General features: G+C 33.8%; 62 protein-coding genes, 1 pseudogene and 1 other annotated feature (1 of these 64 only partly in view). Of the genes and pseudogenes, 52 read left to right on the top strand and 11 right to left on the bottom strand.

The genetic code is table 11. The annotated features are described in order from the left end of the window. Positions 1 to 59 precede the first annotated feature (59 nt). The 7 genes from THYS13_RS09500 (at position 60) to THYS13_RS09470 (ending at position 5041) form a co-directional block, all read left to right on the top strand. Positions 60 to 284 (top strand): sigma factor G inhibitor Gin, encoded by a 225-nt coding sequence (locus THYS13_RS09500; RefSeq protein ID WP_082990409.1) that lies wholly within the window; start codon positions 60 to 62, stop codon positions 282 to 284. A gap of 66 nt (positions 285 to 350) precedes the next feature. Continuing rightward, the gene (locus tag THYS13_RS09495) at positions 351 to 1772 is read left to right on the top strand and encodes an aminotransferase class I/II-fold pyridoxal phosphate-dependent enzyme (protein WP_042834308.1); all 1422 of its coding nucleotides are present in this window, start codon (positions 351 to 353) and stop codon (positions 1770 to 1772) included. Continuing rightward, complete coding sequence (gene tmk / locus THYS13_RS09490; RefSeq protein ID WP_042834307.1) at positions 1769 to 2380, top strand: dTMP kinase; 612 nt, start codon at positions 1769 to 1771, stop codon at positions 2378 to 2380. The genes THYS13_RS09495 and tmk overlap by 4 nt, the downstream gene beginning before the upstream one ends. Before the next feature lie 13 nt (positions 2381 to 2393). Beyond that, positions 2394 to 2723, top strand: coding sequence for a cyclic-di-AMP receptor (locus THYS13_RS09485; RefSeq protein ID WP_042834306.1), 330 nt, complete (start codon positions 2394 to 2396; stop codon positions 2721 to 2723). A 10-nt stretch (positions 2724 to 2733) separates the two neighbouring features. After that, on the top strand, positions 2734 to 3174 hold the full coding sequence (locus THYS13_RS09480; protein ID WP_042834305.1) for a YaaR family protein: 441 nt from the start codon (positions 2734 to 2736) through the stop codon (positions 3172 to 3174). 8 nt (positions 3175 to 3182) lie between these two features. After that, complete coding sequence (holB, locus tag THYS13_RS09475) at positions 3183 to 4157, top strand: DNA polymerase III subunit delta' (RefSeq protein ID WP_042834303.1); 975 nt, start codon at positions 3183 to 3185, stop codon at positions 4155 to 4157. A gap of 2 nt (positions 4158 to 4159) precedes the next feature. Further along, entirely contained in the window at positions 4160 to 5041 is an 882-nt protein-coding gene (locus THYS13_RS09470) for a stage 0 sporulation family protein (protein ID WP_042834302.1), read from the top strand. Positions 5042 to 5054: 13 nt separating this feature from the next. Here the strand turns inward: THYS13_RS09470 and THYS13_RS09465 are convergent, their stop codons facing one another. The 4 genes from THYS13_RS09465 to arcA all read right to left on the bottom strand — a co-directional run bounded on the left by THYS13_RS09465 (position 5055) and on the right by arcA (position 9944). After that, positions 5055 to 5450 (bottom strand): DUF1634 domain-containing protein, encoded by a 396-nt coding sequence (locus THYS13_RS09465; RefSeq protein ID WP_052210514.1) that lies wholly within the window; start codon positions 5448 to 5450, stop codon positions 5055 to 5057. A 4-nt stretch (positions 5451 to 5454) separates the two neighbouring features. After that, complete coding sequence (locus THYS13_RS09460) at positions 5455 to 6288, bottom strand: sulfite exporter TauE/SafE family protein (RefSeq protein ID WP_042834301.1); 834 nt, start codon at positions 6286 to 6288, stop codon at positions 5455 to 5457. A gap of 77 nt (positions 6289 to 6365) precedes the next feature. Beyond that, positions 6366 to 8540, bottom strand: a complete 2175-nt coding sequence (locus THYS13_RS09455) for a hypothetical protein (RefSeq protein ID WP_042834300.1) — start codon at positions 8538 to 8540, stop codon at positions 6366 to 6368. A gap of 180 nt (positions 8541 to 8720) precedes the next feature. Continuing rightward, complete coding sequence (gene arcA, locus THYS13_RS09450; protein ID WP_042834299.1) at positions 8721 to 9944, bottom strand: arginine deiminase; 1224 nt, start codon at positions 9942 to 9944, stop codon at positions 8721 to 8723. A gap of 139 nt (positions 9945 to 10083) precedes the next feature. Between arcA and THYS13_RS09445 the strand changes: the two genes are divergently transcribed. The 3 genes from THYS13_RS09445 to THYS13_RS09435 all read left to right on the top strand — a co-directional run bounded on the left by THYS13_RS09445 (position 10084) and on the right by THYS13_RS09435 (position 12660). Next, complete coding sequence (locus tag THYS13_RS09445) at positions 10084 to 10830, top strand: tRNA1(Val) (adenine(37)-N6)-methyltransferase (RefSeq protein WP_042834298.1); 747 nt, start codon at positions 10084 to 10086, stop codon at positions 10828 to 10830. 2 nt (positions 10831 to 10832) lie between these two features. Continuing rightward, positions 10833 to 11654: a 16S rRNA (cytidine(1402)-2'-O)-methyltransferase gene (gene rsmI, locus THYS13_RS09440; protein ID WP_042834297.1), complete on the top strand. Its 822-nt coding sequence runs from the start codon at positions 10833 to 10835 to the stop codon at positions 11652 to 11654. A 136-nt stretch (positions 11655 to 11790) separates the two neighbouring features. Continuing rightward, complete coding sequence (locus THYS13_RS09435) at positions 11791 to 12660, top strand: cation diffusion facilitator family transporter (protein ID WP_042834296.1); 870 nt, start codon at positions 11791 to 11793, stop codon at positions 12658 to 12660. Between the two features lie 36 nt (positions 12661 to 12696). On the opposite strand, the gene THYS13_RS09430 is transcribed toward THYS13_RS09435, so the two are convergent. After that, positions 12697 to 12948, bottom strand: coding sequence for an AbrB/MazE/SpoVT family DNA-binding domain-containing protein (locus tag THYS13_RS09430; protein ID WP_003867347.1), 252 nt, complete (start codon positions 12946 to 12948; stop codon positions 12697 to 12699). 177 nt (positions 12949 to 13125) lie between these two features. Here THYS13_RS09430 and THYS13_RS09425 point away from each other — a divergent pair, with 177 nt between their 5' ends. The 8 genes from THYS13_RS09425 (at position 13126) to THYS13_RS09390 (ending at position 22044) form a co-directional block, all read left to right on the top strand. Further along, positions 13126 to 13710, top strand: a complete 585-nt coding sequence (locus THYS13_RS09425) for a nucleoside recognition domain-containing protein (RefSeq protein ID WP_042834295.1) — start codon at positions 13126 to 13128, stop codon at positions 13708 to 13710. A gap of 5 nt (positions 13711 to 13715) precedes the next feature. After that, entirely contained in the window at positions 13716 to 14237 is a 522-nt protein-coding gene (locus THYS13_RS09420; RefSeq protein WP_042834294.1) for a spore maturation protein, read from the top strand. A gap of 81 nt (positions 14238 to 14318) precedes the next feature. Next, the gene (locus THYS13_RS09415; RefSeq protein ID WP_042834293.1) at positions 14319 to 15722 is read left to right on the top strand and encodes a CCA tRNA nucleotidyltransferase; all 1404 of its coding nucleotides are present in this window, start codon (positions 14319 to 14321) and stop codon (positions 15720 to 15722) included. Between the two features lie 163 nt (positions 15723 to 15885). Further along, positions 15886 to 16117 (top strand) — a binding site (T-box leader). A 17-nt stretch (positions 16118 to 16134) separates the two neighbouring features. After that, on the top strand, positions 16135 to 18063 hold the full coding sequence (gene metG, locus THYS13_RS09410; RefSeq protein WP_255356322.1) for a methionine--tRNA ligase: 1929 nt from the start codon (positions 16135 to 16137) through the stop codon (positions 18061 to 18063). A 12-nt stretch (positions 18064 to 18075) separates the two neighbouring features. After that, positions 18076 to 18843: a TatD family hydrolase gene (locus tag THYS13_RS09405; RefSeq protein WP_042834291.1), complete on the top strand. Its 768-nt coding sequence runs from the start codon at positions 18076 to 18078 to the stop codon at positions 18841 to 18843. 186 nt (positions 18844 to 19029) lie between these two features. Next, on the top strand, positions 19030 to 20061 hold the full coding sequence (locus THYS13_RS09400; protein WP_029688115.1) for a ubiquitin-like domain-containing protein: 1032 nt from the start codon (positions 19030 to 19032) through the stop codon (positions 20059 to 20061). 36 nt (positions 20062 to 20097) lie between these two features. Next, positions 20098 to 20919 carry a 16S rRNA (adenine(1518)-N(6)/adenine(1519)-N(6))-dimethyltransferase RsmA gene (gene rsmA / locus THYS13_RS09395; RefSeq protein WP_042834290.1) on the top strand — a complete coding sequence of 274 codons (822 nt, stop codon included), beginning with the start codon at positions 20098 to 20100 and terminating at the stop codon, positions 20917 to 20919. Between the two features lie 69 nt (positions 20920 to 20988). Continuing rightward, entirely contained in the window at positions 20989 to 22044 is a 1056-nt protein-coding gene (locus THYS13_RS09390) for a hypothetical protein (RefSeq protein ID WP_042834289.1), read from the top strand. A 36-nt stretch (positions 22045 to 22080) separates the two neighbouring features. Here THYS13_RS09390 and THYS13_RS09385 read toward each other — a convergent pair whose 3' ends face one another. The 4 genes from THYS13_RS09385 to sigI form a co-directional block, all read right to left on the bottom strand. After that, positions 22081 to 22320, bottom strand: coding sequence for an HPr family phosphocarrier protein (locus tag THYS13_RS09385; RefSeq protein WP_042834288.1), 240 nt, complete (start codon positions 22318 to 22320; stop codon positions 22081 to 22083). Between the two features lie 134 nt (positions 22321 to 22454). Then, positions 22455 to 23723, bottom strand: coding sequence for an S-layer homology domain-containing protein (locus THYS13_RS09380; protein WP_042834287.1), 1269 nt, complete (start codon positions 23721 to 23723; stop codon positions 22455 to 22457). Then, the gene (locus tag THYS13_RS09375; RefSeq protein ID WP_042834286.1) at positions 23724 to 24878 is read right to left on the bottom strand and encodes an anti-sigma factor domain-containing protein; all 1155 of its coding nucleotides are present in this window, start codon (positions 24876 to 24878) and stop codon (positions 23724 to 23726) included. It abuts the gene before it with no gap. Then, the gene (sigI, locus tag THYS13_RS09370; protein ID WP_029688120.1) at positions 24875 to 25531 is read right to left on the bottom strand and encodes an RNA polymerase sigma factor SigI; all 657 of its coding nucleotides are present in this window, start codon (positions 25529 to 25531) and stop codon (positions 24875 to 24877) included. Before sigI ends, THYS13_RS09375 begins: the two co-directional genes overlap by 4 nt. A gap of 60 nt (positions 25532 to 25591) precedes the next feature. Here sigI and THYS13_RS09365 point away from each other — a divergent pair, with 60 nt between their 5' ends. Further along, complete coding sequence (locus THYS13_RS09365) at positions 25592 to 26704, top strand: Mrp/NBP35 family ATP-binding protein (protein WP_201035678.1); 1113 nt, start codon at positions 25592 to 25594, stop codon at positions 26702 to 26704. Positions 26705 to 27088: 384 nt separating this feature from the next. Here the strand turns inward: THYS13_RS09365 and THYS13_RS09360 are convergent, their stop codons facing one another. Then, entirely contained in the window at positions 27089 to 27445 is a 357-nt protein-coding gene (locus THYS13_RS09360) for a hypothetical protein (protein WP_042834284.1), read from the bottom strand. A 141-nt stretch (positions 27446 to 27586) separates the two neighbouring features. On the opposite strand from THYS13_RS09360, the gene THYS13_RS09355 reads away from it, so the two are divergent. From THYS13_RS09355 to wecB, 30 genes and pseudogenes are all read left to right on the top strand, one after another. Then, complete coding sequence (locus THYS13_RS09355; RefSeq protein ID WP_042834282.1) at positions 27587 to 28105, top strand: hypothetical protein; 519 nt, start codon at positions 27587 to 27589, stop codon at positions 28103 to 28105. 1 nt (position 28106) lies between these two features. Further along, positions 28107 to 29588 carry an AAA family ATPase gene (locus THYS13_RS09350; protein ID WP_042834281.1) on the top strand — a complete coding sequence of 494 codons (1482 nt, stop codon included), beginning with the start codon at positions 28107 to 28109 and terminating at the stop codon, positions 29586 to 29588. Between the two features lie 302 nt (positions 29589 to 29890). After that, positions 29891 to 31777, top strand: coding sequence for an NADH-quinone oxidoreductase subunit L (locus THYS13_RS09345; RefSeq protein ID WP_042834280.1), 1887 nt, complete (start codon positions 29891 to 29893; stop codon positions 31775 to 31777). Beyond that, on the top strand, positions 31774 to 32628 hold the full coding sequence (locus tag THYS13_RS09340) for a respiratory chain complex I subunit 1 family protein (RefSeq protein ID WP_029688125.1): 855 nt from the start codon (positions 31774 to 31776) through the stop codon (positions 32626 to 32628). Before THYS13_RS09345 ends, THYS13_RS09340 begins: the two co-directional genes overlap by 4 nt. A gap of 5 nt (positions 32629 to 32633) precedes the next feature. After that, complete coding sequence (locus THYS13_RS09335; RefSeq protein ID WP_042834279.1) at positions 32634 to 33101, top strand: NADH-quinone oxidoreductase subunit B family protein; 468 nt, start codon at positions 32634 to 32636, stop codon at positions 33099 to 33101. Beyond that, positions 33098 to 33475, top strand: a complete 378-nt coding sequence (locus THYS13_RS09330) for an NADH-quinone oxidoreductase subunit C (protein ID WP_003868940.1) — start codon at positions 33098 to 33100, stop codon at positions 33473 to 33475. The genes THYS13_RS09335 and THYS13_RS09330 overlap by 4 nt, the downstream gene beginning before the upstream one ends. Continuing rightward, positions 33468 to 34550 carry a nickel-dependent hydrogenase large subunit gene (locus tag THYS13_RS09325; RefSeq protein ID WP_042834278.1) on the top strand — a complete coding sequence of 361 codons (1083 nt, stop codon included), beginning with the start codon at positions 33468 to 33470 and terminating at the stop codon, positions 34548 to 34550. Before THYS13_RS09330 ends, THYS13_RS09325 begins: the two co-directional genes overlap by 8 nt. 9 nt (positions 34551 to 34559) lie before the next feature. After that, on the top strand, positions 34560 to 34931 hold the full coding sequence (locus THYS13_RS09320) for a 4Fe-4S binding protein (protein ID WP_042834277.1): 372 nt from the start codon (positions 34560 to 34562) through the stop codon (positions 34929 to 34931). Between the two features lies 1 nt (position 34932). Then, positions 34933 to 35274 (top strand): hydrogenase maturation nickel metallochaperone HypA, encoded by a 342-nt coding sequence (hypA, locus tag THYS13_RS09315; protein ID WP_003868943.1) that lies wholly within the window; start codon positions 34933 to 34935, stop codon positions 35272 to 35274. Position 35275: 1 nt separating this feature from the next. Continuing rightward, entirely contained in the window at positions 35276 to 35932 is a 657-nt protein-coding gene (hypB, locus tag THYS13_RS09310; protein WP_042834276.1) for a hydrogenase nickel incorporation protein HypB, read from the top strand. After that, entirely contained in the window at positions 35890 to 38145 is a 2256-nt protein-coding gene (gene hypF / locus THYS13_RS09305) for a carbamoyltransferase HypF (protein ID WP_042834275.1), read from the top strand. The genes hypB and hypF overlap by 43 nt, the downstream gene beginning before the upstream one ends. Before the next feature lie 2 nt (positions 38146 to 38147). Continuing rightward, positions 38148 to 38390 carry a HypC/HybG/HupF family hydrogenase formation chaperone gene (locus THYS13_RS09300; protein ID WP_003868946.1) on the top strand — a complete coding sequence of 81 codons (243 nt, stop codon included), beginning with the start codon at positions 38148 to 38150 and terminating at the stop codon, positions 38388 to 38390. After that, complete coding sequence (gene hypD / locus THYS13_RS09295) at positions 38365 to 39426, top strand: hydrogenase formation protein HypD (protein WP_042834273.1); 1062 nt, start codon at positions 38365 to 38367, stop codon at positions 39424 to 39426. Before THYS13_RS09300 ends, hypD begins: the two co-directional genes overlap by 26 nt. A gap of 15 nt (positions 39427 to 39441) precedes the next feature. Continuing rightward, positions 39442 to 40431, top strand: coding sequence for a hydrogenase expression/formation protein HypE (gene hypE / locus THYS13_RS09290; protein ID WP_042834272.1), 990 nt, complete (start codon positions 39442 to 39444; stop codon positions 40429 to 40431). Between the two features lie 271 nt (positions 40432 to 40702). After that, on the top strand, positions 40703 to 41053 hold the full coding sequence (locus THYS13_RS09285; RefSeq protein WP_042834271.1) for a response regulator: 351 nt from the start codon (positions 40703 to 40705) through the stop codon (positions 41051 to 41053). Between the two features lie 125 nt (positions 41054 to 41178). After that, positions 41179 to 42030 (top strand): class II fructose-1,6-bisphosphate aldolase, encoded by an 852-nt coding sequence (locus THYS13_RS09280; RefSeq protein ID WP_042834270.1) that lies wholly within the window; start codon positions 41179 to 41181, stop codon positions 42028 to 42030. Between the two features lie 312 nt (positions 42031 to 42342). Further along, a complete protein-coding gene (rho, locus tag THYS13_RS09275; RefSeq protein WP_042834269.1) occupies positions 42343 to 43869 on the top strand; it encodes a transcription termination factor Rho in 1527 nt (508 codons plus the stop codon). Between the two features lie 62 nt (positions 43870 to 43931). Continuing rightward, a complete protein-coding gene (rpmE, locus tag THYS13_RS09270; RefSeq protein ID WP_003867319.1) occupies positions 43932 to 44141 on the top strand; it encodes a 50S ribosomal protein L31 in 210 nt (69 codons plus the stop codon). 72 nt (positions 44142 to 44213) lie between these two features. Next, complete coding sequence (locus THYS13_RS09265; RefSeq protein WP_369819226.1) at positions 44214 to 44792, top strand: thymidine kinase; 579 nt, start codon at positions 44214 to 44216, stop codon at positions 44790 to 44792. A 15-nt stretch (positions 44793 to 44807) separates the two neighbouring features. Continuing rightward, complete coding sequence (locus THYS13_RS09260) at positions 44808 to 45734, top strand: DUF1385 domain-containing protein (RefSeq protein ID WP_042834266.1); 927 nt, start codon at positions 44808 to 44810, stop codon at positions 45732 to 45734. After that, positions 45721 to 46560: a peptide chain release factor N(5)-glutamine methyltransferase gene (prmC, locus tag THYS13_RS09255; RefSeq protein WP_042834265.1), complete on the top strand. Its 840-nt coding sequence runs from the start codon at positions 45721 to 45723 to the stop codon at positions 46558 to 46560. Before THYS13_RS09260 ends, prmC begins: the two co-directional genes overlap by 14 nt. 48 nt (positions 46561 to 46608) lie before the next feature. Further along, a complete protein-coding gene (gene prfA, locus THYS13_RS09250) occupies positions 46609 to 47679 on the top strand; it encodes a peptide chain release factor 1 (RefSeq protein ID WP_042834264.1) in 1071 nt (356 codons plus the stop codon). A gap of 332 nt (positions 47680 to 48011) precedes the next feature. Further along, positions 48012 to 48731 (top strand): ZIP family metal transporter, encoded by a 720-nt coding sequence (locus THYS13_RS09245; RefSeq protein WP_042834263.1) that lies wholly within the window; start codon positions 48012 to 48014, stop codon positions 48729 to 48731. 27 nt (positions 48732 to 48758) lie between these two features. Next, on the top strand, positions 48759 to 49823 hold the full coding sequence (locus tag THYS13_RS09240) for an L-threonylcarbamoyladenylate synthase (protein ID WP_042834262.1): 1065 nt from the start codon (positions 48759 to 48761) through the stop codon (positions 49821 to 49823). Continuing rightward, a pseudogene (locus THYS13_RS14670) lies at positions 49820 to 50224 on the top strand (low molecular weight protein arginine phosphatase); the annotation flags it as partial. The gene THYS13_RS09240 and the pseudogene THYS13_RS14670, both read left to right, overlap by 4 nt. Before the next feature lie 57 nt (positions 50225 to 50281). Continuing rightward, on the top strand, positions 50282 to 50728 hold the full coding sequence (gene rpiB, locus THYS13_RS14665; protein ID WP_042834768.1) for a ribose 5-phosphate isomerase B: 447 nt from the start codon (positions 50282 to 50284) through the stop codon (positions 50726 to 50728). A gap of 48 nt (positions 50729 to 50776) precedes the next feature. Next, positions 50777 to 51409, top strand: a complete 633-nt coding sequence (gene upp, locus THYS13_RS09225) for a uracil phosphoribosyltransferase (RefSeq protein WP_042834261.1) — start codon at positions 50777 to 50779, stop codon at positions 51407 to 51409. Positions 51410 to 51426: 17 nt separating this feature from the next. Next, positions 51427 to 51870: a dCMP deaminase family protein gene (locus THYS13_RS09220; RefSeq protein ID WP_003868961.1), complete on the top strand. Its 444-nt coding sequence runs from the start codon at positions 51427 to 51429 to the stop codon at positions 51868 to 51870. A gap of 57 nt (positions 51871 to 51927) precedes the next feature. Next, positions 51928 to 52968, top strand: a complete 1041-nt coding sequence (locus THYS13_RS09215) for a glycosyltransferase family 4 protein (RefSeq protein ID WP_042834260.1) — start codon at positions 51928 to 51930, stop codon at positions 52966 to 52968. A gap of 24 nt (positions 52969 to 52992) precedes the next feature. Beyond that, positions 52993 to 54147, top strand: coding sequence for a non-hydrolyzing UDP-N-acetylglucosamine 2-epimerase (gene wecB, locus THYS13_RS09210; protein ID WP_042834259.1), 1155 nt, complete (start codon positions 52993 to 52995; stop codon positions 54145 to 54147). Between the two features lie 22 nt (positions 54148 to 54169). On the opposite strand, the gene THYS13_RS09205 is transcribed toward wecB, so the two are convergent. Beyond that, a complete protein-coding gene (locus THYS13_RS09205) occupies positions 54170 to 54466 on the bottom strand; it encodes a hypothetical protein (RefSeq protein WP_042834258.1) in 297 nt (98 codons plus the stop codon). Between the two features lie 361 nt (positions 54467 to 54827). Between THYS13_RS09205 and THYS13_RS09200 the strand changes: the two genes are divergently transcribed. The 3 genes from THYS13_RS09200 to THYS13_RS09190 all read left to right on the top strand — a co-directional run. Further along, on the top strand, positions 54828 to 55577 hold the full coding sequence (locus THYS13_RS09200; protein ID WP_042834257.1) for a YwmB family TATA-box binding protein: 750 nt from the start codon (positions 54828 to 54830) through the stop codon (positions 55575 to 55577). Between the two features lie 6 nt (positions 55578 to 55583). After that, the gene (gene murA, locus THYS13_RS09195) at positions 55584 to 56834 is read left to right on the top strand and encodes a UDP-N-acetylglucosamine 1-carboxyvinyltransferase (RefSeq protein ID WP_042834256.1); all 1251 of its coding nucleotides are present in this window, start codon (positions 55584 to 55586) and stop codon (positions 56832 to 56834) included. Between the two features lie 208 nt (positions 56835 to 57042). Continuing rightward, positions 57043 to 57671 carry the 5' portion of an OPT family oligopeptide transporter gene (locus THYS13_RS09190; protein WP_042834255.1) on the top strand. The gene runs 1321 nt beyond the window's last position, so 629 of the gene's 1950 nt are visible here — the first part of the coding sequence; the start codon lies at positions 57043 to 57045; its stop codon lies beyond the right edge, outside the window.

The raw sequence follows: 57671 nt of genomic DNA, 5'->3' as shown, positions 1-57671 counted from the left end.
AAAAGGGTGAATATATTTTTGCACAAAAGGGAATAATTACATTAGAAAAATTTTGAAAGATGGTGTTGCATATGGAAAGCATAGTAACAAAAAGGAAATGCTTTATATGCGAACAGGAATTACGAGATGGAGTAGAAGTGCTAGGGAAATTTCTTTGCGCAAATTGCCAACAAAAATTGATAAACTTGTCTCCTTTTGATGATGGTTATGATTTTTACAGGCAAAAAATGATAGACATATGGGAAGGCTATATGAAAGACATAAAATATAAAAACCGGATATGAATCCGGTTTTTATATTTTATGGTATAATCAAAATAACGAAAAATTACGATTAGACGGAGGTATTGTATGACAGCTCCATTGTATGAAGCACTTATGAATTATGTAAAAAACCAAATTATACCTTTTCATATGCCAGGCCATAAACAAGGAAGTACTTTTCCGGGAGAATATCTCGTTAATTTGGCAAAGATTGATCTAACAGAAGTACCAGGACTTGACAATCTTCACAATCCTGAAGGTCCCATACTGGAGGCACAAAAATTTGCAGCAAAAGCTTTTGGGGCAAGAGAGTCTTTTTTTCTTGTAAATGGGACGACATCCGGCATATACGCAGCGATGTACGCAGCTTTAAATCCTGACGATAAAGTGCTTATAATGAGGAATTCTCATAAATCTGTGTACAATGGCCTTGTACTAACAGGAGCAGTACCTGTCTACATAAACCCGGAAATTGATTATGAAGACGGCATTCCAATGGGAGTTGATATAAACAAACTGGAAGAATATTTAAAAAAGGATGAGTCTATAAAAGCAGTAGTGATGACTTATCCCAATTATTACGGGTTCTGTAGCGATATCACAGGAATTTCTGACATTGTTCATAAATATAATAAAATTTTAATTGTAGATGAAGCCCATGGAGCTCACTTTCCTTTTTCTAATAATTTGCCTCTTTCTTCTATACAGGCAGGAGCAGATATTGTGGTACAGAGTGTACACAAAACCTTGTCTTCTTTTACTCAAAGCTCTATACTCCATTTAAATTCCGATAGAATAGACATGGATCGCTTAAAGTATTCCTTAAGCCTTTTTCAATCAACCTCTCCTTCTTACCTTCTTATGTCTTCTCTTGACCTTGCAAGAGATTATATGGAGAAAGAAGGCAAAAAAAGATTAGAAAAAGCAATTATTCTTGCTGATTATGCAAGACATGAGATAAACACTCTTGGGGAAATAAGGTGTTTAGGAGAAGAAATAGTAGGTAGCTTTGGCATTGTTGACTTTGACAGAACTAAACTTACTGTAAGTGTAAAGAACTTATGTATAACGGGGCCTGAAGCAGAAAGATTTTTGAGAGAGAATTTTAATATACAAGTAGAGATGGCTGATACTTTTAATATGCTTGCCATGGTTACATTAGCGGATGATAAAGAAAAGGTTGACCTTTTAATAAAGGGGATAAAAGGGCTTGAAAATGTAAAAAAAGATAAAAAAACAGCTGAAGAAGTGGCAGCTTATCCTGATACTCCAGAAATTGTTTTAAAACCTTCTGAAGCCGTAAGGCAAAAAACTAAATTAATATCTTTAGAAGAAGCAGAAGGTCGTATTTCTGCAGACTTTATTATCCCTTATCCTCCAGGTGTTCCGCTTATTTGTCCAGGAGAGCGCATAAAAAAAGATATGGTAAAATATATAAATGTGTTATATAATAAAGGTATTAAGGTATTAGGTCTTAAAAATAACAACCTATTGGTGTGTGAAATATGAGAGGAAAATTTATAAGCTTTGAAGGAATAGATGGATGCGGTAAGACTACTCAGATAAAATTTCTGAAGGAGTATCTTTTAAAACAGGGTTATAATATTTTGGTATTGAGAGAGCCTGGAGGCACAAAAGTTGGAGAAAAAGTTAGAGATATTTTATTGGATAAAAATAATTTCATTTCTCCAGTTACAGAGATGCTTTTATATGCTTCTTCTAGAGCTCAGCTGATGGAGGAAAAAATTTTACCGGCCATTGAAGAGGGTAAAATTGTACTCTTAGACCGTTTTGTGGACAGTTCTTATGTATATCAGGGTTATGCGAGAGGCTTAGGGATAGAAAAGGTTAAGATAATTAACGAAATAGCTACAATGGGGATTTTGCCTGACGTAACAATTTATATAGACATTACTCCTGAAGAAGCAATGAAAAGACGAGGCAAAAGAGAAGCAGATAGATTAGAGAGAGAAAGTTGGGATTTTCATAAAAAAGTAAGAGAAGGTTATATTAAGTTAATTAAAGAATTTCCTCAAAGGTTTGTATTTATAGACGGAATGCAAGAGCTTATGAAAGTGCATCAAGACATACTTGATGTAGTAAAAAAATATTTGTAAGGAGGGTCATAACATGAAATTAGTATTAGCTATTGTGCAGGACGAAGATGTAAGGAGACTTATGGATGGCTTGACTGAGGGAGGATTTAGCTTTACGAGAATAGCATCTACTGGGGGATTTTTAAGGTCTGGCAATACAACCTTGATAATAGGTGTAGAAGACGAAAAATTAGATGATGTTATCAGCATAATAGAGAAAAAATGTAAAACTCGCGATAGAATAATTACTTCTCCTACACCTATGGGTGGTGCTACAGACATTTTTCTGCCACAAGCTGTTGAAGTTACGATTGGTGGAGCTACAGTTTTTGTAATAAATGTAGAAAAATTCTTCAGAATTTAAGGTGTTTGACATGAGAATTGAAGAGGTAAAATCTCCGAAGATTTCATCTGATATAAAAAGCGAGTACAATAAGTCTTATAGAGTTACTAAAAAATTTATTGATACTTTTGATGAAGAATTAGATCAATTTCATCAAGACAAATTAAATGGGATTTTATCGGAGATAGACAGTGCAGCACAAAAATTAAAAGAAAATTTGACTTTGCAGGACTTAATTAATTACAAAAAACTTGTAAAGAAGTTTTTGCAAGAGACGACAAATGGTATGTTAAAATACACAAAAAAAGAATATGTCGACTCAAGAGGTAGGAAGAAAATTTATTCTCTAGTTGAAAAAGTAAATGACAAATTAGAAAAGCTTACAGAAGAGTTTTTAAAAGACTCCAAACACTTGGAACTTTTAAAAATGATAGATGATATAAGAGGATTATTAATAGACATATATTCATAGGTGATAACGTGTATAGGATTTATGGGCATGAAGCCGTATTAAATATTTTTAAAAATATAATATCTCAAAATAAAATTTCAAATGCCTATTTGTTTGTAGGGGAAGAAGGATTAGGGAAAAGATTTATGGCAGAGTATTTTGCCATGATGATAAATTGTAGAGGGGAAATTGAAAAGCCTTGCTTTAGGTGTAGTTCTTGCCTCAAGGTAATGGATAAAAATCATCCAGATGTGTTTTTTATAGAGCCGGAGGAGAATTCTATAAAAGTGGATACTATAAGATATATAACTAATGAAATTAATATAAGACCTTATGAAGCTAGCAAAAAGATTTTTATTATAGACAAAGCTGATAAAATGACTGTAGCAGCTCAAAACGCCTTTCTCAAAACTTTAGAAGAACCTCCTTTATATGGACTTTTTATATTGATTGCATCCCAACAACAAGAGCTTTTGCCTACAATTGTTTCTCGCTGTAATATAGTCCGTTTTAATAAAGAAAGTAAAAATACGATAAAGAATTATTTAATGCTTGAACACAATATCTCTGAAAAAGATGCGGAAGTGTTATCTCATATTGCTGATGGAAATTTTGCTCAAGCTAACAAATTAACTGATAATGAATATTTAAATTTTAGAAGAGAGACAATACAAGAAATAGAAAAGATTCTTACGACAAAGGGATTTGAAGTGATAGATGAGTTTGAATTTTTTGATAAAAATAAAGATAATATAGAAGGAATTTTGAAAATTATGCTTTCTTATATGAGGGATTTGTTGGTTTTTAAAGCTACAAAAGATGTCTCTTTGATAAAAAATATAGATTTTTTAGATGAAATACAGAAAATGGAATCTCAATTGACTATCGATAGACTTAACAATATAATTAATAGAATAGAGCAATTTAACTTACAAATTAATTCAAATATAAACTATCAATTGGCGGTAGAGAATCTACTTTTAGATATGGCGGGAGGTTTATAATTTTGGTTACTGTTGTAGGTGTGAGATTTAAAAAAGCAGGGAAGATATATTATTTTGACCCCGGGGATTTGTCAATAAAAGTAGGCGATAAAGTTATAGTTGAAACAATAAGAGGAATAGAATTTGGCGAAGTAGTTGTCGGTATAAAAGAAGTACCAGAAGAAGAGATTGTGGCTCCTTTAAAAAAAGTAATAAGAATTGCGACGCCAGAAGATGTAGAACATTATTATGAAAACAAGAAAAAAGAAGCTGAGGCTTTTGAAATATGTCTTCAAAAAATCGGGCAGCATGGTTTGGAAATGAATTTAATTGATGTAGAATATACTTTTGATAATACCAAAGTCATATTTTATTTTACTGCAGAAGGTAGAGTAGACTTTAGAGAATTAGTGAAGGATTTGGCTGCAGTTTTCAGGATGAGAATAGAACTAAGGCAAATAGGGGTAAGAGATGAAGCAAAAATCATAGGAGGTTTAGGACCTTGTGGAAGGCCTCTATGTTGTACCTCCTTTTTAGGGGAATTTGAGCCTGTTTCTATCAAAATGGCTAAAGACCAAAATTTATCTTTAAATCCCACCAAAATATCAGGTATTTGCGGCCGATTAATGTGCTGTTTGAAGTATGAACAAGAGATGTATGAAAAAATTAGAGCAGAGCTTCCTAAAGTTGGTAGTATAATAAGAGCTGGAGATAAAGAAATGAAAGTTGCAGAAGTAGATGTAATTAGGCGAAAACTCAAAGTAAAAATGAAAAATGTAGAAGGAATAGAGATAATAAAAGAGTATGATCCTGAAGAAGTGGAAGTTATAGAAGAAAGAGAAGAAACTGAAGAAACCTACGAGGAGAAACTATTTGGGGAGGACTTGGAGAAAATAGAGGAATAAATTTTCTCTATTTTTATTCTATTTTTCCAAGTATAAAGCTTATTATCAAGATTATAAAAACAAGTGTAGTAATACCCGTGTATAAATAATCTTTTTCGCATAAAAAAGTAATTATCGAAACGGCCACACGAAATGCAGGGGTTAATATAAGCAATAAAAGTCCGGTAAGGATAATAGCATAAGGCTTTAAAGATATGAAACCTTTTAAAATTTCCCCTGGGGAAGTGGGGTAATAACCAATAGGATATCCACTTTTCCCTGTTATTATAAGCATTAAAAGTCCTATAAGAATGACAAACGCGCTGGTTTTAACCCCTATATTTAAAGCCTTGCTTATTATAAGCTCCATAGCCATTATTTTTTCATTTTCTTTTTTTAATATTAAATCTTTATTGCTTTCTCTTTCCATAGTTTTATACCCCCAAGCCTTTTATAAGCATTTGAATAGAGATGTAAGCAAGTACAGGTATAAATATTTTCCTTATAGTGGTATTTCTAAGTTTTTCCATTATTCTTGTTCCTAACGTTGCTCCTAACAGAACTCCTAAAGCTACTGGACCGGCTATTTTTGGGTCTATATAACCTCTCATTAAATACATACCTGCACTGGCTGCAGCTGTAACACCAATCATGAAATTGCTTGTAGCAGTAGAGACTTTCATAGGCAATTTCATAAATAAATCCATTGCCATAACTTTAAAAATACCACTTCCTATTCCTAATAGGCCGGATAAAACACCAGCAGCATACATCGTTCCAAATCCACTGTAGACTCCTGCTACTTTGTATTTTACTTCTTTATTTAACACTTTATCAAAATAAGACCCTTCTAATTTCAATTTTTTAGCCAAAGGGTGAGATACGACATTTTGAGGTAATTCTTCATGCCTTTTTCTAAGCATAGCTAAAGCCGAATACAAAAGCACAATGCCAAAAATTATATAAAGATATTTTGGACTTATCAATCCAGCAAGGTAGGCTCCTGTTATAGCTCCTGTAGTTGTAGCGATTTCCAAAAACATTCCTATTCTCAAATTTGTAATCTTGTCTCTTACATATGCGACTGCTGCCCCACTGGAAGTTGCGATGACTGAAACTATACTTGCACCTATAGCGTATTTGATATCTACACCTAATAACAAAGTAAGGGCTGGAATTACAATTATTCCTCCTCCTAGTCCTAAAAGAGCTCCAAAAATTCCTGCTATAAAAGAAAAAGCGAGAATTTCTAGGGAGGTTAAAACCACATTATCATCTCCTTTTTTTACCGGGTTAATTGCTACAATAATAAATTATAACATATACTTTAAAAGGAACCAAAAAGTTATACTTTTCTTTGAAGAAGTAGTAAAATAGGAGGTATTGCATATATACAGGTAGTAGCTGCTGCTACAATGCCAGCATCGTTGAAGGCAAGAGCAAAAAGCATACCTACGATACTTCCAAAAAATCCGTAATACACGTATTTATAATTTTTAAAGATATTTTTAAGTACGCCCGTTGGCCTATAAGATAGTATAAATAGTACTAAAATAGATATTATAAGTATCCATGACCATATAGTGTATCTTATAAGTTTAAGCTCCATTTGAAGCTTTCTTGCAAAAATTTGGAATAAAGAATTTATACCTTCACTTCTTACAATAATAGCTGTTTGAGCCATATGGGTAGTAGTTCCAAAAAACATTGAGGCTATAAACATCAAAAATAGCAATATTACCATAGAGATAAACATTATTAAAAAGGTCTTTTTATTTATTTTTACTCCAAAGAGCATCAAAATTGTGGAACCAAAAGCCATAAAACCAGTTATAAATCCACCGACTTTTGCTCCAAATTTAGGTAGAACCATTAACCAAAATGCAACAGTAAAAAGGATAAAGCCTAAAATTTTTACGCTTTTGGTTTTATATTTTTCAATTAATGCCATAGTTCCCATAATTGAAGAACCTATCAAGACTCCCATGTATTCATTTCCTATTCCATAGAACCTAGCTCCGCTTATAACGTCATATCCTAATATAGAGTTTTTCATCAAAGGAGAATTAAGTAACAAGTCTATTATTATTGTGATTGTGGTTACTAAACTTATTACCATTAGTCTGTCTAAATCATTTTTTACAAAATACATGATTAAGCCGTCAATTAATCCAGTTAAAACGACAACAGCCACAATGTTTAAGTAAAGAGATAAGGGGCCTAATAAAGGCAGAATTAAAAATGTCAGAGGAACAGTCATTACTCCCAAAATTATGGGTGTCAAATACTTTAAATATTCCTTTTTTAAAAACAATAGACCTATATAAAGTATTAGCACAATAACTACAAACAAAACGTAACTTTTTAACACTAATGGCCTAGCATTGTGGACAGAAACAATCATTTTATCTGCGTTAATGAGATAATCAAGGGCATTTTGGTATTTGATGCTTTCAATTGGATGTCCCAACATTTCTACAGGAGGTTCTATGTTAAAGTATGATAATATTGTTGGTGCTATGTCTAAATTTGTAATAATTCCTTGGCGCTTTGTAGTATTAGAAGTTGCAAAACCTTGTGAATAAGAAGGGCCTGCTATTATTACAGGAGTAATTAAATTGTCAATTTGTATATCTTGATTAGAAGGATAAGGAGTCACGACAATAAATAAATCTTTAGACAAATCCAAATCAGATAATATTTTACCTATAAGTTTATCAGATTCATATAATGCCTTTTCTCTGTAACGCTGAGCCAAGGAAGGGGGAGTATATTTAGAAAATACATCTGCCCTTAAAAGGTCCCCTGGGTCTATAATTATGAGGCCGCCATTCTTACTGTATTCTACAAATTTATTGTAAAGTTTTTCATAATCGGCTTTTATCATATAAGGACTATTATCATCTTTTATTAATAAATCTTCGCTAACATCTCCTTGGGCTATCCCGTTTTTGTCCATACCAATTAAAGGAGCATATCTGTTATATGATATTCCCGAAGAAGTTTTTATATCAGAGTTTCCTAATACGTACACATAAATTCCATTTCTTTTTAAAAGTTCACCTAACAATCCCGGCGTAACAGTATAATTTAAACTAGAAGCTTGATTTATTAGATCTTGTATTCCTAAGTTAACTATATTACCTTCTTGTGGAAGTTTCCCAGTGTAAAGGTGATATAATTTTTCTGCAGAAGTATAGCCATAAACTTCATCCTTGTTAAAACATAGGCTACCCATTTCACCAGCTGAAGCTCGGGTACCTGTTCCTATGGTGAGATAAGAAGAAGGTTCTGAATAACTTCCTGCTGCTCTTGTATTCATAAGTGCTAAAGAACCTATGTCTAATAACTTTTTTATATTTGGAAGATTGTATTTAGCAAAGTCATTAATACTTGTCCTATCTAAAATAAAGAGCACTGCTATTTTATTCTTCTTTGTTGGAGATGCAAAAGAAATTGAAGGGGAAACTATAAAGAAAATAAACACAAGGGACAAAAAAATTGCAAAAAACTTTTTCATAAATTATCCTTCCTTTTCAATTAGTAAATTGACACCCAAACATTATACCATTAAATTATTAAAAATTTATTAACAACAGAAAGGTTAAATCTGTTAATTTGTTAGTAACTTTTCAATGTAGATTAAAAAATCCCCTTTTTATGCTTTAAATTTGTGCATAAAAAGGGACTGTGATTTAATTTATTCTCTTAAAAGGGGCATAGTCATACAACGAGGGCCGCCTCTTCCTCTTGAAAGTTCCGACCCTTCAATAGGGATTACCTTTATTCCTTCTTTTTCCATTATTTTATTAGATATTTCATTTCTAGAATAGGTTACAATAACTCCCGGAGCGATAGCTAAAGTGTTTGTACTGTCATTCCATTGTTCTCTTGCAGAAGTTATTGCATTTAACCCGCCAGTTGGTATTATATCTATTGTGTAGAGATTTAGCGTATTTTTTAATGCTGTTTGCAAATCTTTTTCTTGATGTATAGAGAAACCTTTTTCCTCTTTTATGATGCTAAATACTCTCAACTCGTTTTTTATTCCCGGATAAAAAACAAATCTGTTTATATCAACCATCGTGAAAACTGTATCCAAATGCATATAAGAACGGTTTATAGGGATTTGCACTACCAATATTCTTTCGATAGAGGAACCTTTTTCAAATAAATTATGGGCTAATTGCTCTATTGCCTGAGGAGTTGTTCTTTCACTACATCCTACGGCAATTACTTTTTCGCTTAATACTAGCACATCTCCGCCCTCTATGGAATGAGGATAGCTATCATCATACCACCAAGGAATATTATTTTTTCTAAAAATTTCATGATATTTATAAATGTATTTTAATATTAGAGTTTCTGGTTTTCGCGCTGCTGTTTTCATAGAACTTATCATTAAGCCACCATCTATCATTGCTCCGGGGTCTCTTATAAAATAAAGGTTTGGTAAAGGCTTTATATAAAAATAACTATCTTGGTATATGTATTCTGCTAAACCCATCATAGATTTTTTTATCTTTATTTCATTTAGAGCCAAACCTGCAATTGCTATTTCGGCAATCTCGTTTGAAGATTTTTCTTTAAGGAATTCTTTTAAATAGTTATTGATTTTTGGAGAGGTAACTCCATTTACTTGAAGTAATTCCTCAATAAATTTTTCTTTTACATCTTCTTCTTTTAATATTTCTTCTAAGAGATTTTGTAAATACAGGACTTGGACTTCATTTTGCTGCAATACTTTTGCAAAGTTGTCGTGTTCTTCTTGGATTCTTCTAACCCAAGGGATATCGTCGAAAAGAAGCTCGGATAAATTTTGAGGGGTCAATCTTTCCAATTCTTTCCCTGGCCTGTGCAAAATCGCTGTTTTTAATTTATTTATTTCTGAATTTACGCGGGGAGCAGTAACTACTTTTGTCAACTTTTCATCCTCCTAATGTTTAAATTCTTTATATAGTATACTGTGCACTACTTCAATTTTCAATACGTATTTAAAAAAGTTAATAAAAACTTTTGGCAATTGTGATAAAATAAATCAAGAATATTATAGAGGTGATAAAATGTTAAGAAATGGGGAAAGATTAGATGAATTAAACTTGAAGGATTTAGTTATAATTCAACATAAGGATAAATTTAAATTCGGAATGGATGCGGTATTGCTTGCTAATTTTGTTACTGCTAAAAAAGGAGATAAAATTGTAGATTTAGGATGTGGGTGTGGTATAATACCTATTTTAATTGCTGCTAAAACTCAAGATACCTTTATTTACGGTGTTGAGATACAAGAAGATATGGCAGATATGGCTACAAGAAGTGTAGCTATTAATAAAATGGAAGAAAGAATAAAAATAATAAAAGGCGATGTAAGAGGATTAGAAAAGATATTAGGATATGAAAAATTTGATATAGTGACTTCAAATCCTCCCTATATGCCAGTAAAAACGGGATTTGATAAAAAACAAGAGTCAGAAAATATCGCAAGATACGAAATATATGGAGGACTTGAGGAATTTATAAAGGCTGCTTCGAAACTTTTAAAATTTGGAGGAAAATTTTTTATGATTCATAGAACAGAAAGATTAGTTGACATTTTGTATTTTTTAAGAAAATACAATTTAGAACCTAAAAAATTGAGATTTGTGCATCCTTATGTAGATAGTAAACCCAATCTTTTGCTAATAGAATCAAAAAAAGGTTCTCAGCCAGGTTTAAACATATTGGCTCCCCTTTATGTGTATGAAAAAAGTGGGGAGTATACAAAAGAAATTATAGAAATATACTCTAAAACGCAATTGGAGGAGGAATAAAGATGAAAAATTCTGGAGTATTATATTTATGTCCCACTCCTATTGGTAATTTAGAAGATATAACTTTAAGAGTTTTAAAAACTTTAAAAGAAGTTGATATTATAGCTGCCGAAGATACGAGGCAAACTCTTAAACTTTTAAATCATTTTGACATAAAAAAACCTCTTACCAGTTACCATGAACATAACAAAAGGACAAAAGGGGAAAAACTTATAGAGGAACTAAAAAAAGGGAAGTCAATTGCCTTAGTTACAGATGCAGGGACACCGGCAATCTCAGATCCTGGGGAAGACCTTGTGAAACTTTGCATAGAAGAAGGCATAAAAGTTGTGCCATTGCCTGGTCCAACTGCTGCAATTACTGCTTTAGTTGCTTCAGGATTAGATACTTCTTCCTTTGTCTTTGAAGGTTTTTTGCCGACAAAAAATAAAGAAAGAGAAGAAAGGCTAAACCGTATTTCAAAAGAAGAGAGAACTGTCATACTTTATGAGGCACCTCATCGTTTAAAAGAAACACTCCACGAATTGAAATCCTATGTAGCTGAAAGAAAGATTGTCATAGCAAGAGAACTTACTAAAATTCATGAAGAATTTATAAGAGGGACAATAGATGGGATTTTAGCAAAACTGGGGGATGAGATAAAAGGTGAAATTGTACTAATTATTGAAGGAGCACAAAAACAACAAGTTGAAGAAAAACCAGAAAAATTAATTCAAACATACCTTGCAGAGGGAATGGATAAAAAAGAGGTTATTAAAAAAGTTGCTAAGGAATTGGGAATATCCAAAAGTCAAGTATATAGACTCGCTATAGGTAAAAAATAAAGGAGTTGGAAATAATAGTTATTATCAATTGAATTTGATTTTCAATATGCCAGATTAAAAATATTTGCATATTTTTCAATGATAAACTATAATATATATCAACAGTAAAATTTCAATTGAGAATATGGAGGATGTTATGAATAAACAAAACGCAGCTTTGTTATCTGTGGTTTCAAACAGTGTATTGATAGCTATAAAATTGTTGGCAGGAATACTAATGCATTCAGTAGGGGTAATTTCTGAAGCTATACATTCTTCAATTGATTTAATTGCTAGTCTAATTGCATTTTTTTCTATACGGGTAGCAGTAAGGCCCGCAGATGAGGACCATCCTTTTGGACACAGTAAATATGAGAACGTTTCTGGCTTTGTGGAAGCTATCTTAATTTTTTTTGCAGCTATATTTATCACATATGAGGCAGTGCGAAGAATAATTACTGGTACTTATGTAGAAAATTTAGGTATGGGCATTATTGTCATGCTTTTTGCATCTTTTGTAAATGGAGTAGTATCATATTTTTTGTTTAAAGTATCTAAAGAAGAAAATTCTATTGCCCTAAAAGCAGATGCAATGCACCTTTTAACTGATGTATTTACGTCTGTGGGAGTTACACTAGGACTTGTTGTCATAAAAGTCACTAAATTGGATATTTTGGATCCAATCATAGCTATTTTTGTTGCATTGCTTATTATAAAAGCATCAATTGGGTTGACAAAGGAAGCTTTAAAAGATTTGACAGACACTAGTCTTCCAGAAGAGGAAGTTAAAGAAATAGAGAATATAATAAAATCAAATTGTGAAATTACAAGTTTTCACAAATTGAGAACTAGAAAATCGGGGCCTCGAAGAGAAATAGACGTTCATTTGCGAGTGGACAAAAATTACAACATAGTAAAAGCTCATGAATTGTCACATAAAGTTTCAAAACAAATAACGGACAAATTTCCTGATTCTCATGTGATAATTCATATAGAACCGGAAGGAAAAAAAGAAGAGGATAAATAATAGGAGGTATATTGCCTCCTATTATTTATCTTGCTATTAGTCTACAGATTTCTTTAATTCTTCAAGACAATTTTTGCATATATTTTTGCCTTTGTAGTTTATTACATTTTCAGCGTTGCCGCAGAAAATGCAAGCAGGCTCATACTTTTTGAGGACTATTTGTTCTCCATCAACATAGATTTCAAGAGCGTCTCTCTCTGCTATGTTGAGTGTCCTCCTGAGCTCGATTGGTATTACTACCCTTCCCAATTCGTCTACTTTTCTTACAATACCTGTGGATTTCAACATTTTTCTCCCCTCCTGAGTTACAAAATTCGACAACTAAACTTCACTTATAATAATACCAAGTTTTGAAAAATAAGTCAACACCTTTTTTGGAATTTTTTAAGGTTAATAACATAAATTTTATTACATAAGAAGAAAAGCATAAACGAAGTTTTTTTGGTAATTTGGGAGGGCTATACCATGATAAATTACATATGGTTTTTTATGATAGCGATAGGAGTTTTGGTAGGAATAATAAATGGCAAAATGGAAGAAGTATCTAAAGCTATAATTGATTCAGCCCAGACTGCTGTTACTATTTCGATAGGTTTGGTTGGTATGATGGCTTTGTGGCTTGGGATAATGAAAATTGCAGATAAGTCAGGTCTTACAGATATTATTGCTAAATTGCTAAAACCCATAATTATAAGGCTTTTTCCTGATGTGCCAAAAGACCATCCAGCTATTTCAGCGATGATAATGAATATATCAGCTAATATGTTAGGATTAGGTAATGCAGCAACGCCTTTTGGAATTAAGGCTATGGAATACCTTCAAGAGCTTAATAAAAAAGACAGTGCTTCAAATGCAATGGGCCGTTTTTTAGTGATAAATACAGCTTCAATACAGCTTATACCTGCAGTAATGATTGGAATAAGGGCTTCTTTGGGAGCTAAAAATCCTGCGGATTTTGTGATTGTCAGTGTACTTTCAACTAGCACTGCACTTGTAACTGGCCTTATTTTGAATAAATACCTTGAAAAAATGCCTATATTTAAGGAGTGAAAATAATGATGAAAATTATATCTGAATGGATTATTCCTATACTCGTTCTTGTTATTCCTTTTTATGGAATCATAAAAAATGTCAAAGTGTATGAAGTGTTTGTTGATGGGGCAAAAGAAGGAATTTCTGTAGTTATAAAAATATTTCCAGCTCTTGTAGCAATGCTTGTGGCAATAGGTGTATTAAGAGCGTCAGGCGCCCTTGACTTATTGGGGGAATTTTTAATGCCTTTTACAAATAAAATAGGCATGCCACAGGAGCTTGTGCCTCTTGCTTTAATAAGGCCCCTTTCGGGAAGTGGTGCTTTGGGGATTGCGACTGAGATTATAAAAACTCATGGTGCTGATTCTCTAATCGGGAAAATGGCTTCTGCTATGTATGGATCTACTGAGACCACTTTTTATGTTCTTGCTGTTTACTATGGGGCAGTGGGAATAAAAAAGATGAGACATTCTGTTATCTCTGGAATTTTTGCAGATATTATCGCAATACTTTCTTGTGTATTTTATAGCAGATTATTTTTTTAATACTTGTACACTTTTTCACTTTTGTTATACTATATATTGTAATGTTGTTTTTGCCTTTTAAAAGGAAAGGAATGATTTTTTGTGGCAACAATACCAAAATTAATAAGAAAATTAGGAAAAGAAGCATATAATTTGTATATTGTTGGGGGATACATAAGGGACAGGATTTTAAATAAAGAAGCTAAAGATTATGATTTTGTAGTTCAGGAAGATGCAGAGAAAATCGCCAAATTAGCGGCAGAAAAATTAGGGGGTACTTTTGTGCCTTTTATGGCGGAAAAAGGCACATATAGGGTTGTTGTAGGAGATGAAATATTAGATTTTACTAATTTAAGAGGTGAAGATATATACATAGATTTAGCTCATAGAGACTTTACAATGAATGCTATGGCTATAAAACTGACGGATTATTTTGAATTTGAATATATTATTGACCCTTTTGGTGGCATGATGGACATAAAAAACAGGAAAATAAAGCATGTGGGTGTGATGACCTTTAAAGAAGATCCTTTAAGGGCTTTGAGGGCTGTGAGATTTGCTGCGACTTATAAATTTAATATTGATGAGGGTACAAAGGCTAAAATAAGAGAAGAAGCGGCCTTAATAAAACAAGTAGCCTCAGAGAGAATAATGAATGAAATTTTTATAATATTAAAAGAAAAGAATTCTCACAAATATTTAAGAATGATGGAAGATTTAAAACTTATGGAAAATATATTTGAAGAAGTTGCTAAAATGAAAGAAGTAGGAAAGTGCTATTATCACCTTACGAATGCCTGGATACATTCACTAAAAACTGTAGAAGAATATGAAAATATCATAAATTCTATGAGATTTCCCAAAGACGTATATGATATAGTTTCGGAGTATTTAGCTAGAAAGCTTTCTTCTGACAACAAAGTAAAGGACATAATAAAACTTGGAGCTCTTTTTCACGATATAGGTAAACCAGAATCCATATATATTGATACTGAAAATAGAGTACATTTTTATAATCATGAGATAAAAGGGGCTGAAATTGTAAAAAAAATATCTTCAAGAATGAAAATGTCCAAAAAGGAATCTTCTTTGCTTAAAAAGCTTGTTCTTTATCATATGAAGCCTTTGATGTATTATGTAAATGAAGGGCCGACTAATAAATCGCTTTTTAGGTTTTTTTCCGAACTCAAAGATGATTCTATAGGAGTTTTGCTCTTATCTTTAGCAGATTTTACAGCAACAAGGCTCAATTTAGGTAAGGAAGAAGATATACCAAAATACACGGATTTTATAACTAAGCTTCTAAGAAGATATGTAGAATTTAAGGAAACACAAGAGCATTTACTTTCTCCCTTAGATATAATAATAAATTTTGATATAAAAGATGGTAAAAAACTAGGACAAATTTTATATGAAATAAGAAAAAATAGATTTTATGGTGAGATTGAAAGTAAAGAAGATGCCATTGAGTTTGTAAAAGAGAGATTGAGAATAGAGAAAATATGATTCAAAAAGAGATGCAAAAATTTTCATTGCATCTCTTATGATAGTTATTTTGCAAAGGAATTAAAACATTTTGTAAATAAAGAGTATAAAAAGATGGGAATAATCAAAAAGGCAGTTGACAATACTTTTTATAAAGGGTATATTAAAAAATAAATAGATATAGTAAAAGGCTATGAAGGAAAGAGTAAAAAGCTTGAACTTTTACAGAGAGTCGGGCGAGGTGCGAACCGATAAAGTTTGGGCTTTTGAAGATGGCTCCAGAGCCGTACTGCTGAAGGTTAGTAGGTTTTACCGGGAACTCCCGTTACAGGGTAGGAGTGTGTTAGCACTCTGTGAGGCATGCGTCGTGAGGCACATGTGAAGAAGGGTGGTACCGCGACAATCTCGCCCCTTATGTGGAGGCGAGTTTTTTATTTACAAAAAAAAGAGGAGGATGGATATGAAAAAGACTTTTTACATTACGACACCTATATATTATCCCAGTGATAAATTACATATTGGTCATTCATATACTACAGTTGCTGCAGATGCGATGGCAAGGTTTAAAAGGCTTACTGGATATGATGTCAAGTTTTTGACCGGTACTGATGAACATGGGCAAAAAATTCAAAGAATAGCAAGAGAAAAAGGGATGTCTCCTAAAGAATATGTAGACGGGATAGTTGAATGGATAAAAGATTTATGGAAGACAATGGATATAAGTAATGACCAATTTATTCGCACAACCGATAAATATCATGAGGAAATAGTACAAAAAATATTCACGAAATTGTATGAAAAAGGAGATATATACAAAAGCGAATATGAGGGATGGTACTGTACTCCTTGTGAATCTTTCTGGACGGAGTCCCAGCTTGTAGATGGGAAATGCCCGGACTGTGGTAGACCAGTAGAAAGGGTAAAAGAAGAAGGGTATTTTTTTAAATTGTCTAAATATGGGGATAGGCTGTTACAATATTATGATGAACATCCTGATTTTATACAGCCTGAGTCAAGGCGCAATGAGATGATAAACTTTATAAAATCAGGTTTGGAGGATTTGTTTGTCTCAAGGAGTTCGTTTGACTGGGGTATAAAGGTACCTTTTGACCCAAGACATGTGATTTATGTTTGGATAGATGCTTTGTCAAATTACATAACTGCTTTAGGATATTCTACGGACCATGACGACGACTTTAAAAAATACTGGCCAGCAGATGTTCATTTGGTTGGAAAAGAGATAATGAGGTTTCACACAATAATATGGCCAGCAATGCTTATGGCTCTTGACTTGCCCCTTCCTGAAAAAGTGTTTGGACACGGTTGGCTTATACTGGAAGGAGGCAAGATGTCAAAATCTAAAGGCAATGTAGTAGACCCTAAAGAGCTGGTTAGGAAATATGGCGTGGATGCTGTAAGATATTTTCTTTTGAGAGAAGTTCCTTTTGGGGCGGATGGAGTGTTTTCTAACGAAGCTTTGATAAATAGAATAAATTCAGACCTTGCTAATGACCTTGGAAACTTGCTGAGTAGAACTGTTACAATGATTGAAAAATACTTTGAAGGCATTCTGCCAAAGCCTTCACAAAAAGAAGAAGTAGATGATGACCTTATAAATACTGCACAGAATCTACCTAAAACTGTTGAAGAGTACATGGATAAACTTCAGTTTTCCAACGCTTTAATTGAAATATGGAAATTAGTAAGACGAGCTAATAAGTACATTGATGAAACAATGCCCTGGGTTTTAGCGAAGGATGAAAGCAAAAAGGAAAGATTGGGTACTGTTTTGTATAATTTAGCGGAAGCTTTGAGATTTATTGCAGTACTTGTATCTCCTTTTATGCCAAATACCCCGCAAAAAATGTTTGAACAATTAGGAATAGCAAAAGATTTGACGACTTGGGAGAGCTTAAAGTTTGGCTTGTTAAAAGAAGGTACAAAAGTAAAAAGAGGAGAAATTATTTTCCCCAGAATAGATGTAAATAAAGAACTGAATGTTATAGAAGAAAAAGCAGAGAAGGAAGAGAAAAAGATAGATTATATCACTATTGAAGATTTTGCAAAAATTCAGCTTAGGGTTGCAGAGATTTTAGAAGCTGAAAAAGTGGAAGGCTCTGACAAGCTTATAAAGATGAAGCTTAAAGTGGGAGAGGAGACAAGGCAAATTGTAGGAGGAATTGCTCGTTATTACACTCCTGAAGAGCTTGTGGGAAAGAAAATAATTATTGTATATAACTTAGAGCCAAAAAAACTAAGGGGTATTGAGTCTCAAGGAATGCTTTTAGCAGCATCTACCGAAGGAAAAATGTCCCTTCTTACGGTGGACAGAGATATAGAAAGTGGGGCAAAGATAAGCTAAGGAGTGGTAAAATTGTTGGTGGATTCTCATGCTCATCTTGAAGATGAGAAATACGATAAAGATAGAGAAAAAGTTATTGAAGAATGTAAAAAAAACCTCACATTTTTAATAAATGTGGGGTCTAACCTCCTAACTTCTAAACAGTCTATTGAGCTAGCTCATAACTATGACTTTATATATGCTTCTGTTGGAATTCATCCCCATGATGCACAAAGAGAATTTGACAAAGTGGAAGAAATAGAGAGATTAGCTTTACAGGGAAAGGTTGTAGCAATAGGAGAAATAGGTTTAGATTATTATTACAATGACCCTCCCAAAGAGTTTCAAAAAGAGATTTTTATAAAACAAATAAGGCTTGCGAAAAAGCTAAATCTTCCAATAATAATACACAATAGGGATGCTCATGGAGATATACTAGATATATTAAAACAGGAATGGACAAAAGATTTAAGAGGGGTTTTTCACAGTTATTCGGGAAGTGTTGAAATGGCTTTTCAAGTAATTGAAATGAATTTTTACATTTCTTTAGGGGGGCCTGTGACATTTAAAAATGCAAAAAAACCTAAAGAAGTAGCAAAAGCTGTTCCCATCGAAAAACTTTTAATTGAGACAGATAGTCCTTATCTTACTCCTGAGCCTTATAGAGGAAAAAGGAATACACCGGTGTATGTGAAATTTGTAGCAGAAAAAATAGCAGAATTAAGAGATATGTCTTGTGATGAGGTTTGTAGGATTACTGCTGAAAATACCATGAAACTTTTTAACATCCATATCAAATAAAAATTTTAAAAAAATAATCTCCTGTTTTTAGGGAAGGTATCAAAAGACAAAAAAATGCGTATAATATCATTAAGTTTAATTTCACCATAAATGAAAAATTGTGTATAAAAGTTTGACAAATCAATTTAATTGAATTAAAATTACTTACGACTCCCCTAAATTAAATTTTTAACAGGAGGTTATGGGATGGATACAGACGATTTTAGAAAGCGACTTGGTGAAATAATTAAAAAACCAGTTGCTCTTCTAACATTGGCTGCCATACTATTATTGATTGTCGGAGCTATAACATACGCAAGCTTAAAAAAGGAAATAACCCTTCAGGATGAAGATAAAAAAATAGTTGTTACAACATTTAAATCAACAGTTAAAGATTTGTTAGAAGAGAAAGGAATTAAACTAAGAAAAGAAGATGTAGTAACGCCTTCTTTAGACACTGCTTTAAAAAATGGTATGAAGGTGACTATCAAAAGAGCAGTTCCTATCACTATCTGTGTAGGTGGAAAAGCAAAGGGTATTTACACTGCTGCATCTAATGTAAAAGAAGTACTTCAACAAAATAGTATAACTTTAGGACCACAGGACAAAGTAAATATGAGTTTAGATACGCCTGTGTTTAGGTACATGTACATCGACGTTACAAAAGTAACAGAAAAAATTGTTACTCAAGAGCTAGATATACCATATCAAACAGAGACAGTGAAGAATGACAATATGGAAAGAGGCCAAGTAAGAGTAGTTCAACAAGGAGAAGTTGGGAAAAAACAAATTGTGATGAAAGTTACTTATGAAAATGGCAAAGAGGTAGCAAAAAATATAATAGAGGAAAAGATAATAAAAAATCCGATAAACCAAATTGTGTATGTTGGAACACTAGGGGTTTTTACTACTTCAAGAGGAGAGACTTTTAGATATAGGGAAATTAGAACTATGGTTGCTACTGCTTATACTAATGGCGTAGCAGATACCGGCAAAAAACCAGGAGATCCCAATTATGGGATAACTGCTACTGGTACGAAAGCTACAAGGGGAGTAATAGCTGTAGATCCAAGGGTTATACCTTTGGGCACACGACTTTACGTAGAAGGATATGGATTTGGAATTGCTGCAGATACAGGTGGAGCTATTAAAGGGGATAAAATTGATGTTTTCTTCCCGACTCTTGAGGAAACAATTAAATGGGGAAGAAGATACGTGAAAGTTTATATTTTAAAATAGACAGGGTTTCCCTGTCTTATTTTTTGAGGTGGAGCTATGAAAGTAAAAGGAGTTAAAGTAAAGAAAAAATGGGGACAAAATTTCATCTTTGACAAAAATATTTTAACAAAAATTGTGACTGCTTCGGGAGTTATTCCTGAAGATTTTGTACTGGAAATTGGAACAGGATTAGGGACTTTGACAGAAGAGTTGGCTAAAAGAGTTAAAAAAGTAATTTCTTTCGAAATTGACAGAGAACTTTATGCCGTAGCAAAAGAAAAACTTAACATTTATAACAATGTAATTGTCATAAATGAGGATATAATGAAAGCAGATTTAAATAGAATGGCTAATGAATATTTTGAAGGGAAACCTTTTAAAGTAGTTGCTAATCTTCCCTATTACATAACTTCTCCTATAATAATAATGCTTTTAGATTGTAAATTTGTAAAAGAAATAACTGTACTAGTGCAAAAAGAAGTTGCTGAAAGGATTTGTGCTCTAACGGGTACTAAGGACTATGGAATACTTACAGTTTTTGTAAATTTTAAAGCACAGCCTAAGATGCTTTTTGACTTACCCCCAACTGTTTTTGTCCCTCCACCTAAAGTAGATTCTTCTTTAGTTAAATTAGAGATACTTGATAAACCTTCAGTTGAGGTAAAAGATGAAAGGTTATTTTCTAACGTGGTAAAAGCTGCTTTTGGACAAAGGAGAAAAGTCTTGTCCAATGCTTTAAAAACTTTAGGAATTCCAAAAGAAATTATAGATAAAGCTTTTACTCTTTCAAACTTATCACCTCAAAGGAGAGGAGAAACTCTTAGTATAGAGGAGTTTGCTGCTTTGGCAAATGTTATTTATGATTTGACAAAGCAGTAATAATAATCCCCCTCTTTTCATAATATATATTGCAAAGTTATATTTAAGATAAATGAGGGGGAAGAATAAATGCCAATAAATATATATAAAAGGTTTTATGTTGTCTTTAATCAAGAAGACAAGGGATGTTCTATTGAAGGAAAAGAAGTGACAGGTTATTTAAAAGTGGAGTTTAGAGGAAGCAGAGGAAGAATAACAGCGGCTTTGCAAAATCTTAGTCCCACGTATTCCTATAATGTGAAATTGCTAAAAGGCGAGGGAGAAGTTACTGTTGTAGATTTTGGAGCAATAAAAGTAGATGATAAAGGACGAGGTGGAGGAGAATGGACTTTTAATGTAGAGAATGTAAAAGATTCAGGAATTAGTTGGGAGGAATTTTCTGTAGCATTTATAGAAGCCCATGATGGCATAAAAACTTTAGTACCTTTGGCATCTGTTATAAATAAAAAAACTACAAACTGGAAGGCTGCTTATAAAAAATATTTATCAAAGGTAAAAGAAGAAACACCAGCAGAGAAGAGTGATAAGAATGATAGAGAAATTAAGCAAAGAGAAATTGAAACTGCGATACCACAGGAGTATGAAAGTGCGGAAAATGAAACTGAAAAAGATGAAACTTCACAAAATGTTTTGGAAGAGGTTCAATCTGAGACTCCTGCATCTGAAGAAACTTCTGAGGTATTGACAGATTATTCTGATACACAACGACCTGAAACTTCTTTTAAGTTTGTGGAAGAAACAGAGGAAGGATATATAAAGTATTTAAGAGAGTATGTTAACAACATAGTGAGCTTTTTAGAAGAAGTAAAGCCTTTTGAAAAAAATTTTGAAGGTTATAGATGGTGGAAAGTTAAAACGGGTTACAGGGAGGGGAGCTTTGACCATTATCTTGTGGGATTTGTAAATGATGAAAAGGGTGAATTAAAATATATTGTATATGGAATGCCAGGATTTTTTACTCTTGCAGACCAGCCTTTTGGTGGTATGACGGGATTTGTAGTTTGGAAACCAGTTAAGGAAAATTTAAGAGGCGCGATGGATGAAGGATATTGGATTTTGCATATTGATGCGAAGACAGGACAAATTGCAGTGCCTATAGAACCAACTCCACCGCCTTTGATATAAAAATAAAAGCGTAGTCTCTACGCTTTTATTTTTATACTATTTTACTATGAATTCTTTTAAATCTTCTTCTAATTTTTTCAAGCTTTCTTCATCAGTTGTGTGAGGTATTACTGTAAGGACATTTTCTAAATTAAGACTAAAAAGGCCCATTATTGATTTTGCGTCTATTACATAGCGACCGGAAGTTACGTCTATGTCAAAAGGATATTTTGAAGTTTTTTCTACAAAATTTTTGACACTTTCAATAGAAGTCAATTTAATTTTTATTTCTTTCACGATAATTCCCCCTTTTATGGATTTAACTTTATCGTATATGATTTTTGGACTTTTATCAATTAGCTTTTTTCACAAAAATTTTATGCTTATTTTAGTAATTGTTTTCAAAAGTAAAATCCCTCCAATGAGGGATTTTACTTAACATTTGAGGCTAAATCAATATCAACAGAAACATTTATATTTTTATCTGTTTTAACACTTATTTGTGTAATTTTACCATCATAAGTAAAACTTTTTATGTCATATGGATAAGTTATAGCTTGTGTTACAATTGCATCAGGAGAAGGGTCTATATATTTTACTTCAACTTCTAATATGGTATCCTTTGGTGTTTTTATTATGTGAGCCTTTTGTATATTTACGATATATCCACCTGTTCGCATCATACCGCGAGTTGCGATTACATAATATATTCCATTTTCTTCTACTAGTTTAACAGCAGGATTATTTTTAATAGCTTCCACAGCTGATAATACTTTTTCAGGAGGATTTTTAACATCTTTAAGTTCTATAGGAATCACTTCCTCACTTTTATTGTTTAACACTTCCACAAATATTATATTATTTTTGGAATCTAATATTAATCTTATTTGATTACCGACCTTTAGATAATCTATTCCGACATACTCATTTTCGTTGTAAACTGGCACATTTTTTAATATATTGAAAGTCTTTAGGCCACCATTAACTTTTACAGTTATAGTATTGTTATCTATAGCATAAACAGTAGCAACGACATCACGGCCATTGAGGTTATTTTGTACCTTTTTGTCAAGCCTTTCCAATAAAACAGCCATTTCTACTCTTCTGACTGGATGGTTTGGCTTGAGCTTTTCTCCATCTCCTTTGATGAGATTTTTTTCTACAGCTACGTACATATAACCTATGGCGCCTTTGGGAATCTTATCCCAATCTTTGTAGTTCAAAACTTTATTCATATTTTGCTGAGCTTTGTCTTCTAATCCTAAAGCGCGAACTAAATATTTTGCTATTTCGTATCTTTTTGCCTTTTCATTTGGATTAAACCTTTTTAACTCGTCATAAGTTAATATGCCCTTTTGGTATGCCAGCGTAATAAAGCCTTTTCCCCAACTAAGTTTTGGGCCTTTGTACTCTTTAGGTAGCTCAGTTATTTTATTAGCCTGTTCTTCATAACCCATCGCCCGTAAAATCATTACTAATGCCTCTAAGTGAGTGACAGGCTTTGAAGGGTTAAATTTTTTATCTCCAACTCCTTTTATAAAACCTTTTGCATACATTTTTTCAATTGCTTTTAGTGCCCATGTAAGTTGTTTAATGTCGTCAAAAGAGTATTTTGGTTGAGGTTTTGCATATGCTGTTGTGAAAAACAACAGTGAAAGGATTATGATTACTGAAACAAAAAGTCGAGATTTGTTTAACACTTATTTTTCCACCTCCTTCATTTTTTCATTATATTCTTCGTCATTTTTGTCATCTTTTGGGGGGTAGTTTTTTATGTCTTTTACATTTTTGTAAGTATCTTCGTTGGTGCTTTTATCCACATTGTCTAACTCCTTATCATCAGAAGCGGGTTTTACCTCATTTTTTTCTTTTTGAGTAGGAACGTTATTAGTATTATCGCTTTTTGAGCGTGTATTTTTTTGGGTTCCATTATCTTGCTGGTTGGACTTATTATCGCTATTTTCATCTTTTTTAACTTCCTTGCTTTGGCTTTTTACTTCTTCGTCTTTTATATTTTTTATAGTTTGAGTAATTTTTTCTTGAGAGCGGTCTTTTTCATGTGTTTTAAGGATTTTATCTGTAATAAATTTGGATTTAGATAGACCTGGAGAAAGTTGAGGTATAGTTGTAGCCTTTGTTTGTTCGTCTTTTTCTTTTATTTTTGTATAAGCTTGTTTTAGTTCTTTAAAAAATTCAGGGCTATTTAATTTATCTTTTGGTATGTTTATTCCTTCGCTTTTAGCCTTTTCCCAGAGGATAAGCCTGCCAGGAGAAGTTTTTTCTTTTTTAGCTTCTTCTCTTTGTGTTTCATCGGATTTTAAAGTTTCTATTTGAATATTTGTGTTTATTTTTTTAATATTTTTAACAGCTTTTTCTATTTGTTCATTTATAAATGGCGAATTTTTAATAGGGACAGTAGTAATTATTACTGTATCATCTTCTTTTAAAAACCCTAATTTTTGCGATTCTTCAACTGTTTGATTTATAAAAGTTGTAATGTCAAGCCCCTTATAAGGAAATTTATCTAAAATTTTTTTGCCATCTTCATTTAGAGGAAGGGCATTTATTATTTTACCATTTTTATCTATTGAAATTTCAATGCTTGGATTTATATCTATATACACATAAGCGTAAACTTCTGCTGATTTAAAATTGATAATAGTAAAGATTAGTGCGAGAAGAATAGAAGCAGCTATTAAAATTTTAGCAGTAGACTTAAAGACTACAAAATTCTCGTTAAGTTCGATAGTTTCACCTACATTTACATTTTGCAAATTTTTAAGACATTTAAATTCTCCTTTTTCAGTCATTACATAAGTTTTATTTTTTTCTTTTTGAACTACAACAGCCTTCATATTTTTGCCACCTCACTTTCAGGGCTTATGTATTGTTTTAGAAGAGGTAAATCTTCAGAAATAATTATTACTAATGCTATTATGTATTTCCTATGTTTTTCTATAGTTTTGCGGCTTACTTTTAAAATACTTATTAAATCTTTTATAGGAAGATTCTTTTTGTTTTTTAAATATTCTAGCAATTTCTTGTTTTGACAAATGGTATAAGCAATTTTTGTAGTTATTTTTCTGGTGTCTGAATGTTTTGGGGATTGTTTAACTAAATCGTCTAAAGTTATATTATAAAGACTTAGCAAATTTACAAAAGAAATCATTTCCAGTTTTCTATTTTCTACCTCATAATCTGTGCCTTTTTCTACATATAGTTCTAAAGGAATGGTATTTTGCTGATTTTGCCGTAAAAAATCTATAAGTCGCCTTTTAATGAGCATACTTGAAAAGCTTAAGAATGAACCTTTTGTATTATCAAAACTGTCTATAGCTTCGTTAAAAGCTATAAGGCCTATGCTTAATTCGTCGCTGTTTCTTTCATCTATATATCTATTTGTAAATAAAGACAATTGTTTTATGATAAAGGGGGTATATTCTTGAATTAGTTTTTCTCTTTCAGAGGGGTCTTTTTTAGCTGCGTATACTCTGTCGTTTATATCCAACTTAACCACCCCACTATATTATTCGCATCGACAAAATTTTTTGAGGGTATTCTATTAATAATGATTATATATTATAATATAAATGTCAACAAAAAAATACCAATGGGAGGTATAAGGTTGCTTACAAAAGAACAAGTATTAAACGCTCTAAGAAAGGTTTATGACCCAGAAATAGGAAGAAGTATAGTTGACCTTGAGATGGTGAGAAATATTCAAATAGAAGGGGATAAAGTTACAATTGACATAAACCTTACTGTGAAAGGTTGCCCTCTTCAAGATACTATTAAAAAAGATACTATCGAAGAAGTATCCAAACTTGAAGGAGTTTCGAAAGTAATAGTAAATTTAGGTAGCATGACAGAAGAAGAACGACAAAATTTAGCAAGAAAGCTTAGCGGTGAGAGGAAACCTATATTTGAAAATACAAGAATAATAGTAGTAGGTAGTGGAAAAGGTGGAGTAGGCAAGTCCACTGTTGCAGTTAATTTAGCTGTAGCCCTTGCTAGATTAGGCTTTAAAGTAGGGCTTTTGGATGCTGATGTGTTAGGATTTAGTGTTCCAAGGCTTTTGGGAATTGTGGATGAAAGACCTTACGCATTGGATGAGCACACTATTTTGCCATTAGAAAGATTCGGGATAAAAGTGATTTCAATGGGTAATTTTACTGACGAAGATACACCTTTAATATGGAGAGGTCCACTTTTGTCAGGAGTTCTTGATCAGTTTTTCAATGATGTATATTGGGGAGAATTAGATTATTTAGTATTGGATTTACCACCAGGAACAGGAGATATACCTCTTACAGTGATGCAAAAATTGCCTGAGTCAAAATTTGTGCTTGTGACAACTCCACAAGCTTCAGCTTCTCACGTAGCAGGAAGAATCGGTTATATGGCTAAGAAAGTTAATTTAGAAGTTATAGGCATTGTGGAAAACATGTCATATTTTGAATGTCCTAACTGCCACCAAAGATATAATATTTTTGGTGAAGGGGAAACAGAAAAATTAGCGCAAGATTTAGGAACGGAAATACTTGTAAAGATTCCAATAACGGTTAAAGTCAGAGAATTAAGCGATGTAGGTATACCACCTGCTTTTGATGATGGACTTGAGGGACTTCCTTATATTGAACTGGCGGAAAAAGTTGTGGAGAAAGTAAGGCCTATCAAATAAAAAAGCCTCTTTGTGAGGCTTCAGTTTCCTGACAAAGTTAAAAAATATTCAAAGGAGATATTTTGCATCGTAGCTCCGATGTTCCAAAGCGACAAAACTAAAGCTCGACCTTCGGGCTCCGGCAGGGTACCGGGCACATTCGACCTCCTTGTCTTAGTGCCCGCCTCTGCCATCCTTGGCTTCGGCCCTGCCTCCACCCTCAGTCTTGCTAAGTTTCCCGGCACTCAAGTAAGTATGCTTGTTTTTTCTATTTTTGTTTTATAAACTTTCTTACTTGAGTGCCGGGTCGCTTTGTAACAAGTCACTCCTTATGCAAAATATCTCCTTTATGAAAGTTTGTCATGAAAGTTTGTCTACAGTCTGAAGCCTCTTTGTGAGTATTTTTTATTTTGCAAGTTCGTCTTCAGGAATTGTATTAGTTAAATTTTCAACATATTTTGAGAGGTTTTGTATAACTTCTTCATAAGGCAAACTTCTCTCAAGACGTATAAATTTTAGCCCTTTTTGCTTTGCCTTTCCATAAGAAAGACTGCAAAAAGCTTCAGGCACAGTTATTACTACATCGGTTTTTTGGTCAAGGAGAAAATCTACAATAGCACTTCTTCTTCCTTCTTTTAGAAAGTATCCCGGATTATCGTACTTTTCACTATTTTCTTTTTGTGTATCAAAAATAATTATATATGGCCCGTCGGGAAGTTTTTCAATATAACCCTCCTCTGTTGTTGTAGCAGCTATTCTCATACAAATTTGCCTCCTTATTTCTTACGTATTTTCTATAAATTAATTATACTCCTTCTAAGAGACAAAACAAAATTTTTAATATTGTACTCGATATATATTCTATGATATAATACAGTATATCATAGACAAGGAGTGAGAGTTTTGCTCAAGGGGATAAGATGGCAGATTGTTTTAATAACTTTTGTAGTAGTTTTTGGATTTTTATTTGCCAGCTTTCAATTGTATCAAAATAAAATTCTGCCCGATAAGATTTCAAAAGATGTAAGTACGGTTAAATTTGTTAAAATGGCAACAATTTCAACTGATACCAATGGATATACTATAAAAGTTAGATTAGGAGAAGTAGAAAATTTAATGGAAACTTATAAAGAAATAGAAAACAAGGTAAATAAATACCCTGTTAAAATAAATATTTTACTTATTGACAATCCTAATAAAAAGTTAAATAATGTTTATTATAACTGCCAGTTTTCAATTTACGAAGGCATACAAAAAGGCGATTATATGAAGATGTATGATACAATAAGAGAAATTTCAAGTAAAAATAGTGTAATATCTTATGTATACATTGATAAGCAAAATATCTATTTAGATTTAAGAGATGGTTCTCATTATTTATATAAAATAATACCGCGTGAGGCTTACAAGGGGGAAAGCTAAAATGGTTAAAGAAATTTTATTAGGAGTAGTTATTGCTTTTGGGATATTTGCAGCTTTTCTAGGTATAAATGTTACTCCTTTACTCTTTCTGGCAGGTGCTTTTTTGCTTTTTAATTATATTATGGAAAATAAAGGGTTAGTACCAGGGAGCAAAAATATTATAAAACCCGAATCGGAAATATCCTTTGAAGATATTGGAGGACAAAATACTGCTATTTCTGAGTTAAAAGAAGCTTTGGATTTTGTAATAAATAGGGAGAAAATATCTAAAATGGGTATACGGCCTATCAAAGGCATATTACTGACAGGACCTCCTGGAACTGGTAAAACTTTATTAGCTAAAGCAGCTGCAAAATATACAAATTCGAGTTTTATAGCTACTTCAGGTAGTGAATTTATAGAAATGTATGCGGGAGTAGGTGCTCAAAGAGTTAGAAATCTTTTTGAAACAGCAAAAAATCTTGCTAGAAAAGAAGGCAAAAACAGTGCAATAATATTTATTGATGAAATTGATATATTAGGTGCTAAAAGAGGAACTAATGAAAGCCATCATGAATACGACCAAACCCTTAATCAATTGTTAGTGGAAATGGATGGGATTAAAAGCGATGGAGAAATAAATATTTTAGTAATTGCTGCAACAAACAGGCCAGATTTATTAGATCCTGCTCTTTTGCGACCTGGCAGATTTGACAGGCAAGTAGTTGTGGACTTGCCTGATAAAAGTGGAAGGCTGCAGATTTTAAAAATTCATACAAAGAATAAGCCTTTGGGGGAAGATGTTAATCTTGAAGAAATAGCTGAAGATACTTTTGGTTTTTCTGGAGCTCATTTAGAGAGCCTTTGCAATGAGGCAGCAATTCTTGCAATGCGAGATAATTCAGAAGTTATTTTACAAAAGCATTTTAAAGAGGCTGTAGATAAAGTTATATTGGGAGAAAAAAGTGATAGAAAACCTATAGAAGAAGAGATATTTAGGGTTTCTGTTCATGAATCGGGACATGCGATAATAAGCGAAACAGTAAATCCAGGTTCTGTTGCGACTGTGACAATTGTACCAAGAGGTAAAGCACTTGGATTTGTGAGGCAGACAGACAAAGAAGACATGCTCATTTATACAAAAGAACAGTTGGAAAAAGATATAATGGTGGCTTTAGGTGGTACAGTAGCTGAACTTTTGGTTTTGGGCAATAGAAGTACTGGTTCTGCTAATGACTTTGAACAAGCGGTTGATATTGCAAAGAAGATGGTATATACTGGATTGTCCGATTTAGGGATAGTAAGTAAAGAAGATGTTCCTAAGGAAAAAGTTAATGAGGAAATAAATAAAATTATTCAAGTCCAAGAAGGAAAAGTAAAAGAAATTTTGCAAGAAAAACTGGAAGTTTTAAAAGCGATTGCAGATATTTTAAGAAAAGAAGAAACTATATCAGGAGAGAAATTGAGAGAACTAATAGGTGAGAAGGAAGTTGCTATAGCTTGATTTGTATAAAAAGCCCTTGAAGGGCTGTTTTTCTAACAAAATAAAACAAATTATGAGAAAAAAACAAGGACATTATGTATTTTAATAAGTGAAGAATTAAGTGATAGTGGAGATAAGGGAAAATTCAGTTTGTTAAAATAATAACACAAAAAAATATTATTATTTCATGATAAATATTATCTATTGTTATTGACTTTATACAGATGAAACCTTATAATTATTGTAGAAAGTTTATCAATTAATTAGAATTCTGTATACAATATGTAAGGTGTAGTCAGTTAAATTTTAAGAGAGGTGTTTTTATGCAGTCAAATTTATTACTGTTAAGCGTTGTATTTCCTATTATAGCGGGTATTATTGTTCTTTTTTTGAGGCAATCTTCTATTAGAAAGGTTTTTATTGCTACATCTTTAGGTGTAATCGTTTTACTATCTTTAATTATGTTGGCAACCTTAAAAGTACCTGATATTTTTAATTCCCCGGCTTATTACAATGGAATGGATTTGGCTATCAAAATAGGGGATTTTGCTCTTTTGTTTTATGTGCTTTATATTTCTTTTAAAATTAAAGAATGGAGAGCTACTTTTTTTGCGGTATTACAACTTGTTCCTTTGATATACTTTGAGTTTTTTATGTTAAAAGAACATGAAGTTACAATGTTTTTTGTAGACGAGCTCTCTATCATTATGAATTTAATTATATCGATTGTTGGTTCTTTAATAGCTATTTACGCTTTTGGATATATGGACCATCATGAAGAAGAGAAACATGTATCACCCACAAAACAGCCGAGATTTTTTGCTATTATACTTGTATTCCTTGGTGCAATGAATGGAGTAGTATTTTCAAATAATTTAATGTGGATTTATTTCTTCTGGGAAATAACTACTCTGAGCTCTTTCCTGTTAATAGGTCATGACCAGACTGAAGAGGCTATTAAAAATGCTTCAAGGGCATTGTGGATTAACATGATGGGGGGGGTTGCGCTTTTATTAGGTATAATATTTATCTACACAAACTACAATACTACCTCTTTAGCAGAAGTATTGAGCATAAAAGATGCTACGTATATACTTCTACCCATGTTTTTCATAGCGTTTGCAGCATTTACTAAGTCTGCTCAACTGCCTTTTCAGAGTTGGTTGCTTGGCGCAATGGTGGCTCCTACGCCAGTTTCTGCGCTTTTGCACTCCAGTACAATGGTTAAGGCGGGTATATATATTTTACTGAGATTTTCGCCACTTTTTAGAGGTACATTGTTGAGTGATTTTATAGCAATATATGGTGCGTTTACTTTCGTAGCTACAGCTTTCCTTGCTGTAAGTCAAAGTAATGCCAAAAGGATATTGGCATATTCTACTGTGTCAAATTTAGGGCTTATGATAGCAAGCATTGGACTCAATACTTCAAGTGCTATTGCTGCAGCTATATTGCTTTTGATATTCCATGCTGTGTCTAAAGCTTTGTTATTCTTGTGCGTTGGAACGATAGAACAGCACATTGGGAGCAGAGACATTGAAGATATGAAAGGTTTGATAAATAGGATGCCTGTAACAGCAGAAATAACTTTTATAGGAATTTTGACTCTTATGGCAGCACCTTTCGGAATGCTGGTTTCTAAATGGCTTATAATAGAAGTAGCAGCTAACCAAATTTTGATTTCCATCATATTAGCGATAGGAAGTGCTTTGACTGCACTTTATTATACCAGATGGATAGGAAATCTTTTGTCGGGGACGTATTTTAGCCCACATTTAGAAGAACATGTGAATCCCACAGTTGGCATTTCCCTTTACAGTTTGACAGCTATAGCTATTGCATTAAGCTTTATAGTTTCTATCCTTTATAACATGCTTGTAATGCCTCAGATATTGACTATGAAAATGGATGTTGCACTAAAAGCTGTGAGAGGTTATTTATATACACCGGCTGGTGGGTTTACTATATATCCAATTTTCATAACTCTTGGCATAGCAATAGTGCTTTCATTGATTTCTATAAGAAAATCTACGAAAGTTGTGGTAAAAACAACTCCTTATACGGCAGGGCTTAATTATATAGAGAATAATGGATATAATGTAAGAAATTATTACCTTACGACTTTTGCAAATGAGGGAACATTGACGAGATATTTTAATTATGTTTCTATTGCTTTAATTGCTGTAATTCTGGGAGGTGCTTTGATATGACTTTGAATGAAGTTGTAATATTTATCGCAGCAGTAGTTATAGCTCCATTTATTGGCGGTTTTTTGTCTGGAATTGATAGAAAACTAACAGCCTTTATACAAGGAAGATATGGGCCTCCCATCTGGCAACCTTTTTACGATGTAATAAAACTTTTGTACAAGCAAAAACTATTAGTAAATGACTTTCAAGTATTTTCTGCCTATATGTATCTTTTATCGGCGATTCTTTCTGTGGGGCTTTTTGCATTGAAAGCTGACCTTTTGATGATTTTATTCATCATGTCTGTAGGGCTTGTGTTCTATATAGCAGGGGCTCTTTCAACAAAATCACCCTATAGTCAGGTAGGTGCACAAAGAGAGCTTATGCAGATGTTGGCTTACGAGCCCATGCTGATATTTTTTGTTATATCGGTATACAATGTAACAGGGAGTTTTAATTTGGCGCAAATAATGACGCATGGCAGATTGATTTTAGATTTACCTTTGATGTTTTTGTTGCTGGGCTTAGTATTGACAATAAAGCTAAAGAAATCTCCTTTTGATTTATCAGCATCAGAACACGCTCATCAAGAGTTGGTAAGAGGCATTTTGACAGATTATTCAGGGCCTTACCTGGCATTAATTCATATTGCTGACTGGTATGAAATGATTTTAATACTAGCAATGATAGCTATATTATGGTCTCAAAATCTTGTAATAGGTGCTCTTATTGCTTTGGCGACATTTTTTATGGATATAGTCATAGATAATATAACGGCAAGAATGACAGTAAAGTGGATGTTAGCTTTTAGTTGGAGTATAAGCATTTTGTTTACAATTATAAATATAGCTTATATTTACTTTAGGAGATGATTGTGATGGGTTTAAAAGAGTTTATTGAAAAATCTTTTAAAAAGTCACCGTGGGTTTTGCATTACAACTGTAGCAGTTGTAATGGTTGTGATATTGAAATCTTAGCTTGTATGACTCCTCTCTATGACATGGAGAGGTTTGGTATGGTAAATGTAGGGAATCCAAAACATGCGGATATTTTAGTGGTGACAGGTACAGTCAATACAAGAAATAAGGAAGTCTTAAAAAATATATACGACCAAATGCCTGACCCTAAAGTTGTGGTAGCAGTAGGAGTTTGTGCCGCGACTGGTGGAGTATTCAGAGAAGCTTATAATGTTATAGGAGGAATTGATAAAGTAATTCCTGTAGATGTCTATGTGCCAGGTTGTCCTGCGAAGCCGGAGGCTATAATAGACGGGCTTTATAAAGCGGCTGAGATTTTAAAAGAAAAATATGAAAAAATGGGGAAAGCTGAAGAGGTGTTAAAATGATTACGACTAAAGAAATAAAATTGGAGGATATCGAAAAAGAAACGAAATATTATTATGAAAATGGGTATAGATTTGTTACTGAAACATGTCTTGAAGAAGAAGGCAAATTTAAAATAATTTATACCTTTGAAAAAGACTATCAAATGGATAGTTTTCATGTTTTTGTATCTCCACAAGAAGAGGTACCCAGCATTTCAAAAATATATTTTGCTGCACTTCCTGTGGAAAATGAGATACATGAAATGTTTGGAATGAAATTTAAAAATTTAGTACTTGACTTCCAAGGATTGTTATTTTTAGGGGAATACGCTCCTATTTCTCCACAAGCTAGTATAGAAATCATGAGAAGGGATAAAGGTGATAAGAATGAGTGAAAAAAGTACAATACCATTTGGCCCACAACATCCTGTTTTGCCAGAGCCTATACACTTGAAATTGGTCGTTGAGGATGAAAAAGTAGTAGAGGCTTACCCGGCTTTTGGTTTTGTTCATAGAGGGCTTGAGTTGCTTGTTAAGAAAAAGGATTTTAATCAAATGGTATATGTGGTTGACCATATTTGTGGCATCTGCAGTGCTATGCATGGCCAGGCTTATTGCCAGGCAGTAGAAGAATTGATTGGCGTTGATGTACCAGAGAGAGCAAAATATTTAAGGGTTATTTGGGCAGAAATTCACAGGATTCACAGCCATCTCCTCTGGTTTGGCCTTTTGGCAGATGCTTTTGGATTTGAGAATCTTTTTATGTTGTCTTGGAGAATAAGGGAAAAGATAATGGATATACTGGAAGCTACAGCTGGTAATAGAGTGATTATTTCTGTAAACATTGTTGGTGGTGTGAGAAGAGATATTGATAGTGAACAAGCAAAATGGTTACTTAATGAGCTTAAAGAAGTCGAAGAAGGCTTAAAAGAGCTTGATAAAATAGTTAGAAATAATTATACTATTAAGCAAAGAACCGTAGGTGTTGGTGTACTTTCTAAAGATGAAGCCTATAAGTTGGGAGCTGTAGGACCTACTCTGAGGGGAAGCGGTGTACCTATCGATATGAGAACGACAGGTTATGCTGCTTATAAGGACTTAGATTTTGAACCAATTGTAGAAAAAGATGGAGATACTTATGCGCGAACAATTGTAAGGGTAAAAGAAATGTTTCAGTCAATAGACCTTGCAAGACAAGCAATAAGTAAGCTGCCAGAAGGTGAACTTAATGTAAAAGTAAAGCCTAATTTACCTGCTGGTGAAGTTATCTCAAGAGTCGAACAGCCTAGAGGCGAAGTATTTTACTACATTAAATCCACTGGAGGAAAATACTTAGATAGGCTTAGAATAAGAACGCCTACTTTTGCAAATTTAGCATCTCTTTTGCACATGCTTCCAGGCAGTACTTTAGCAGATGTGCCTGTGCTTGTTTTGACAATTGACCCATGTATCAGCTGTACTGAAAGGTAGGTGGTGTAGATGCTGGATATGCTTAAAAATGTAGTAAGTAATCTTACTCATAAACCGGCTACAAGAAAATATCCTTTTGAAAAGAGAGAACCTTTCGAAAGGGCAAGAGGCCATATAGAAAATGATATTGAGAAGTGTATCTTATGTGGTATATGCCAAAGAGTTTGCCCTTCAAATTGTATACAGGTAGATAGAAAAGAAGGGACGTGGAGCTTTGAGCCTTTTGCTTGTATAATATGTGGTGCTTGTGTGGATGCTTGTCCTACTAAGTCCCTGACCATGCTAAGAGAATATCGACCTATTTCTAATGACAAATATGTTATATTGCAAAAGAAAGAGGTTAAAAATCCTCCTGAAAAGGATAAGAAGGAAGGAATATAAATTGCATGAGTTGTCTGTGACCCAAAGTCTGGTTGACATGGTGCTGGAAGAAGCAGAAAAGAGAGAGGTTAAAAAAGTTACCAAAGTTACAGTTGTAATAGGGGAACTTACTGGTCTTGAAAGTGAAAGTATAAAGTTTTATTTTGACATACTATCAGAAAATACGGTAGCAGAAGGAGCAGAGCTAACGTTTAAAATTATAAAAGCACAGTTTAAGTGCAGGCAGTGTGGTACCATTTTTGAAAGGTCTAATTTTACTTTTAACTGTCCTGTATGTGGAGGAGTAGGAGTTTTGGTGAACAAAGGGAAAGAATTTTACATTGAAAGTATAGAGGTGGAATAATATGGAGGAAATTGTAATTATAAGAGATGTGCTAGAGGCTAATAATAATGTAGCTCATGAAAACAAAGCCATAAAAGATGAAAAAAACATCTTGATGGTAAACCTAATAGGCTCACCTGGAGCTGGAAAAACAACTTTTATTTTACGGGCAATTGAAAATCTCAAAGTGCCTTGTGCTGTAATTGAGGGGGATGTCACTTCAGACATTGATGCTAGGAAAATGGCTGAAAGAAATATACCTGTTGTGCAGATAAATACAGGAGGGTCTTGTCATTTAAATGCTGGTTCAGTAAACAAAGCGCTTAAGGCTTTATCTTTTGATGATGGTATTGTATTTATTGAGAATGTAGGAAATCTCATATGCCCTTCTGCCTTTGAATTAGGTGAAGACTTTAAATTGGCAATGGCTAATGTTCCAGAAGGTGATGATAAACCTTATAAATATCCAGCACTTTTTACCAAAGCAAAAGCTGTAGTTTTGAATAAGATTGATATGCTTCCCTTTTTTGAATTTAATAAGAAATTCTTCTATGATGGGATAAGAGCTTTAAATCCGGATGCACCAATTTTTGAAGTTTCTGCAAGGACAGGAGAAGGATTTGGTGAGTTTGCAAAATGGTTAGAAGAAGAGTATCACAAATTCAGGCAAGACAAATAAATATTTATGGCATTGTACAGGGCGTTGGTTTTCGCCCTTTTGTCTTTAATATTGCACAAAAATACAATCTAAAGGGAATGATATATAACAATTCCTCTGGAGTGTATATAGAGGTTGAAGGAGAAAAAGAAAACGTAGAATGTTTCATAAAAGAAATAAAAGAAAATCCTCCTTCTTTAGCTGTTATAGACGAGATAAAAATAAAAGAGTCAGAAGTTAAAAATTACATGGAATTCAAAATTATGGAAAGTAAAGAAGATGACGGATTTGTCCCTGTGTCCCCTGATATGGGAGTTTGCGACGACTGTTTAAAGGAAATGAACGACCCAAATGACAGAAGATACAGGTATCCTTTTATAAATTGTACAAATTGTGGGCCAAGGTTTTCCATAATAGAGGATATTCCTTATGACAGACCTAAAACTTCCATGAAAGTATTCCCAATGTGTGGAAAATGTGAACAAGAATACAATAACCCCAATGACAGGAGATTTCACGCGCAACCGGTAGCCTGTTTTGACTGCGGTCCTAAGCTTGAATTTGTAGGAGATAATTGTCAGGAAGATGAAATAAAATGTGCTGTAGATGCTCTTAAAAGGGGTAAAATTCTCGCTATTAAAGGTATAGGCGGTTTTCACTTGGCAGTAAATGCTCTTGACGATGAAGCTGTTTCTACTTTGAGAAGTCGAAAAAAGAGATATGGAAAGCCTTTTGCAGTTATGATGAAAGACATAAAGCAGGTAAAGGAGTATTGCATTTTAAGTGAAGAAGAAAAAAAACTTCTTTTAAGTCAGAGAAAGCCGATTGTACTTTTAAAGAAAAAAGGAGAAAAACTTGCAAGAGGTGTTGCTGACGGATTAGATACGTTAGGAGTAATGCTTCCATACGCTCCTATACATTATCTTTTGATGGAAGAGATTGATTTTCCTATTGTGATGACAAGCGGAAATGTCAGTGAAGAACCTCTTTGCAAAGACAATGAAGAGGCTTTAGAAAAATTAAAGGATATAGCTGATGTTTTTCTTTTAAACAATAGGGATATAGTCAATAAAATAGATGATTCAGTAACTTCCTTTAATGGAGGTGCTGAGAGGATTATAAGAAGGGCAAGAGGATATGCCCCTCAGCCACTTTTATTGAAAAAAGATGTCAAAGCAAATGTGCTGGCGGTTGGTGGCTTTTACAAAAATACCTTTTGCATGACTCGCGGTCAATATGCTTTTATAAGTCATCACATAGGAGATTTGGACAATGAAAAGACTTTTGAATATTATAAAGAGCAGATAGAAAGGTATAAAGGACTTTTTAGAGTGACCCCTCAGGTAATAGCTCATGACATGCATAAAGGCTATCTTTCTACTCAGTACGCCTTGTCGTGTGATTTGCCTCGCATTGAGGTTCAGCACCATCATGCCCATATTGCTAGCTGTATGGCAGAGTATAATATTACAGATAAAGTGATAGGGATAGCCTATGACGGCACTGGATATGGTACAGATGGTAATATATGGGGTGCAGAATTTTTGATATGCGATTTAAAGGATTTTTTAAGAGTAGGACATTTGAAATACAAGCCACTTCCAGGTGGAGAGTTGGCGATAAGAAAGATTTACAGGGTAGCTTTAGGTTTTATTTCAGAGGATATAAATTTTTATAAAGATTTTGTGGAAAGATTTGATTCTAGAGAGGTTGATTTAATTTTAAAGCAAATTGAGAAAAGGATTAATACTCCGTATGTATCCAGTATGGGAAGACTTTTTGATGCAGCAGCTTCTTTACTTGGCGTGAGAGACCAAGTACTTTTTGAGGGGCAGGGTGCAATGGAGCTTGAGAGTTTAATAATTGAAAATGATGATTTTTATGATTTTGATGTTTATCGCGATGAAGAATATATAATAAATCCAGAAATGATATTACACCAACTCTATGAGGACTATAAAAATGGAATTGACAAAAGAATAATTGCGACAAAATTTCACAACTCCATTGTAGAGTTTACTCACTATTTAGCATTGGAGTTGAGAAAAGAGTTTGGTATAAATAAAGTGGTGTTAAGCGGTGGAAGTTTTCAAAACAGGTATTTATTAAAGAAACTACTGGCTAAGCTTACTGCTTCGGGGTTCGAAGCCTATTCTAACAGCAAAGTTCCCTGCAATGATGGAGGAATTTCATTAGGTCAGGCTGTTATTGCGAATAGAAAATTGGAGGGATAAACATGTGCATTGCAGTTCCATCAAAAGTGTTAAAAATTGAAGGAAAAGTTGCAGAAACAGAATTAGGCGGTGTAATAAGAAGAGTATCGATAGAGATGGTGCCAGAGGTTAAAGTGGGAGATTATGTAATGGTTCATGCAGGGCTTGCTATAAGCATTGTGGATAAAGAAGAAGCAGAAATGGAAAGGGAGCTTTGGGAAGAACTTATGGAGGTTTTAAATGATGCAGCAGACAGAAATGATTGAAAAGGCAAAAAGAGCAATTGAAGCTTTAAATCCGGGTGGTCCTTTTAATATCATGGAGGTATGTGGTTCCCATACAATGGCTATCTCAAAATTTGGATTAAGACAGCTTTTGCCTAAAAATATAAGGCTTATATCAGGCCCAGGATGTCCTGTGTGCGTGACAGCGCAGAACGAAATAGATAGTGCAGTAGAACTTGCTAATAGAAATGTTGTAATTGCTACTTTCGGGGACCTTATAAGGGTGCCAGGTAGCAAGTCATCATTGCAGTTAGAGAGAGCAGCAGGCAAAGAGGTAAAAGTGTTTTATTCACCTCTTGATGCTTTAAAATACGCTGAGGAAAATCCGAGCAAAGAGGTAGTTTTTATAGGAATAGGATTTGAAACAACTGTTCCGACTGTTGCTGTTACTATAAAGGAGGCAAGGGAGAAAAATATAAAAAATTACAGTGTATACTGCCTTCATAAGACAATGCCTGAAGCTTTAAGAGCACTTCTTGAAGGAGGTTCAAACGTACAAGGTTTTTTACTTCCAGGACATGTGAGTGCAATAACTGGAAGCAAGATATATGAGTTTATTCCTAAAGAATTTGGAGTTGGTGGTGTAATTTCCGGCTTTGAAGCAATGGATATTTTGATGAGTATTATAATGCTTCTCAAAAATTATAAAAATCCTGCTATTGAAATTCAGTATAAAAGAGTGGTAAGAAAAGAAGGAAATCTTGAAGCACAAAAGATAATTGATGAAATTTTTGAACCTTGTGATAGTACTTGGAGAGGTCTTGGAAAGATCAAAGGTTCAGGACTTAGGATAAAAGACAAGTATAAAGACTTTGATGCGGCGGTAAAATTTGATATAAAACCAATTGGAGAAGAAATCGAGATAAAAGGTTGCCGATGTGGAGATGTTTTAAAGGGAAGTATTTATCCTAATGAATGTCCTCTGTTTGGAAGAGCATGTACACCTGAAAATCCTGTGGGGCCTTGCATGGTCTCTTCAGAAGGTTCTTGCGCAGCTTTTTATAAGTACGGGGCTTAAGAAAGGATGAGAAGTATGGATAAAGTTTTGCTATCCCATGGTGGCGGCGGAACCATGATGGAGAATTTAATTGAAGAAGTTTTTTCAAAGGCTTTTGACAATGAATATATAAAAGGGATGGAAGATGCGGCATTGCTTTTTGGGAATATCACTCTTACCACTGATAGTTTCACAGTAAAGCCTATCTTTTTCCCTGGAGGAGACATAGGAAGACTTGCAGTGTGCGGGACAGTAAATGATGCGTCTATGAGAGGAGCTAAACCTTTATATTTAACCTCAGCCTTTATAATTGAGGAAGGTTATCCCATAGAAGATTTGAAGAGAATAGTAAAATCTATGGCTGAAACAGCAGAAGAAGCAGGTGTGAAAATAGTCGCGGGAGATACTAAAGTCGTAGAAAAAGGCGGAGTCGACGGCGTATTTATAAACACTTCTGGGATAGGCGTTGTGTATGAAAATGTAAATGTATCAATTAAAAATGCAAAACCTGGAGATATAGTGTTAATTTCCGGAACAATAGGAGATCATGGAATGGCTATTATGAGTGCGAGAGAAGAGTTGCAATTTGACCCACCAATTTTGTCAGACGTATCACCTCTTAACAAGATGATAGAAAAACTTATGACTTTGGAGAAAGCTGTTAAGGTATTGCGGGATCCTACAAGGGGCGGAGTGGCAGAAGTACTTTATGAGATATCAAAAATGAGCGGTGTTGGTATTAAAATATACGAAGATAAGTTGCCCATAAAAGAAAGTGTAAAATCTGCTTGTGATTTGATGGGATTTGATTTTTTGCACTTAGCAAATGAAGGTAAGTTAATTGCAGTTGTTGACAGGAAATACGCGGAAGAAGCTTTAGAAATAATGAAATCAGATAAATATGGAAAAGATGCAGCTATAATAGGTGAAGTGAATGATTCAAAACTTGTTACAATCAATACAGTTTATGGCACTTCGAGAATTATAGATAGACCCATAGGAGAACTGCTTCCTAGGATATGCTAAACTGCTTGTAGGAGAGGAGATATAAGGTGTATTGAGGCAGAGCCTTTTTAGAGATGACAAATATTACGACGAATATATAATGAGCATGTTAAAAAAGGAATTTGATAAGAAATATGGAAGAAGATAGACAGGAATTAAAAGTAAGTGGGGAAACTAATTCATAAATTTTTTAATAAATTTTTGATTTAAAAAGAGGAATATTTATTTTTTTGTAGAATATTAATTATTGTGTGTTAAAAGAAAGATTTTTGGGTACAAAAGGTGGCATAAAATGAGTAAAATTTTAGTTTTAGACGATAATAAAGGAATTTGTAGTTTAATAGAAGAAATTTTTACAATGGATGGACATGAAGTAAGAACTTACAGTGATATTAGCTATTTTGACAAAGAGATAGAAAAATTTAGACCTGATGTAGGATTGTTTGATTTACACATGGCAAAAGATATGATAAAAATTATTAAAAAAATTAAGAATATTCATCCAAACATGAAAGGTATTATAATGTCAGCAGATGAGCCACAAGAGCCTTTTGTGGAGTTTCCTTTTATCTCTAAACCTTTTGACATAATAACACTAAAAAATTTAGTTTATGATAGTCTAAAGCAAGAAATGTTTGTATAAGGTACGATTGTACCTTTTTATATTTTTCTTGAGCTAGCTTTAAACAAATGCTATAATGAAAAAGTAAAGTTACATAATATTAGGTAGTATTTTAAAAATCAGTTATAATAAAGGAGCTGTTGGCAATGCTAGTGACAGGTATAGAGATATTAGAAAAAGCTCATAAAGAAGGATATGCAGTTGGAGCTTTTAACACCAGTAATTTAGAAATTACCCAAGCCATTGTGGAAGCGGCAGAAGAAACTAAATCACCAGTCATAATACAAGTCAGTGAGGGAGGATTGAAATACGCTGGTATTGAGACGATTTCTGCGATCGTCAGGACAATGGCTGAAAAGGTGTCAGTTCCAATTGCTCTTCACCTTGACCATGGTACAGATTTCAATACAGTCATGAAATGCTTGAGAAATGGTTGGACTTCTGTAATGATGGATGCCTCTAAATTGCCCCTCGAAGAAAATATAAAAGTGACGAAAACTGTAGTACAAATTGCTCACGGAATGGGGGTTTCTGTTGAAGCTGAAATCGGAAAAATTGGTGGTACAGAGGATAATATCACAGTAGATGAAAGAGAAGCGGCCATGACAGACCCACAAGAAGCTTTAAAATTTGCAAAAGAAACAGGAGTAGATTATTTAGCTATAGCTATCGGAACAGCTCATGGACCTTACAAAGGAGAACCTAAGCTTGACTTTGATAGACTTAAAAAGATAAAAGAAATGCTCAATATTCCTTTAGTTTTACATGGAGCTTCAGGAGTTCCTGAGGAAGCTATAAAAAAAGCAGTGAGTCTGGGTATAAATAAGATAAATATAGATACGGATATAAGACAGGCATTTGCACGAAGACTAAGAGATTTATTAAAAAAAGATAGTGAAGTATACGACCCAAGAAAAATTTTAGGTCCTTGTAGAGATGCGATGAAAGAAGTAATTAAACAAAAGATGATTTTATTTGGAGCAGCAGGAAAAGCATAATTTAAAGCGGGTTATCCCCGCTTTTTATACTTTATGTTTATGTATAAATTTCCTACAAATTGTTAATTATAAATTTTGGGACTGAAAATAACTACTTGACATTCCAAAAAAATATAAATAAAATAGAATAAGATTATACGTATTCATTTCTTCAGCATTTTCTTTTTGTGTTTTTAATAAGTATCCTTTGCGAGAAGTGTGTTGTGCAGAAATTCTCATTTTTATCTTCAGATAAGTTCCCTCTTATACTTTTTTAAAAATGAGGTAATGAGGACTTAGTTTGTTAAAATTCTACTTTTGGGAGGTGTACATTTGCATTTTGATATTAATACTTTGGAAAATTTGAGTTTGATGGAACTGAGGGAAATTGCAAAAGAGTTAGGTATTAAAAGTATTACGAAATACAGAAAACAAGAGTTGAGAGAAAAAATTTTGGAAAAGGTTAGTCAATTAAATGGAGAAAATTTAATTCAAGAGGATAACAAAAAAAAGGAAGGTTTAAATGAAGGGCAAACAGAAGGATTACAAGAAAGTGCGATAGATAAAAGTATAGATGATACTTCAAATACTAATTCTAACATATCGAAAAATGGTTATGCAAAGTCTATTGCTACTGAAAATAGCGCAAATGGCTTACAAGCTCAATCAACTTCTTCAAAAGCGAACTTGCCAATTGCTAAAGAACTTTCTGATCCGTTGAAAGAACTTATACAGACACAAGGAGATGTAGTGGCAGAAGGCATTCTTGATATTTTGCCAGATGGTTACGGATTTTTAAGAGTAGAAAATTTTGTTCAAGGGCCCAAAGATATATATATTTCTCAATCGCAAATAAGACGCTTTGGCTTAAAAGTTGGCGACAAAGTAAGGGGTATTACAAGGATTCCCAGAGAAGGGGAAAAATATTCTGCAATTCTGTATGTGGAATCTATAAATGGTGAAGATCCTGAAAATGCTAAAAAAAGAATTCCCTTTGATGAATTAACTCCTATTTTTCCCAATGAAAAATTGAAATTAGAGACTTCACCTACGGAATTTTCTATGAGATTGGTAGATATCATTGCTCCTATAGGTAAAGGGCAAAGGGGTATGATTGTTGCACCGCCAAAAGCAGGAAAAACCACTTTACTTAAGCAAATTGCCAATAGCATTTCACAAAACCATCCAGAAGTTATTCTCATTGTGCTTTTAATTGATGAACGACCTGAAGAAGTAACTGACATGAAACGTTCTATAAAAGGAGAAGTAGTATATTCTACTTTTGATGAACTACCAGAACACCATACTAAAGTGGCTGAAATGGTATTAGAGTACGCTAAAAGACTTGTGGAGTATAAAAAGGATGTGGTGATTCTTTTAGATAGTATTACCAGGTTGGCAAGAGCTTATAACCTTATTACACCTCCTTCAGGAAGAACTCTTTCTGGTGGCATTGACCCTTCTGCATTACATCCTCCGAAAAGATTTTTTGGAGCAGCTAGGAATATAGAAGAGGGTGGAAGTTTAACTATTCTTGCTACTGCTTTGATTGAAACGGGAAGCCGTATGGATGAAGTTATATTTGAAGAATTTAAGGGAACGGGCAATATGGAACTTCATCTTGACAGAAAATTACAAGAAAGAAGGATATTTCCTGCTATTGATATATACAAATCGGGTACAAGAAAAGAAGAATTGCTGCTTACAAAAGAAGAATTGGAGGCCATGTGGATATTAAGGAAAGCTATGTCAAATTTACCGCCTGCAGAGGTTACAGAGATGTTAATTGAAAAATTAATACGAACTAAATCTAATGCGGAGTTTATAAATATGATAAGGGCACAATTATATAAATCTTGATATTGTGTATAACTTGTGTTATAATTTCTCCGTATGAGTTTTGGTTGAAAGAGGTGAAAGCTGTGAAACCGAATATACATCCTACCTATTATCATGATGCGGTTGTAAGGTGTGCATGTGGAAATACTTTTATAACAGGTTCTACAAAGAAAGAAATTAGAGTAGAAATATGTTCCAAATGCCATCCTTTCTTTACAGGCCAGCAGAAGATTGTAGATACAGGTGGAAGAGTCGAGAGATTTAGAAAGAGATTTAATTTAGAAGAAAAATAATTTGGGGGTTAGAGTGGTGAAGACTCTAACCTTTTGTTTTTAATTTGTCATTAAGAAAGGTGGTTTTCCATGATATACGGTTCTTTGGATCATGGCTTTATAGAAGTTATAGTTGGTCCTATGTTTAGCGGTAAAAGTGAAGAACTAATAAGAAGGATTAAAAGGGCACAGATTGCTAAACAAAAAGTACAAGTCTTTAAACCGGCTATTGACGATAGATATTCTATTGACAAAGTGGTATCTCACAATGGCACTAATATAAATGCTATTAGTATAGTAAAGGCTTCTGAAATAATTGAGTTTTTAGAAGAAGACACAGAGGTTATCGCAATTGATGAAATTCAGTTTTTTGACCATTCGATTGTGGATGTTGTAAGAGAAATTGCAGATCTAGGCAAAAGAGTCATTTGTGCTGGCTTAGATATGGACTTTAGGGGGGAACCTTTTGGCCCTACTCCTGATATAATGGCAATTGCGGAGTCTGTAGATAAACTGACGGCTATATGTGTGAAATGTGGCAATCCTGCTACTCGCACTCAAAGGCTTATCAATGGGAAACCTGCAAAATACGATGACCCAATCATTTTAGTAGGGGCCCAAGAAACCTATGAAGCAAGGTGTAGAAAATGCCATGAAGTTCCTCGTATATAGAAAAGAGGTGTAAAGATGAAGAAAACCGATATAGGTGGTCAAGCAGTAATTGAAGGAGTTATGATGAGAGGACACAATAGTGTAGCGACAGCTGTACGTAAAGGAGATGAAATAATTATAAAGAAAGAGTATGTAAAACCCTTGACTAAAAAGAATAATTTTTTTTCATTGCCTTTTATAAGAGGTACTTTTGCTCTTTTTGATTCTCTTATCATAGGTATAAAAAGCCTTACTTATTCGGCAGAACTTTTTGAAGAAGAAGATGAAGAAAATATTTCGAAATTTGATTCATTTTTACAAAAAGTTTTTGGAGATAAATTAGATGATGTTCTGATGTATTTTTCTGTCGCAATATCTTTAATTTTATCAATTATCATATTTTTTATTGGACCGACATATGTAGCCGATTATATCAAATTATTTACAAAAAATACTGTAGTTATAAATTTTGTCGAAGGATTGTTAAGAGTTGCTATTTTTATTTTGTATCTTGTATTAATATCACAGATGAAAGATATAAGAAGAATATTCGAATATCATGGGGCAGAGCATAAAGCTATTCATTGCCTTGAGCATGAAGAGGATTTGACAGTGGAAAATGCTCGCAAATATACTACTTTACATCCTCGATGTGGGACAAATTTCCTCTTCATAGTCATGATAGTCTCTATAATAGTTTTTTCTTTTTTAAAATGGCCTACTCTTTATATAAGGATACTTAGTAGAATTCTTTTGCTTCCTGTAGTTGCTGGTATATCTTATGAAATAATAAAGTTAGCAGGGCGAAGTGACAATAAAATGATAACGGTTTTTATATATCCTGGTTTGCTATTACAAAAGCTTACCACAAAGGAACCTGATGACAGTCAATTAGAAGTTGCTATTGCATCACTAAAAAGTGTTTTGGAAGACGAGGGAGGACGTGAATTTGAAAATATATGAGGCAATAAATTTGGGGGCAAAAAAACTTAAAAATATTTGCGAAAATCCTAAACTTGAAGCGGAACTGCTCCTTGCTTACTGTTTAGGGGTAGATAGGATAAATCTAATAATTAAAAGAGAAGATGAAGTGGAGGAAGGGGAATTAGCAAAGTTTTTAGGACTTTTAAATATGAGAAAATCTCACATTCCTTATCAGTACCTTGTAAAAAAGCAGCATTTTATGGGATTAGAGTTTTTTGTAGATGAGAACGTGTTAATTCCTAGGCCAGAGACAGAGATTCTTGTAGAAGAAGTGTTAAAAAGGGTGGAAAGAGGAAATGTAATTTTGGATATAGGTACTGGTAGCGGTGCTATAGCTGTAAGCATATCTAAATATTTTGCAGATTGTACTGTGTACGCAGTTGACATCAGCAAAAAAGCTATTGAAGTTGCAAAGTACAATGCTGAAAAGCAAGGAGTTTTAGATAGGATATTCTTTATAGAAAGTGACCTCTTTCGTAATCTTCCGCCAAATTTAAAGTTTGACTTTATTGTGTCAAATCCTCCCTACATTAAAAGAAATGAAATTGAGCTACTGCAGGAAGAAGTAAAAAAAGAGCCTATTGTCGCGTTAGATGGAGGAGAAGACGGACTTTTCTTCTACAAAAAAATTATAAAAGAAGCTCCTTTTTATATGAAATCAGGCGGGAAAATTGGATTTGAAATAGGATATGGCCAAAAAGGAGAAATAACTAATTTTTTAGAAAAAGGTGGATTTAAGGATATAAAAATAATTAAAGATTTGGCGGGTATTGACAGAGTGATAATAGCGAAGTATAAGTTATAGTTTTCACAACAGATAATATGTGGTATAATCAATCTTTGAGGTGAGATAATGATTGATAAATTGCAAGCAATAGAAGATAGATACGTAGAATTAAGTCAAAAAATAAGTGACCCTAATATTATTTCAAATGTAAATGAATGGAGAAAGTATGTAAAAGAGCATGCGGCTATTGAAGACATTGTGCTAAAATATAGAGAATACAAAAAAGTTTTGGAAGATATAGAGGCTACAAAAGAGTTGTTGTCTTCAAATGATGAAGAGCTTAAAGAGATGGCAGAGGAAGAACTTTCTCAATTAGAAGAAAAAAAAGAAAAATTATTAGAGGAGATAAAAATTCTTTTAATACCAAAAGACCCAAATGATGAGAAAAACGTCATAATGGAGATTAGGGCAGGAGCAGGAGGAGAAGAGGCAGCTCTTTTTGCCCATGACCTTTTTAGGATGTATTCCATGTATGCAGAGAAAAAAGGTTGGAAAGTAGAAATAATGAGCTCCAATGAAACAGATATCGGAGGATTTAAAGAAGTAATTTTAAATATTTCTGGAAAAGGAGCTTACAGCAGGTTAAAATACGAAAGTGGTGTTCATAGGGTTCAAAGGGTTCCAACCACTGAAGCTGGAGGAAGAATACACACTTCTACCGCTACGGTGGCAGTTTTGCCTGAAGTCGAGGAAGTTGATGTAGAGATAAATCCAAATGATATAAAGATAGATGTATTTAGGTCAGGGGGTCATGGAGGACAGAGTGTAAATACGACTGATTCCGCAGTCAGAGTTACCCATATTCCAACAGGAATTGTTGTAACTTGCCAAGATGAAAGGTCACAGATTCAAAATAGAGAAAGAGCTCTTAAAATTTTGCGAGCAAAGCTTTATGAAATGGCTCTAGAAGAACAACAAAGAGAGATTGCTGAGACACGGAAATCCCAAGTAGGTACTGGGGAAAGGAGCGAGAGGATAAGAACTTACAATTTTCCACAAGGTAGAGTCACTGACCACAGAATAGGTTTAACTGTATATAGATTACAGGAAGTTCTTGATGGGGACTTGGATGAAATTATAGATGCTTTAATTTTAAATGACCAGGCGGAAAAACTTAAGAATATGAATCTAACTTAAAGGAACAGGGAAACCTGTTCTTTATTTATTCCTTAAAGGGATATGAAGTGTGTATTATCAAAAAATATAGGTATAATTAAAATTTTTGTGCTTGACTAAATAATCGTTATAAATTATAATTATAAAAAAACACTTTATTAAGTTAAACTAAGAAATAGCAGTATGTGACAAAATACATACAATTTAACATTGCCCCCCAGCTGTCCTCTATAGAGGACGCTTTATTCGCTCGATGGTCCTCCTACCTTCGAGCGAATTTTTTTGTGCTAAGCATAAGTTCAATAATGATTTAATACATTTGAAATAGATTTAAAAATTAAGGGGATGTTTTTATGTATGTCTTCAATGCGATGATAATAGGCTCTTTGGTCGGAATAATCGGTACGGGAATGGGAGGAGCTGCCACTTATTTTTTAAAAAAACCTTCTAATAGATTTTTTAGTGGAATTATGGGCACTGCTGCAGGTTTAATGCTTTCTATTGTTGTTTTTGACCTTTTGCCTCATGCTTTTGATATAGCAGGTCTTACATTGGGGACAGTTGGGATATTAATAGGAGCTCTTTTGATTTCTTTTTTTGATATGATAATAGAAAATATGGATATCACTGGAGGATTCATAAGAGAAGGTATATTATTAGGAATTGCAATTGCTTTACATAATTTTCCAGAAGGACTTGCGGTGGGCTCTGGCTTTATGGTATCTCAGTCATTAGGTATTAACATCGCGTTGGTTATTGCTTTGCACGATTTTCCTGAGGGTTTAGCAATGGCAACGCCATTTTCTGCAGGCGGCATTCCTCCTTATAAAAATGTAATATACACCGTATTAGCTGGGATTCCTACAGGAATGGGGGCTTTAATTGGAGTTTTGACGGGTGGTATATCCCCTTATTTTATTGGATTAAATTTGGGTATAGCAGGAGGAGCAATGCTTTATGTAACCTGTGGCGATGTAATTCCTGAGGCCAGAAATATTTACAAAGGGAAAATTTCTATTTTGGGGATGATATTAGGTTTTATAGGTGGTATAATAATAACAAAGTATTTGTAAGTTTTGTTTATGCAAGGAGTGCCTTAAATGACAAAAATAGTACGCATTAATAAAAATGATCCAGAAATTGAGCTTATTGATTTTGCAGCAAAAGTGATAAAAGGAGGAGGACTTGTAGCTTTTCCTACAGAGACAGTTTATGGAATTGGAGCTAATTCTTTTAATGAAGAGGCTGTAAAAAAGATATTCATAGCAAAGGGAAGGCCTCAAGATAACCCTCTTATTGTTCATATCGCAGAACTAGAGCAGATTTATGACCTTGTGGAAGAAGTACCTCAAAAAGCTAAAACTCTTATGAAGAAATTTTGGCCAGGCCCTTTAACACTTATTTTTAAAAAATCAGAAAAAGTACCCTATGTTAATACGGCTGGCATGGATACGGTAGCTATAAGGATGCCTTCAAATCCGATTGCTCATCTTTTAATCAAAAGGGCAGAAGTACCTATATCTGCTCCCAGCGCTAATGTTTCAGGTAAGCCTAGTCCTACTGATGCTTCTCACGTTATTGAAGATTTGTATGGAAAAGTAGATGTAATAATAGATGGAGGAAAATGTGATGTTGGCGTAGAATCTACTGTTTTGGATTTGACAGAAAAGGTGCCGGTCATTTTAAGACCGGGAGCAGTTACTTTGGAAATGCTTAAAGAAGTGATAGGGAATGTTGAAATGGATCCTTCACTTTTAAAAAAGCCAAAGGAAGATTTAAAGCCTAAGTCTCCTGGCATGAAGTACAAGCATTATTCTCCTAACGCGGAGGTTTATATAGTAAAAGGAGACCTTGAGAAAGTTGTAAAAAAAATTCAAGAATTGACAGAAGAACAATTGAAATATGGTAAAAAAGTTGGTATAATGGCAACGGTACAAACTTCGACACAATATGAAAAAGGAGAAATTATTGTCGTAGGGGATAGAAATAGACCAGAGACGATAGCGAAGAATCTTTTTGCAGTCTTACGACAATTTGACAAAAAGGGAGTAGATGTCATTTTTGCTGAAAGTTTTGAATATGACAACATTGGACTTGCTATTATGAACAGATTGGAAAAAGCTGCCGGTTATAAAGAAATAAGTGCTGAAGGAGAATTGCCATGAAAGTATTATTTGTGTGCACTGGGAATACCTGTAGAAGCCCTATGGCAGAGGGACTTTTTAATGCCAAAGCGAAAGCCTTAAATAAGGACTTTGAAGCAAAATCTGCAGGAGTTTTTTCGTCAGAAGGTTTTCCTGCTTCACAAGAAGCGATAGAAGTATTAAAACAAGATTACAGTATAGATATTTCAAACCATAGGTCAAAAAATTTAAGACGTCAAGATTTAGAAGAAGCAGATTTAATTTTAACTATGTCGAATTCTCATAAACAGAGTATACTTTTTAAGTATCCAGAATTTTCCCATAAAGTTTTTACCTTAAAAGAATTCGTAGGATTAAAGGGCGAAGTGGAGGACCCTTATGGCATGCCGATAGAAGTGTATAGACAAACGGCTCGCGAGTTAGACAATTTAATTTCAAAGATTATAACCAAAATTTCAGAAGAAAGGATGGTAAAAACGATGATTGCATTAGGAGCTGACCATGGTGGCTACGAACTTAAAGAAGCTATAAAAAAATATTTAGATGAAAGAGGAATAGCCTATAAAGATTTTGGAACTTTTAGTACTGAATCTGTTGATTATCCAGATTATGCCCTCAAAGTAGCGGAGGCTGTTGCATCTCATGAGTGCAGTGAGGGAATTTTAGTCTGTGGGACAGGCATTGGTATGTCGATAGCAGCAAATAAAGTACCAGGAATTAGAGCTGCTCATGCAGAAGATGTTTTTTCTGCAAAAGCCGCTAAGGAACACAACAATGCTAATATTTTGTGCTTGGGAGGACGCATTACAGGACCAGGACTTGCTGTAATGATGGTTGAAGAATGGTTAAATGCAACTTTCCAAGGAGGACGTCATCAGAGAAGGATTGATAAAATAGCGGAAATCGAGAAAAAGTATAGCAAATGATTTAATTTTTAATAGGAAAGAAATTTTTAAACTTACAGGAGGTAAAAAATGTATAAAAATGTATTTGTCATTGACCATCCGCTTATTCAGCATAAAATAAGCCTAATACGTGATGAAAATACAGGTTCTAAAGAATTTAGAGAATTAGTAGAAGAAATTGCTATGCTTATGGCATATGAGGTAACAAGAGATTTGCCTCTTGAAGAGATAGAGGTAAAAACTCCAGTGGCAGTGGCAAAGACAAAAGTAATTGCAGGAAAAAAATTAGGAATAGTCCCTATATTAAGAGCAGGACTTGGCATGGTAGATGGAATGTTAAAACTCATTCCAGCTGCTAAAGTGGGACATATAGGAATTTACAGGGACCCTGAAACTTTAAAACCTGTAGAATATTACTGTAAACTGCCTTCCGACATAGCAGAAAGAGACCTCATTGTGGTAGATCCAATGCTTGCGACAGGAGGTTCTGCTTGTGCTGCTATACATTTTCTCAAAGAAAGAGGCGCACAAAATATAAAATTGGTGAATTTAATAGCTGCTCCAGAAGGGATTGAGGCAGTTCACAGAGACCATCCAGAGGTTCCAATTTACGTAGCCAGCATAGACCAAGGTTTAAATGAACATGGTTATATCGTACCGGGTTTGGGAGATGCAGGAGATAGGCTTTTCGGCACAAAGTGATAGCGAGGGATGTACAAATGAGACCCTCATGGGATGAATATTTTATGCAAATTGTAGATGTTGTAAAAACTCGCTCTACTTGTCTTAGAAGACAAGTAGGGGCTATTTTGGTGGTGGACAAACACATAATTTCAACAGGATATAATGGTCCTCCTACAGGGCTTGCCCATTGTGAAGAGACAGGCTGTTTGAGGGAGCAATTAGGAATACCGTCGGGAGAAAGGCCAGAACTTTGCAGAGGAGTACATGCAGAGCAAAATGCGATTATCCAAGCAGCGTTACATGGGGTAAGTACTAAAGGAGCTACTCTCTATGTGAGTGCTAGTCCTTGTGTCATATGCGCTAAAATGCTAATCAATGCAGGAGTTAAGCGGATTGTATATGAAGAGGAGTATCCCGATGAATTAGCTTTTAAACTTCTAAAGGAAGCGAATGTTGACTTAGTAAAAATTGAGAGATAAAATACTATTGATATAAATCAAAAGAATATATAGTGAACTCCAAAGGAGTGTTAAAAAATGAAGGTATACCTTCTATCTTTTATGGTAGCTTTTATAGTGTCACTTATTGCTACTCCAATAGCGAAAAAATTGGCTTTTGCGATTGGAGCTATTGATATACCTAATGATGAAAGACGCATACATACAAAACCTGTTCCTAGATTAGGCGGATTGGCTATATTTTTTGGCACCATAATGAGCATGTTGCTATTTTTGTCTAAAACCCATGAAACCATTGGTATAGTGGCAGGGGCAACCATAATTGTAGCATTGGGATTGTTTGACGATAAGTACAGTCTCAGTGCAAAAGTTAAACTTTTAGGACAATTGGGAGCAGCCGTAATGCTAATAATAAGTGGAGTGAGAATAGATTGGCTATCTAATCCTTTTGGAGATGGAATGATATATCTAAAAAGCTGGGTGGCTATTCCTCTTACGCTCTTTTGGGTAGTAGGTATTACGAATACTATGAATCTCATCGACGGTCTTGATGGACTGGCAGCAGGGATAGCAGTCATCTCATCAGGTTCTCTATTTATAGTTTCGCTTTTAAATGGCAGATTTGCAACTGCTGTTATTTCAATTGCTATTGCGGGTGCTGCTTTAGGCTTTTTGCCTTACAATTTTAATCCTGCAAAAATTTTTATGGGAGATACAGGGTCTATGTTTTTAGGATTTGTGCTGGCGGCTATATCAATACAGGGAGCAGTAAAATCAGCAGCGGCAATTGCTATAGCGGTGCCAATCCTTGCGTTAGGTGTTCCTATATTTGATACCACGTTTGCGATTGTAAGAAGACTAAAAAACGGTAAGCCAATTATGGAGGCAGATAAAGGGCATTTGCACCACAGGCTTTTAGAAAAAGGCCTTACACAAAGACAGGTCGTGCTTATAATGTACGGCGTAAGTTTATTGCTGGGAATAAGTGCCATATTAATATCTTCCAGCAATGAAACAAAAGGTTTGATTATTTTTCTAATATCAATTTTGTTTGTAATGTGGGGTGCAGATAGACTTGGACTTTTAGAAAGACAAAAAAAAGGTACACAGGTCCGTTGACCAGACATTAAGGAGTGTAAAATTATGGCATTAAAAATCGTATCTGTTTTTGGGACAAGACCCGAAGCTATTAAAATGGCACCTCTTATTAAAGCTTTGGAAAGAGAAAAGGATTTTGAATCAAAAGTTTGTGTTACAGCCCAGCACCGAGAAATGCTCGATCAGGTGCTGAGGCTTTTTAATATTACTCCCAATTATGATTTAAACATCATGAAAGAAAAACAAACATTATCTGAAATTACTACTTCTGCTCTTATAGGGCTTGAAAGAGTCTTTAATAGCGAAAAACCGGACCTTGTACTTGTACACGGCGATACTACAACAACCTTTGTTGCTGCATTAGCAGCTTTTTATCACAAAATTAAGGTTGGACATGTAGAAGCAGGGCTGAGGTCTTTTAACAAATGGTTTCCATATCCCGAAGAGATAAACAGAAAACTTACGGGGGTTTTGACAGACTTACACTTTGCTCCTACAACTACAGCAAAATCTAATCTTTTAAAAGAAGGAGTAAATGAAGAAAGTATTTTTGTTACCGGTAATACTGTCATAGATGCAATGGCATATACTGTAAAGAGAGATTATATTTTTAGGAATGAACGGCTCAACCAAATTGATTACAATAATAAAAAAGTCATTGTTGTTACAGCTCATAGAAGAGAAAATTGGGGTAAACCTCTTGAAAATATATGCAATGCCCTCAAAAGAATTGCTCAAAATTACAAGGATGTTTATATAGTATATCCTGTTCATAAAAATCCTGTAGTGAGAGAAACTGTATTTAGCATGTTGGGGAAACTTGGCAATGTGCTTCTTTTGGACCCACTTGATACAGATGAAATGCACAATCTCATGGCAAAATGCTATATGGTAATGACTGATTCGGGGGGCTTACAGGAAGAAGTACCTTCTCTGGGCAAACCTGTGCTTGTTTTGAGAGATGTTACAGAAAGACCGGAGGCTGTTGAAGCAGGTACAGTACGAGTAATTGGAACAGAACAGGAAGTTGTATATAATGAAGGAGTATTGCTTCTTGAAAATAGGGAAGAATATGATAAAATGGCTAATGCGGTAAATCCCTATGGTGATGGTAAAGCTTCTTTGAGAATAATTCAGGCGATAAAATATGCGTTCAAGTTGAGTGACACAAAGCCAGAGGAATATAAAAGCGGGGTATGAACCCCGCTTTTATGAATTTATTTTATTTATTAGCTTCTGCTTTGGTTTGACTTTTAGCGATTAGGTACCACAGATAACCAATTACTATTGCTCCAATGAATCCACCTATTACGTTGTAATCAGCGACTATCCAACCCCATTTGCCAAGATAAGTGCCGCCAAGCCATGCTCCTATTAGATGTGCAACTAATGCTGCCCAGTATGTTCCGTAGATTTTATTTAGCTTTTCGCCGTAAGATTCTCCTGCTTTGGAATTGAACAAAGGATGAAATACAAGACTAGATATAAGTCCTACTACAATAAGTGTTACCCAGAACATATACTACACCTCCTTTTTGAGAGATTTTTCCTTCCACTTATAATTTTACTTTATAAAAATTATAAAACAAATTTGATTTTTGACCTTATTTGACTAAAAAAGTTCACCAGGAAAATTTATCTACACATATCTGACCTTTTCTGACTTATTCTCTTTTTATCTAATTATTTCTAATAGATGTCCGTTTTTCCTATTATGTAAATAATGAAATTTTTTAGATTGATGAATAAATCTTGTTATTTCCGTTAATAATTAAAAATAGAAGGGCGGTAAAAATCGGCGGATCCATTCTCCCCCTTGTGGATTCGCTGATATTTTACCGTCTTTTCTCTTTAAGAAAGTATATATGGAGGTATGAGGTATGGTTAAGAGGATAATTTTAGGAATAATAATTTTTACAGTTTTATTTTCATTGAGTGTCCAAAGGCAAGCTTTTCTTTCTTTTGATGATAATATAGAACTTGTAAAGATGACTTTCTTAAATACGGGTGCAAAATATGAATATGCAAATATAAATGCATGGACAAAGATTAACAATGATTTTACACCTTTTTACAAAATAAATGAATATATCGAAATAGCCATAAAAAACATGAATATCAATAGGCAAAAAACTAAAATATCTCGCCTTGAAGAAAACAATTTTAGACAAGTGGAAGTGGAATATACGGAAAACACTAGACATATAAACATAGCAGTTCAAAGTTTAAAAAATGGTTCAAAGAGTGAAACTTATATGTTAATAGACGAATATCTTATTAACGGTTATGACAATGCTTTAAAAGAGAAGGCACTTATAAATAATACTTTTAAAATATTCAAGCTAAAACCTAAGGTAACAGTATGTTTTGTTGGAACTTTTAAAGGTAAGTTGAATAAAGAAAAAAATAGTAGTATAGTTAAATTAGTACTTGACAAATTACATGCACAAAAAGTAGAAGGAATGGAAGATGAAAACATAATAAGTGTTTCTGCTTATTCGAGCAAATTAAAAGAATATATTAAATTAGGAAGTGAAAAAATAAATTTAAACGTAGCAATAAGATATAGTTCTTTTGATGATAAGACTTATTTGTGGGTTGCAACACCTATTATAGCTATAGAATATTAGAAGAGGGTGATAAAAACGAAGTTTATTGTTGAAAAAAGTCCCCCCCTTAAAGGAAGTGTAAAAATAAGTGGAGCTAAAAATTCTGTATTACCTATAATTGCCGCTTCTTTATTATCATCAGGAGAAATAGTGCTAGATGACATACCTACTTTAGAAGATGTTAATGTCATGATAGAGTTAATTAAGCATTTTGGTGCTATATGTGACTTTGAGAATGAGAAATTAAAAGTAAAAGTAGATATTAAAGATATAGAGGCCCCCTATGATTTGGTCAAAAAAATGAGAGCATCGTTTTTGGTGATGGGACCTATACTTGCTAGGCTTGGGCATGCTAAAATTTCTATGCCAGGTGGGTGTGCTATTGGTTCTCGCCCAATAGATTTGCATTTGAAAGGATTTCAAACTTTGGGAGCAGATATTACTATAGGACATGGTTATGTAGAAGCACGAGCTAAAAAATTGACAGGCAAAAAAATTTATTTAGATTTTCCAAGTGTTGGAGCTACAGAAAACATCATGATGGCGGCAGTTTTTGCAGAAGGAGTTACTATAATAGAAAATGCTGCGGAAGAGCCAGAAATTGTTGACCTTGCCAATTTTCTCAACAAGATGGGAGCGAATATTAAGGGTGCCGGTACAGATACAATAAGAATTGAAGGAGTGAAAGAGCTAAAAGGGGCTGAGCATACTGTCATACCAGATAGAATTGAAGCGGGGACCTTTATGGTAGCAGCTGCAATGACTGGAGGAAATATTCTTATAGAAAATGTCATAGTGGATCACGTCAGGTCTATAATTGCGAAATTAACAGAATGCGGAATTAAGATAACAGAAGAACTTAAAGGACTACGAGTCAAAGGGATCAAAAATTATAAAGCAGTAGACATAAAAACTCTTCCTTATCCAGGCTTTCCTACAGATATGCAAGCTCAAATGATGGCTATGATGACAGTGGCAAAAGGGACAAGCGTTATAATAGAAACAGTTTTTGAAAATAGATTTATGCATGTGGATGAGCTAAAGCGTATGGGGGCAAATATAAAGATAGAAGGAAGAAGTGCTGTTGTTACAGGAGTAGATCATTTGACAGGTGCAGAAGTTAAAGCAACGGATTTAAGAGCGGGAGCAGCCTTAGTATTGGCTGGACTTATTGCAGAAGCTAAAACTGAAATAAATGATATTTATCATATTGACAGAGGTTATGTAAAAATGGAAGAAAAGTTAAAAAATCTTGGAGCAATAATATATAGGAAATAGAGGCGTCATATTGGCGCCTTTTTTGTATACAAAAAATTTTTAAGAAATAGAAGGATTTTTTTATATTTTGAAGAATAATATAGTGTAGTATAAATTGTGTATAGTTTTAAATGTAAATGTTTAATTAGACACAAATAAAGGGGGGATGACATAAAAGGACAAAATTTGTTAAATTTTATTCAAAATCATTGTGAATAGGAGGGTTAAAATGGCGAAAACACAAGGTTCAGAAAAGAGAAAATTGACTCATGATGCTTACGGTGGAGTGCATGGGAGTGAATATATTCCATTTATACCGGCAGATAAAGCACTTCCAGAACTTACAGCTGTGGCAGTTATAATTGGTAGCTTATTTGCTATACTTTTTGCTGCTGCAAATACTTACTTAGGTTTAAAAGCTGGTATGACAATTAGTGCTGCTATCCCGGCTGCAGTATTAGCAACGGCTTTACTAAAAGGTATTTTTAAGCGAGATAGCATATTAGAGTCAAACTTGGTGATGGCTATTGCTGCAACAGGTGAAAGCCTGGCAGGCGGCATCATATTTACTCTCCCTGCTATTATTTTGTGGGGATTCAAGGACCAATTTACTTTAATTAGAATTGTTTTTGTTGTTTTAATAGGTGGACTTTTAGGGGCTTTATTTGTAATTCCTTTAAGAAGATATTTGACAGTTGAAGAACATGGCAAACTTATCTACCCTGAAGGTATGGCTGCTGCTGAAGTACTTGTGACCAGCAATCAGGGCGGAACGGGCTTTATGACAGTTTTATCAGGCATGTTAGTAGGTGGAATTTATAAACTTTTATCTGGTGGATTTGGGATGTGGTCGGAAAA

The sequence above is a fragment of the Thermoanaerobacter sp. YS13 genome (assembly GCF_000806225.2).
GTDB classification, from domain to species: domain Bacteria; phylum Bacillota; class Thermoanaerobacteria; order Thermoanaerobacterales; family Thermoanaerobacteraceae; genus Thermoanaerobacter; species Thermoanaerobacter uzonensis.
The sequence above is the reverse complement of the archived record's forward strand: the minus strand, read 5'-3'. Positions and strand labels throughout refer to the sequence as shown.

Coding starts and splice junctions, on each gene's coding strand:
- THYS13_RS09435 (WP_042834296.1), top strand. CDS start 11,791: ATGAATAAACAAAACGCAGCTTTGTTATCTGTGGTTTCAAACAGTGTA.
- THYS13_RS09220 (WP_003868961.1), top strand. CDS start 51,427: ATGAGACCCTCATGGGATGAATATTTTATGCAAATTGTAGATGTTGTA.
- THYS13_RS09245 (WP_042834263.1), top strand. CDS start 48,012: ATGTATGTCTTCAATGCGATGATAATAGGCTCTTTGGTCGGAATAATC.
- THYS13_RS09500 (WP_082990409.1), top strand. CDS start 60: ATGGTGTTGCATATGGAAAGCATAGTAACAAAAAGGAAATGCTTTATA.
- THYS13_RS09260 (WP_042834266.1), top strand. CDS start 44,808: ATGAAGAAAACCGATATAGGTGGTCAAGCAGTAATTGAAGGAGTTATG.
- hypB (WP_042834276.1), top strand. CDS start 35,276: ATGGAGGAAATTGTAATTATAAGAGATGTGCTAGAGGCTAATAATAAT.
- THYS13_RS09285 (WP_042834271.1), top strand. CDS start 40,703: ATGAGTAAAATTTTAGTTTTAGACGATAATAAAGGAATTTGTAGTTTA.
- wecB (WP_042834259.1), top strand. CDS start 52,993: ATGGCATTAAAAATCGTATCTGTTTTTGGGACAAGACCCGAAGCTATT.
- THYS13_RS09430 (WP_003867347.1), bottom strand. CDS start 12,948: ATGTTGAAATCCACAGGTATTGTAAGAAAAGTAGACGAATTGGGAAGG.
- THYS13_RS09205 (WP_042834258.1), bottom strand. CDS start 54,466: ATGTTCTGGGTAACACTTATTGTAGTAGGACTTATATCTAGTCTTGTA.
- THYS13_RS09240 (WP_042834262.1), top strand. CDS start 48,759: ATGACAAAAATAGTACGCATTAATAAAAATGATCCAGAAATTGAGCTT.
- hypF (WP_042834275.1), top strand. CDS start 35,890: ATGGTTAGAAGAAGAGTATCACAAATTCAGGCAAGACAAATAAATATT.
- upp (WP_042834261.1), top strand. CDS start 50,777: ATGTATAAAAATGTATTTGTCATTGACCATCCGCTTATTCAGCATAAA.
- THYS13_RS09480 (WP_042834305.1), top strand. CDS start 2,734: ATGAGAATTGAAGAGGTAAAATCTCCGAAGATTTCATCTGATATAAAA.
- tmk (WP_042834307.1), top strand. CDS start 1,769: ATGAGAGGAAAATTTATAAGCTTTGAAGGAATAGATGGATGCGGTAAG.
- hypD (WP_042834273.1), top strand. CDS start 38,365: ATGATGCAGCAGACAGAAATGATTGAAAAGGCAAAAAGAGCAATTGAA.
- rsmA (WP_042834290.1), top strand. CDS start 20,098: ATGAAAGTAAAAGGAGTTAAAGTAAAGAAAAAATGGGGACAAAATTTC.
- THYS13_RS09215 (WP_042834260.1), top strand. CDS start 51,928: ATGAAGGTATACCTTCTATCTTTTATGGTAGCTTTTATAGTGTCACTT.
- THYS13_RS09445 (WP_042834298.1), top strand. CDS start 10,084: ATGTTAAGAAATGGGGAAAGATTAGATGAATTAAACTTGAAGGATTTA.
- THYS13_RS09495 (WP_042834308.1), top strand. CDS start 351: ATGACAGCTCCATTGTATGAAGCACTTATGAATTATGTAAAAAACCAA.
- THYS13_RS09400 (WP_029688115.1), top strand. CDS start 19,030: ATGGATACAGACGATTTTAGAAAGCGACTTGGTGAAATAATTAAAAAA.
- THYS13_RS09335 (WP_042834279.1), top strand. CDS start 32,634: ATGGGTTTAAAAGAGTTTATTGAAAAATCTTTTAAAAAGTCACCGTGG.
- THYS13_RS09425 (WP_042834295.1), top strand. CDS start 13,126: ATGATAAATTACATATGGTTTTTTATGATAGCGATAGGAGTTTTGGTA.
- THYS13_RS09320 (WP_042834277.1), top strand. CDS start 34,560: ATGCTGGATATGCTTAAAAATGTAGTAAGTAATCTTACTCATAAACCG.
- THYS13_RS09300 (WP_003868946.1), top strand. CDS start 38,148: ATGTGCATTGCAGTTCCATCAAAAGTGTTAAAAATTGAAGGAAAAGTT.
- rpiB (WP_042834768.1), top strand. CDS start 50,282: ATGATTGCATTAGGAGCTGACCATGGTGGCTACGAACTTAAAGAAGCT.
- THYS13_RS09330 (WP_003868940.1), top strand. CDS start 33,098: ATGATTACGACTAAAGAAATAAAATTGGAGGATATCGAAAAAGAAACG.
- THYS13_RS09365 (WP_201035678.1), top strand. CDS start 25,592: ATGATTATATATTATAATATAAATGTCAACAAAAAAATACCAATGGGA.
- THYS13_RS09340 (WP_029688125.1), top strand. CDS start 31,774: ATGACTTTGAATGAAGTTGTAATATTTATCGCAGCAGTAGTTATAGCT.
- prfA (WP_042834264.1), top strand. CDS start 46,609: ATGATTGATAAATTGCAAGCAATAGAAGATAGATACGTAGAATTAAGT.
- THYS13_RS09350 (WP_042834281.1), top strand. CDS start 28,107: ATGGTTAAAGAAATTTTATTAGGAGTAGTTATTGCTTTTGGGATATTT.
- THYS13_RS09420 (WP_042834294.1), top strand. CDS start 13,716: ATGATGAAAATTATATCTGAATGGATTATTCCTATACTCGTTCTTGTT.
- hypE (WP_042834272.1), top strand. CDS start 39,442: ATGGATAAAGTTTTGCTATCCCATGGTGGCGGCGGAACCATGATGGAG.
- THYS13_RS09465 (WP_052210514.1), bottom strand. CDS start 5,450: ATGGAAAGAGAAAGCAATAAAGATTTAATATTAAAAAAAGAAAATGAA.
- THYS13_RS09390 (WP_042834289.1), top strand. CDS start 20,989: ATGCCAATAAATATATATAAAAGGTTTTATGTTGTCTTTAATCAAGAA.
- THYS13_RS09200 (WP_042834257.1), top strand. CDS start 54,828: ATGGTTAAGAGGATAATTTTAGGAATAATAATTTTTACAGTTTTATTT.
- rsmI (WP_042834297.1), top strand. CDS start 10,833: ATGAAAAATTCTGGAGTATTATATTTATGTCCCACTCCTATTGGTAAT.
- THYS13_RS09360 (WP_042834284.1), bottom strand. CDS start 27,445: ATGAGAATAGCTGCTACAACAACAGAGGAGGGTTATATTGAAAAACTT.
- THYS13_RS09455 (WP_042834300.1), bottom strand. CDS start 8,540: ATGAAAAAGTTTTTTGCAATTTTTTTGTCCCTTGTGTTTATTTTCTTT.
- THYS13_RS09345 (WP_042834280.1), top strand. CDS start 29,891: ATGCAGTCAAATTTATTACTGTTAAGCGTTGTATTTCCTATTATAGCG.
- THYS13_RS09485 (WP_042834306.1), top strand. CDS start 2,394: ATGAAATTAGTATTAGCTATTGTGCAGGACGAAGATGTAAGGAGACTT.
- THYS13_RS09280 (WP_042834270.1), top strand. CDS start 41,179: ATGCTAGTGACAGGTATAGAGATATTAGAAAAAGCTCATAAAGAAGGA.
- THYS13_RS09325 (WP_042834278.1), top strand. CDS start 33,468: ATGAGTGAAAAAAGTACAATACCATTTGGCCCACAACATCCTGTTTTG.
- THYS13_RS09375 (WP_042834286.1), bottom strand. CDS start 24,878: ATGAAGGCTGTTGTAGTTCAAAAAGAAAAAAATAAAACTTATGTAATG.